The organism is Ahrensia sp. R2A130, assembly GCF_000179775.1.
In the GTDB taxonomy this organism is placed as follows: Bacteria; Pseudomonadota; Alphaproteobacteria; order Rhizobiales; family Rhizobiaceae; genus Pseudahrensia.
In genome coordinates this window covers 1-57,671 of the sequence record NZ_AEEB01000016.1, presented here as the reverse complement: position 1 = coordinate 57,671, position 57,671 = coordinate 1, and the positions used below count along the sequence as shown (strand labels likewise).

The window sequence follows — 57,671 nt, the reverse complement described above, 5'->3', positions numbered from 1 at the left end:
ATGAGACGGGTCGCTTGCGGAATGACCACGGGTTTGGCCGCCTGCCACATGTTGAAATCCGGGTTGAGGCGGCGGGCAACACCTTCCACCACAACCATGGTTTTCTGCAGCAGCAGGAGCTGCGGCTGGGTCCGCATTTCAAAGACTTCGGTGATGTCGAAGAGCAGCGCAAGCAGGCCGCCCATTTCAATGTCTTCCGCCGTTGCGCCGTAGATTGGCTCGCCGACTGCACGGAGCGCCTGTGCAAAACTTTCTACGTCCTTATCGCCCGGCACGTAACCCGCCTCAAAATGAACTTCGGCGACGCGGCGATAATCCTTGCGGATGAAACCGTAGAGAATTTCTGCGAGGAACCGTCGTTCAGGTTTGCCCAGCCGTCCCGCAATACCTAGATCGACAGCAACGATGATGCCGTCTTTGTCGAGGAACAGATTTCCCGGATGCATGTCGGCGTGGAAGAAGCCGTCTCGGATGGCGTGGCGCAGGAAAGACTGAATGAGGTTGTCGGCCACCGCGTTCAGGTCGTGGCCCGATTCCACCAGTGCCGCGTGATTGTTCATCTTGATGCCGTCGACCCATTCCATGGTCACGCAATCGCGGCCGGTGCGCTGCCAGTCGATAGCGGGAAGGCGGAAGCCAGGGTCGTCTTTGGTGTTGTCAGCCATTTCCGAAAAGGCCGCTGCTTCCAGACGGAGTTCCATTTCCAGCCGCGCCGATTCTGCCAGCATGTCGACGCTTTGGACAAGCATCAGGCGGCGGGCGACAGGGAACCAGCGGTCGACGAAACGGGCCGCCGTATAGAATGTGTGCAAATCCCAAGCGAAACGCTCGCGCACGCCGGGGCGGATGACCTTCACCGCCACGTTGCGCGTGTTGCCGTCTTTGCCCTGCACCGTGGCCTTATGAACCTGCGCGATGGAGGCTGCAGCAATCGGTTCGCCAAAACTGGTGAACAACACGTCCACCGGCTTACCCAGCGTGGCGCGGATCGCAGCTTTCGCCTGATCCGTCGGGAAGGATTCCATCCGATCCTGCAAGAGTTCCAGATCGTGCGCGATGGACTTGCCCACAATGTCTGGCCGCGTTGCAAGGAACTGGCCGAGCTTCACCCAGCTTGGGCCGAGACGGCCCAGTGCATCACCCAGCTTTTTCGACTGCGTGGTGCCGGGCGGGCGACGGCGTTCGATGAGCTTTGCGATGCGTTTGGCCGTCACCACAGGCGGAGGTGCGCCTTCGTCCGGCAGTGCGGTGACGACGCCTTCGCGCATGAGCACCCAAACGGCTGCGATGAGCGAAAACCAGGCTCTGATCTTGGTCAGCACGGTCTAGATTTTCCAGCCGGTGTGAAGCGCGGCGATACCACCGGTCATGTTGCGGTAGTTGACCTGCGAGAAGCCACCCTCGCGCACGGCTTTGGCAAAGGCTTCCTGATTGGGGAATTTGCGGATCGATTCCACCAGATACTGGTAGCTTTCAGCGTCCCCCGTAATCATGCGCCCGATGGGCGGGATCGCATTGAAGGACCATGCGTCGTAAAACTTGTCGAGGCCCGGCACGTCGACTTCGGAAAATTCAAGGCACAGAAACTGCCCGCCCGGCTTCAAGACGCGATAGGCTTCGGCCAGCGCTCGGTCCATATGCGGCACGTTGCGGATGCCGAATGCCACCGTGTAAGCGTCGAAAGAATTGTCGTCGAAGGGCAGAACTTCCGCGTTGGCTTCGACAAAATCGAGATGCGGCGCGAGGCCGTTTTTCTCGGCGCGCTCACGACCGACATCCAGCATCGAGCCGTTGATATCCAGCACCGTGACGTGGGCGTTCTTGTCGGACGCTTCCACCAAACGAAAGGCGATATCACCTGTGCCGCCGGCCACATCGAGTGAGCGCCACGGACGGATTTTCGATGGTGCAGCTTTCGTGACCATCGCGGACTTCCACAACCGGTGGACGCCCATGGACATGACATCATTCATCACATCGTAACTCTTGGCGACGGAGTGAAAAACCTCGTTCACCAGCGGCTGTTTTTCACCGTCTTCTACAGGTGTGAAACCGTAAGATGTGGCCATATCGCCAGTGGCGCGGCTGCGTTCGTCGTTCATGGTCGGCCCCGTTTTAAGTGTCCGCGTTGACCTAAGACATTTGGCGCGCAGTTACCATGCGACAAGACCCGCCTTCCTGCCTTGCATAAACGCCACCATCAAAAAGAAAACGGGAGGCCTTTCGACCTCCCGTTTAACATCACGTATCGTTTGCGACGGCCCGATGGACCGTTTTGCAAACAAACTATTTCCAACCAGCTTTTTTCATTTTTGTTTTTTGTGCGCGGAAATTGGCAGCGCCACCGGGGCCGATACGCTTCTGAGGCCCTTTTTTGAAGAAGCTCAGCTTCTCTGCTGTGTAACAACCGCTGTTGTTGCACCATAGAGAGACGGACTTTCCGCCTTTTTTCAAGGTTGTACTGCCAGCCGCTGCTGCGGTGGTAAGTGCCAACACCGTGATGCTGGCGAGTGCTAGAGTTCTGATCATGTAATCCCCCAAAGGCTGTTTATGGTCATTTGTGCAAGGCTTTTGTAATATAACAAATTGAATTTGCAAATCCCAAAATTATTGCAAATCAGATTATTACCGCTCTCTAACACTTACTTTAAAATATTAGTGCTGATGCATTGTGTGATGCCGCACATGACCCTTTTCTGGTTTGGTAAAGATTGCGGAGTTAACCGATAGCGGCACCGTCTTCGCGCTGGATGGCAACCACGGAGGACCTTGGCACGGCGTCACCGCCTTCAGGCCAATTTGAGTTGCCCTTTTCACCGGGGTGCTGGATGCCGACGAACAGCGTTTTCCGGTCTGCGGAGAAGGACATACCTGTGACCTCCGCTTCATTGGGGCCGACAAGAAAACGCCGAATTTCGCCCGAAGCCGGGTCGCCAACCAGCATCTGGTTGTTGCCCTGCCCCGCGAAATCGTCTTCGTTCGTGTAGTTGCCGTCTGTCTGTATCCAAAGCAGACCTTTGCTATCGAAAATCAATCCATCAGGCGAGTTGAACATATTGCCTGCATTAATATTGGCCGAACCGGCATAGGCATCGCTGTGCACCGTCGGGTTGCCCGCCATGACGAACAGATCCCACGTAAACGACGGCGATGCGTGATCGCCGTTGGCAGGGCGCCAGCGGACGATCTGACCGTAATTGTTGGCCTCGCGCGGGTTTGGGCCGCCAACAGGTGTGTTGTCGCCGCCTGCATTCGGCTTGAGACCACGGTTCTTGTTATTGGTGAGTGCGCAGTAGATTTCAGCCTTTAACGGATTGGCCGCTACCCATTCCGGCCGGTCCATGGTCGTTGCACCAACCTTGGAGGCAGCCTGACGAGAATGGATGTGGATTTCCGGTTTGGTCATGCCGGTGGTTTCCGGCGTTAGCGCCAACCAGCGACCGCTACCGGTGTCATCGAATTGAGCTGCAAACAGCGTGCCTTCATCGAGCAACGCTTCGGTGTCACCACCTTCGGCGTAGACGCCATCGGATACAAATTTGTAGAGAAATTCGCCGCGCTCATCATCGCCCATATAGACGACGACGCGGCCATCGGCATTGAGAACAACTTCAGCGTTCTCGTGCTTGAAACGGCCAAGACCGGTACGCTTTTTCGGCGTGGAATTTGGATCGCGTGGATCGAGTTCCACCACATAGCCCACGCGGTTGGCTTCGTTGGGATGCTTGGCAACGTCGAAGCGCTCATCAATTTTTGCCCAACCATAACCCCAGCCCTTGCCGGACACGCCGTAGCGGGCCAGCTCGTCGGAGACCTTGTGGTCTTCGTTTTCGGCAGAAAAATAGCCGTTGAAGTTCTCTTCACAGGCCAGATAAGTGCCCCACGGCGTCTCGCCATTGCCGCAATTGTTCCAAGTGCCCAGCGCTTTGGTGCCTGTGGGGTCGGCTGCGGTTTTCAGCAGATTGTGGCCAGCCGCAGGGCCGGTGATGTCAATTGGTGTATCGGGTGTTACGCGACGGTTTACGGGCGAATCTTTCACTATCTCCCAGCCGTTTGCGCCCTGTTTTACTTCGGCAACAGTAAGGCCGTGGGCAGCCTTACCCTTGGCAATATCTGCATCCGATGCTGGTTTGCCGTCCGGATTGTTGCCCCAGATGATAGAGCGGTTGGTGTATTCATTGTTCAACACCATGATGTCGCGGTCGCCATCGGCGAAGACGCTCATGCCGTCATTGTTGTCGCCGACAGCACGGGCCTGCGTCTCTGGCGTTCCGCGTGTGGCAGGGTCGAACTCGGCAACATCCGAGAACAGCGGGTCGCCCCAGCGGGAAACCACGTGGGATGTGTAGCCCTTCGGCACGGTGATTGCGTCTGTGGTATTGGCCGAAACGGCTTCAAAGCCGAAGCGTTTGCTCGCTGCTTCAGCAGAAATCAGTGTCAGCGCCGTGGTAGCGGAGCCAATAGCAACGACCGAGCCCATGGCGAGTACGCCGCCAAGAAAACCACGACGGCTGATAGAACGTTCGATCACAGCGTCGAAATCATTGTCCTGCGGCTTCGGGTTGATAATCTCGTCGTAGTCATCGAACGTCATTTCTTCATCTTTGTGAAAATCGTGCAGGGTGTCCATGATGGTTGTTCCTATTGGCTGCCGGATGCGTTTTGTAGGCAGGGTTGTTTGGTCCACTCGTTCAGTGCGGGGCTGATGTTGCAATCGCATGACCGAACCGTGACAAGACGATGACACTGCTACAGTGGCGGCAAGTCGCGATCTGCCACTTTGAACAAACGTATGAGGCACATGATCTCGAAAACCCCTTTCATCATCGCCATCGACGGCCCTGCCGCTTCCGGCAAAGGCACGATTTCGCGCAAGCTGGCGGCGGAGCTTGGGTTGCCGCATCTTGATACGGGGCTGACCTATCGCGCTGTGGCACATGCATTGATGGAAGCGGGGGAACCGCTCAATGATGAGGCGGTTGCCGAAGCACGGGCGCGGACAATCGATCTAGGCGCTTTGGACCGTACTGTTCTGGCGCGTCATCACATTGGTGAAGGCGCATCGAAAGTTGCGGTGATGAGTTCGGTGCGAACGGCGCTTGTGGAACAGCAGCGGGCTTTTGCCAATTCAGGCAAGGGCGCCGTGTTGGACGGGCGTGATATCGGCACCGTGGTTTGCCCCGACGCGCAGGTGAAGCTCTATATTACAGCATCCGCTGAAGAACGCGCGCGGCGACGCTGGGCGGAAATCGGCGAACGAGGTGATACTGCAGAACTTGCAACCATCCGCGCCGATATAGAAGCCCGTGATGCCCGCGATATGGGCCGCGAGGACTCCCCTCTTCGACCTGCAGAAGATGCCCACTTGCTGGATACGTCCCATATGGATATAGAAGCGGCGTTTCATGCGGCTATGGCTTTCGTGGAACGCGTTCGCGCGTCCTGAAACCGTCCTTTTGAAATGCGCTGACAGAGTGCCCGGGTCCGATACGTCCGCCCGTGGTTCTGTCCTAGTCTGATTTGCGACAATGCGATCCGGCCCGACCAGCACAAACACCGTTCTTGCGCCTTTCGCACCCGGCGGCTTTTTCACTTCGTGGAAGGGCCGATCAGTCTTCCCGCCAAGGGACGACGGGGCGTCCGTTTCGGTTATTTCAACACCAACCCCGGTGCACCTCCGTCGCTCGCAAACCGATACGAGCCGCGGATCAGGAGCTTAAATGTCAGAAATGAACCCATCCATGGAGGACTTCGCAGCCCTCCTCGACGAATCCTTTGCAGCCCAATCCATTCAGGAAGGCACCGTTGTCGAAGGCATCGTTACAGGCATCGAAAAAGACATGGCGATCATCGACGCCGGTCTTAAAGTCGAAGGCCGCGTTGCGCTTAAAGAATTCTCCCTGCCGGGCCAGCCCAGCACGTTGAAAGTCGGCGATACCGTCGAAGTTTACCTCGAGCGCGTTGAAAACGCGATGGGCGAAGCCGTCCTGTCGCGCGACAAAGCCCGTCGTGAAGAGAGCTGGATCAAGCTCGAAAAGAAATTCGAAGCCGAAGAAAAGGTCGAAGGCCAGATCTTCAACCAGGTCAAAGGCGGTTTCACCGTCGATCTGGATGGTGCCACGGCATTCCTGCCGCGTTCGCAGGTCGACATCCGCCCCGTGCGCGACGTCACACCGCTGATGAACACGCCGCAGCCTTTCCAGATTTTGAAAATGGACCGTCGTCGCGGCAACATCGTTGTTTCCCGTCGCGCCATTCTGGAAGAGACCCGCGCAGAACAGCGTTCGGAAATCGTTCAGAACCTCGAAGAGGGCCAGATCGTGGAAGGTGTGGTCAAGAACATCACCGATTACGGTGCATTTGTTGATCTCGGCGGCATCGACGGCCTGCTCCATGTCACCGACATGGCTTGGCGTCGCGTCAACCACCCGACCGAAATCCTGCAGATCGGTGAAACGGTCAAGGTTCAGATCATTCGTGTGAACCAGGAAACCCACCGCATCTCGCTGGGCATGAAGCAGCTGGAATCGGATCCATGGGATTCGATCGGTGCCAAGTATCCAAACGATACGAAGGTCAACGGCCGCATCACCAACATCACCGACTACGGTGCATTTGTTGAGCTGGAACCAGGCATCGAAGGCCTGATCCACGTGTCCGAAATGTCCTGGACGAAAAAGAACGTCCATCCCGGCAAGATCGTCGCGACTTCTCAGGAAGTCGAAGTCATCGTGCTGGAAGTGGACCCGGGCAAGCGTCGTATCTCGCTTGGTCTCAAGCAGAACCTGTCCAATCCCTGGGACACTTTCGCCGACCAGTACCCAGCCGGTACGGTTGTCGAAGGCGAGGTCAAGAACAAGACCGAATTCGGTCTGTTCATCGGTCTCGACGGCGATGTGGACGGCATGGTTCACCTTTCCGATCTGGATTGGTCACGCTCCGGCGAAGAAGCCATCGAAGACTTCAACAAGGGCGACATGGTGAAAGCCGTCGTGCTCGACGTTGATGTTGATAAAGAGCGCATCTCGCTCGGCATCAAACAGCTTGATGGTGCCGACAATGCTGGCGCTGACACCGGTGAAATCCGCCGCAACGCAATCGTTACGACCGAGGTGATGAAAGTCACCGATGGTGGTCTCGAGACCCGTATCGTCGACACCGACATCGAAGCCTTCATCCGTCGTGGCGACCTGTCCCGCGACCGCGACGAGCAGCGCCCCGAGCGTTTCTCCGTCGGTCAGAAGATCGATGCCCGCGTCACGCAGTACGACCGCAAGACGCGCAAGGCCAACCTCTCCGTCAAGGCGCTGGAAATCGCCGAAGAGAAAGAAGCCGTGGCACAGTTCGGTTCATCCGATTCCGGTGCATCGCTGGGCGACATTCTGGGCGCAGCCCTGAAAGACCGCGACGGCAGCGACAGCTAAATTTAGCTGTTTGAACAAACATTCGAAGGGCTCGCAGCGCAAGCTGCGAGCCCTTTGTGCTTTTAAACCCATAGCCTGCGACGATGACAAATCCTGTCAGCAAAGCAATCTGTTACGTCAAGACCGTTGTGCACCGCACAACCTGTGCTAGCTTAATGTATAAGCGAGGCATCTTCTTTGGTGGAGAATGTCCGGTTTAACCGTGGCGGGGCGAACGTTGCGTAGAACCGGTTTCGCACTGGGGTGGCGACTATGGACGACCGGCAAACAGGCGCAGGAAAGTTGCGCGACACGAAGGCGGAAGAGCAAGCGCGTCAAGCTGCTGCTGACACACCTTCTGCAACTGCTGCCCAAAATGACCCGGACGGTTACACATGGAAACAGTCCTGTCCTGTCTTCGTCGATGCGGTTGGATATTCTACCAGCGTGGAAAAAGCTCCTAAAGAGACCCGTAAGCGACTGGCAAAGCACTTCCGTAATCTCGGCGAATTGGTGGAGTGCAACGGCGGTCGCATCATCGATACGGCAGGCGACGGCATGTTCGCCGAATTCTCCAGCGTCGCTTCCGCACTGGAAGGCATGACGACCTTTCAAACATCTGTTCTTGAAGCGAACGAAGAACTGCCCGTGGACCACCGGATGCGTTTTCGTTGCGGCGTATCCTTCGGCAACGTGTTGCAGGAGGAGCATCTGATTTCCGGCCCGAAGGTGAATATAGCTGCACGGTTGCAGCAGATGGCAGAACCCGGCTCGATCAACATTGACGGCGAAGCGCACCGGCAAGTCAGCGGCTCGAACATCCACCGTTTCATCGATATGGGCTTTCGCGTCGTCAAAGGCATGTCGGACCCTGTACGCGTCTATCGGGTCGCCGAAGGTGACGAGATCATCATGGAGCCATCAGCGCGTCTGGCAGCGTCTTACGATGCCAAGGATGGCAACGACCGAGACGCAACGAGTGGAGAAGAAGGCGACCACTGGTTCGACAATGCGCGCGGTATCGCAGTGCTGCCGTTCGAAGTGCCGCCGGGCAGCCGCATGGACAAAGAAGAAGACGCCTATATGGCCATGGGCATGGCGTCCGATATTGCCGATGCCCTGTCGCGTTCCAACTGGCTGAAAGTTATCTCGCCGCGCTCTTCGCTCAACTATTCGGAAGCCACTTGGGCCGATAACGAAATCGCCCGCGACCTTGGTGTTCGCTACCTGCTGAAGGGACGCATTCGCTCGGCAGGCACCATGATGCGGGTGTCCGCCTCACTCGTAGAGTGCCCCACCGGCACGACGGTCTGGTCGGAAAATTACGACCGGCGCGATGGCAACATTTTCGACATTCAGGACGAGATCACCACGCTAATCGTGGCGATGATCGAACCGGAATTTCTGCGCCACGAAACAGAACGTGCCGCCGATACCCGTCCGCGCGATATGTCGTCGTGGGATCTGTTGATGCGGGCGCGCTGGCATTTTTGGCGCGGGTCGCCCCGCCATGTGCGTTCCGCGATGGTGTGCGCCGAAAAAGCTTTGCAGCTGGAGCCGGACAGCGCGCAAATTCTGGCGCTGCTTTCCTTCTGCCACATGACGCAAGCTTGGACAGGTTGGGCTGAAGACCCAGAAAAACAGGCTGCCGAAGCGCTGCGACTGGCGCGGCTTGCGGTGAACAGAGACGACACGAACCCCAACGCGCATTTCACGCTGGGGACTGCCCTTTCGCTGATCGGTGATGTTGGACCAGCGCTTGCGGCTGAACGGCGTGCACTGGAGCTCAACCCGAATTTTGCCAGTGCGCTGGGCGAGATCGCGCGGCTTTCCGCGTTGGACGACCAGCCTGAGGCTGCGCGCCGCGCCGCCCTTCGCGCCATAGCGTTATCACCGTCCGATCCTCACATCAGCCTTTGGGTTTATTCGCTGGCACTTGCGTCCTTCGTCGAGGGAGACTTTGCGGCAGCGGCCGATTTTGCCCGCGAAAGCGCTGCCAAACGCCCCGACTGGTTTTTCCACCACCACCTGCTCGCAGCTTCCGAAGCCTTGGCCGGCAACCCTGAACGGGCGCGGCAGGCCATGGCAGAGAGCGAACGCATTTTGCCAGGCTATACGATGCCAGCGCTGGAAGCCGGCGTTCCCTTCGTGCGCAGGCGCAATTTCGACAAGCTGGTGGAAGGCATGCGGTTGGCGGGTTGGACAGGCTAGTTTGAACGACCGCTCCCGCCGCTTCTCACGCTGCAACAATCGTTGATAGGCACCGGACGTTTCGTCCATATGGGCGACACATTTGAGGGTCAGTGGCGCGTTCAACAACGCTGTTCCGGACCATCCGCTATGAAAATCGCTCTCACCGCAGCCCTCGCGCTCGCCATCATCACGCCTGCTGCAGCGCAAACCGGCTCGGCCTCGTGGTATGCGCTGGACGGAAACATGACCGCCAGTGGCGAGCGCATGAACTCCAGCCGCATGACGGCAGCGCACCGCAAGCTGCCCTTCGGCACGAAAATCAAAGTCACAAATCTGCACAACAACCGCTCGGTTATCGTGCGGGTGAATGATCGTGGTCCCTTCGCTAAGGGTCGCATTCTGGATGTGTCGAAAGGTGCTGCGCGCAAGCTGGGCTTTATCGGTCGCGGCCATGCTAAAGTTCGGATTCAGCGCGTATCACGCAATACGGCGGTCGGTGTCCAGCCACAGTGGCCGCAGCTTAAAAAACTGGCGCGTATCGCACTGCCAACAAAAAGGCCCGCCACGATGGTGGCGAGCCCTGATGAAATCGTCGTCGCTCTAGCTGGAAGCTAGAACCGCAGGATGTTTGGCGTTTAGCCGAACCAACCTTTGACTTTACCCCATAGGGACTTTTTGGGAGCAACTTCGCCAGCGGAACCCTGAACGGCATCGCTGCCGGAGATTTCTGGAAGATCTTCGCCGTCGAATGCAGCTTCTTCTTCCGGCGTAATTTCAGCGCGGGAGACGACTGACGCATCCATGGTATCGAAAGCATCCATGGTGGCCAGTGTCGATGGGCCAGCCATGCCGTCCACTGCCAGACCGTTGGCTTTTTGGTAGTCCATCACAGCCTGCTTTGTGCCGGATCCGAAAATGCCGTCCGCAGAAGCACCGAGCGCAGCTTGCAACTTTTTCACCTGCTCGCCACGCGAACCGACGCGCAGCAACACCAGCTCATCAAGACCCATTGCGGTGAATGTGTCTGGACCAGCAATGCCGTCGACAGACAAGCCATTGGCCTTCTGAAAGTCCATCACAGCTTTCTGCGTACCGGGACCAAAATCGCCGTCAGCACCTACGCCAAGTTTTTCCTGAAGGCGCTTTACGGGTGCGCCCTTCATACCCTTTTTCAGAATCGACATTGGATTCCTTTCGACAAGTTGTTGTTAGTGCACCCGATATAGGTACGCTTTGGTGCGACAACAACGCAGTTAATGCCATGCGGTTGCGCTATTTGCCGTGCCACGGGTAAGAGGCAGGCGAAAACTATCGCAGCCGGAAGACATAATATGCAATTTACCGGAACCGCAGACTACGTTGCCGGACAAGACCTAACGACTGCCGTGAACGCCGCAATCACGCTGGAACGACCACTGTTGGTGAAGGGTGAACCCGGCACGGGTAAGACCGAACTCGCTATCCAGATCGCGCAAGCGCTTGGCCTACCGCTTATGGAGTGGAATATCAAATCCACCACCAAGGCACAGCAAGGTCTTTACGAATATGACGCTGTGTCCCGCCTGCGCGACAGCCAGTTGGGCGAAGCGGGCGTGGCCGACATCGGCAACTACATCAAAAAAGGCAAGATGTGGGAGGCTTTCGAGGCTGACGGCAAGGTGGTGTTGCTGATCGACGAGATCGACAAGGCCGACATCGAATTTCCCAACGACCTGTTGCAGGAACTCGATAAAATGGAGTTCTACGTCTACGAGCTGGATCGTATGGTGAAGGCCAAGCACCGGCCCATCGTGATCATCACATCGAACAATGAGAAGGAATTGCCGGACGCATTTTTGCGCCGCTGCTTCTTCCACTACATCTCGTTTCCTGACGCTGAAGTGCTGATGAAAATCGTCGACGTGCATTTTCCCGGCATCAAGCAGAACCTCGTGCGCGAGGCGCTGACGCAATTCTACGAAATCCGCGAAACGGCTGGGCTTAAGAAAAAGCCCTCGACATCGGAAGCGTTGGACTGGATCCGCCTGCTGGTGGCCGATGATGTGGACCCTGCCACCCTGCGCGGTGATGCCAAAAACGCCCTGCCAAAGCTGCATGGTGCACTGCTGAAAAACGAGCAGGACGTGCATCTGTTCGAACGGCTGGCTTTCATGGCCAGATCGCAGCGATGAATCGCTGCTGATTTTTGCGCTCACGCAATCGGCTACGCCGATGCTCCGCGTGGGCGACGCGTATGCGTCGGGCGGCTCTTCGCCGCCTGTCACCTAATACCAAATCTCTTTGGCAAAACGCGAAATTTCCGCCGACTTGAAACTTGCAAACCAGCAAACCAAATAACCAGTAACGGCGAGGGCATTTAGCTCTGCCACTTCAGCACACGACAACAAGGTTGGCCCGCCATGGCGCAGACCCCGATCCATGTATCTTCTGGACAAACGGAAGGCGCTCATCTGAACATTGAATTTGCCGGACAAGATGCCGTCATCCCGTTCTCGGTCGCACCTCTTGATGTGCGTGGTCGTGCGGTGCAGCTCGGCCCGATGCTCGACAGCATTTTGGACCGTCACGATTACCCCGTGGTGGTGGCACGGCTATTGGCGGAGACGATCACGCTTACAGTTCTTCTTGGCACAGCGCTGAAGTTCGAAGGCAAATTCATCGTACAAACCCAGACCGATGGTCCGGTTTCGATGATCGTGACGGACTTTCGCACTCCCGGCTCCATCCGCGCTTATGCCCGTTACGACGAGGCTGCGGTGACGGAGGCTGTGCGCACCGGCAACACTGACGCCCCTTCGCTGTTGGGCACCGGTATTCTCGGCATGACCATCGATCAGGGCGAATACACCCAGCGTTATCAGGGCATCGTTCAACTGGACGGCATCGGTCTTGAAGAAGTAGCGCGGCGCTATTTCCGCCAGTCGGAACAGATCCCCACCGAAATTCGTCTTGGCGTCGGTGAAGTGCTGACCCGCAACGCAGAAGGTAACGGCCCAAGCCATAGCTGGACCGCCGGTGGCGTGTTGCTGCAATTCCTGCCCGACAGCGAAGAGCGCATGCGCCAGAAAGACCTTCATGGCGGCGATGGCGCGGTGGATGACGACGGCGACGATGGCGACGACGCCTGGCTGGAAGCTACCGCATTGATGGGCACGATTGCCGATGTCGAACTGACCGACGCCGCAGTGCAGCCGGAACGCCTGTTGTTCCGCCTGTTCAACGAGCACGGCGTCCGCGTTTTCGACGCTCAAAAAGTGGCGGACGATTGCAGCTGCTCGGAAGATAAGGTGCGCGGTATGCTGGAAGGCCTCACCGCTGACCAACAAGGCGAAAGCGCAGAAGACGGTGCCATTCAGGTGGATTGCGAGTTCTGCTCCAAACGCTACCGCTTTGCACCTGATGATCTGAGCTCGCTGGAAGCTACTTGAGTCATTAACGAGTGTGACAGTCTGCGACAAAGCTGTTCTGGCATGATTACGCCTTCATGCTAGGTTCAGGTCCTATTGGTTAAAAGAAAACTGTCGGTCGAATGGAGCCTCGACCGTTTCAACAGGCGCACAATTGCGCCATTAAACAGGAAATGGCTTCATGCTGGACAAGGTGAGCGGCACTGAAACGGATGCAGTACCGGCAACGGATACCGTACCTTCCGCTTTTTCTGCGCAGGACGTTAAGTCTCCAGCAGCGCACGAAAAAACTGAGAGCCGCGCAGGCGTTATCGTGAAACGCAGTGCGCTCATCATCATCCAATCCGTTTTGATGATCGGCGTCTTGGCAGGTGCCTTTGTGATGACCAAGGCCATGTTGGCCGACAAGCCGGAACCGAGCCAGCGGCGCGCCTTTAAGCCTGTCTATACCGTGGAAACGGTTGTGGCGCAGGCCATGAATGTTCAGCCCAACTTCATCGCCTACGGCCAGACGGTTGCCGCCCGCACTATCGATTTGCGCTCACTTGTGTCCGGCGAAGTCGTCGCCATTTCGCCCAAGCTGGAAGCCGGTGCGCGTGTCGATGCGGGTGATGCGCTGGTGACGATCGACGCATTTGAATTTGAAGGTGCCCTGCAAGAAGCACGTTCGAACCTTGCCGAAGCGCAGGCACGTATTGCTGAAAACGAAGCGCAAATCGCGCTGGAGCAGAGCAAGCTTTCCGCCGCAGAAGAGCAATTGAAATTTGCCTTAGATGACGTGGCGCGCGCCGAGCAACTTCGCCAGCGTGGCACCTCCACCCAACAACAGCTCGATGCGCGGCGTCTCGTACAAAGCCAACGCGAACAGCAATTGGCTTTGGCTCGTGATACGATTGCGGTGCAGGAAGCGCGTCTGGAACAGCTTCGCGCATCGTTGGCGCGGCTTGAATGGCGCGTTGCACAGGCCCAGCGCAACGTGGAATCCACCGTTCTAAAAGCGCCGTTTGCAGGCGTGGTGCGCACGAGCAGCGCGCAAGTTGGCCGCAATGTAACGGCCAACGATGTTGTCGTTTCGCTTTACGAAGAAGATGCCTTGGACGCGAAATTTACGCTCACCGACGCGCAATATGGCCGCTTGCAAACAGACGAAGTTGGCCTCAACAACCGCACGGTTGATGTGACTTGGACAGTCGGTGGCAAGGGTTACACATGGCCCGCCACCATAGATCGTCTGGGCGCTGACATCGCCTCCGCCCGTGGTGGCGTTGAGGTGTTCGCCTCGATCGGTGACGCAGACCACCGCGTGACCTTGCGCCCCGGCGCGTTTGTCGAAGTGAAGGTTCCAGACCGCACCTTTGAAGGTGCATTTATAATCCCTGACCAAGCCGTTTATGGGCGCGACACCGTTTACATCGCGGTGGAGGGCGTTTTGGAAGAGCGGACAGTTGAAATCGCTGCATTTGAAGGCGAAAACGCAATCGTGACTGCCGGTCTTAAGCCGGGCGATGAGGTTCTTATCACGCGAATTACCGAGGTCAGCGCCGGGTTGAACGTGCGCAAGGAAGGTGATGTCGATCCGCCTCGCGGCCAAGACAGGCCGGAAAGTGGCGAGGGTCGTCCAACAGCAAGCATCGACACGCCGCAGGGTCGCCCGTCACCTGAAGAAGTCGCAGCAATCGTGAAAGCCAACGACATGACGCGCGACGATTTTCGCGCCCTGCCCCCACCAGAACGACGCGCGATGATCGCTAAATATCGTGCCTCCGACAAGGTGGAGAACTAGACGATGGTAACCCGGCAAATCGGCGGAGCTTCCGGCCTCGTCAGCCTGTTCGCGCGGCATCGCAACGCCGCCAACCTCGTCATGGTGCTGATGGTGATCTTCGGCGCTGTTGCGCTAGGCCGTATCAACACGCAGTTTTTTCCGAAAATTGAAATACCTGTCGTCACAGTTTCAGTCGCATGGTCCGGCGCGAGTGCTGAAGATGTAGAGGCGGGTATCCTTGAAATTCTCGAACCCGAACTGCGCTATCTTGATGGCGTCGACAGGCTAACATCGCGGGCGCGCGAAGGCATCGCATCCGTCGGCATCGAATACGAAACCGGCGTCGATATGAAGGAAGCGGTGCGCGAGGTGGAAACGGCTGTGAAGGCCGTGACGCTTTTGCCGGAGGATTCCGAAACCCCGGTTGTGCGCCAATCAACACGAGGCTTCGACCGCGTGGCACGTCTGGCGCTGACGGGCGATGTTTCCGAAACAGCCCTGCGCTTTTACGCCAAGAAAATTCGCGACGACCTCATCGAACGGGGTATCGACAAGATCATTTTCACCGGTCTGCGAACCCGTGAACTGCATGTAGATATTCCCGAACGCGAGTTGCGGCGGCTCAACGTCACCATCGGTGATGTTTCCGATACCATCTCGGCCAACTCCCGCGACCTGCCGTCAGGAAACATGGAAGGCAGTGTTGAAAAACAGCTTCGCACACTTGCAGAAGCCGAGACGCCTCGCGAGCTAGCCGCGCTGGAGGTTCGAAGTTTCGACAGTGGCGAGAAGGTGCTGCTGGGCGATATTGCCACCATCACCGATGGTTATAAAGACGGCGAACCTCGCGGCTTCATCGCTGGCAAACCGGCAATTCAGATCGAAATTCAACGTGCGGACAGTGCCGACACGCTGCGCACGAACCAACTGTTGCAAAGCTATGTTGCGGAAGTGGCCGACCAACTGCCCGCCGGGCTGGAGCTTTACCAATACGACATTCGAGCCAATGCGCTGACCGAGCGCATCATGCTGCTGGTGACGAACGGGCTTGGTGGCTTGTTGATCGTCGTCGCCGTGCTGTTCATCTTCCTGAACGCACGCATCGCATTTTGGGTGGCTGCGGGTATTCCCGTCGCCATGCTCGCTACCATCGGCATCATGTGGTTGCTGGGTCAGTCCATCAACATGATCTCGCTGTTCGGCCTCATCATGATGTTGGGTATCATCGTGGATGACGCAATTGTGGTGGGTGAGCACACCGCCACCCGTTTTACCGCCGGGGACGGCCCATACGAGGCCGCTGAAAACGGCGCCGGTCAGATGGTGACGCCGGTCTCCGCTGCCATGATCACCACGCTTGCAGCCTTCGGACCAATCCTTGTTATTCAAGGCGGTATCGGGCAGATCATGGGGGTGCTGCCCATCGTGGTGATGGCCGTGATCATCGCTTCGCTGGTCGAGTGTTTCCTTATCCTGCCGGGCCATCTGGCCCATACGCTGCAACCGCGCGTCAAACGTCGTTGGTCATACTGGCGGCAGTTTACGCTGGCGCTTTTGATCGGGGTTTTCGCCACGTCCGTTGCCGAACCGGGCTCGGGTGGATGGTTCGTTGAACTCTCCAACGGCATGTTGAGTTGGGTGAGAGGGTACCTACCGTTACCAATTTTCCCGGGTTCCGCGCAGGGGTTGGTGGACTTCATTCAGGCGCAGCGCGCCAGTGTTTCCGGGCCGGTGTTTATCGGCGCACTGGCGGTCGTCGCCTACGCGCTATCAGTTGCGATGGAGGCGATATTTGCGCTGCTGGGCGTTTGGAAACGTCGTCGTGATGCGAAGGCCGGACGCAGCGACATTATCGAAGACGGGCGCTTCCGCCGTGGTTTCGATAAGCAGTTTAACAGGTTTCGCGACGGCATCTTCGACAAGATGGTGCGCGGAACTTACCATTTCCGCTATCTGACAATCGGGATCGCAGCCGCGCTGTTTGCAGTTGGCGTGGTGGGCATGATTGGCGGTGGCAAGGTGGGTTTCGTCTTCTTCCCGTCTGCAGAGGCCGAAAACATCAACGCCCGCCTCGTATTCAACGCAGGTATGCCTGAAGACAAGGCCATTGATGCCATCACCCGCATCGAAGCAGCACTCAAGCAGGCCGAGCAGGAGCTTACCGGCGGCGATGAAAAACTGATCGTTGCAAGCTTCGCCACGCTCGGACAGGCCGGTCGCTCCACCGGCGATAACGTCGCCTCCATCCGCGTGCAGCTTACCTCATCGGAAGTCCGCACCGTGCGAACGCCCGAAATTACAAAGGCTTGGCGGCGCGCCATGCCGAAGATTGCAGGTGTTCGCCGTGCCGCTATTTTCGAATCTCGTGGCGGTCCTCCGGGACGTGATATCGACATTCAACTGCAGGGGCCGGACGCTGCTGTCTTGAAAGGAGCTGCGACCGCTATCGTACCTTTGGTCGCGCAGATTACGGGTGTATCAGGTGCTGCTGACGACCTTGCTTATGGCAAGCCGGAGCTCACGATGCAGCTTTTACCGCGCGGTGCCGCGCTAGGCTTCAGCACCGACAATGTCGGCCGCCAATTGCGCAACGCATTTGAGGGGGCAATTCCGCGCAAATTTGCCGATGGCGATGATGAGGTGACCATTCGTGTTTCCAAAGTCATGCGCGAAGCCGGTACCGCAGCGTTGCGGAACTTTGAGCTGAAAAGCCCCGCAGGCGATTTCGTGCCATTATCCGAAGTCGTGTCGATTTCCGAGAAACAAGGCTTTGCCGCTATCGAACGGATCGATGGGAAAACCAATGTATCCGTGACTGCAGATATCGATACGAACGTGTCCTCCACCGAGGAGGCCATCGCAGCACTGGAGGCATCCGGCCTACCGGCAATCGTTGATCGGTTCGGCATCGACTACAAATATTCAGGGCGCGATGAAGAGCGGCGCGAAGCGTTTGCCGACCTACAAATCGGCGCGATCATTGCGCTATCGATCATCTATATCGTGCTGGCCTGGGTGTTTGCGAGCTATTGGCGCCCGCTGGCGGTGATGCTCATCATTCCGTTCGGCGTGGTCGGCGCGGTCTATGGGCACTATCTCATCGGCATTAAACTAACCATCCTGTCTTTCATCGGACTGTTGGGATTGGCCGGTATTTTGGTCAACGACTCCATCATTTTGGTCACCCGTTTGGACGAGCGTTTGAACGGGGGTGATGAGCCGTCCGAGGCTGCTATCGGTGCCAGCCGCGACCGTTTGCGCGCCGTGCTGCTCACCTCGCTCACCACCATCGGCGGCCTTGTTCCACTGATGTTTGAAAAAAGCCTGCAAGCGCAGTTCCTGCTGCCCATGGCGACCACCATGGTGTTCGGCTTGGCGTCGGCTACGATTTTGGTGCTCTTCCTAGTTCCAGCTTTCATCGGTATTGGCGATGACATCGGCAACGGCATGCGGGCGCTGTTCGGTTCGTCCAAACGGCAGGGCCGCAAGGGTGAACCGGTTGGACTTATGCCAGCCGAATGAAGTTCTTTAAGCCCGCCAGAAACGTGGGCTTAAAATGACCAGAACTGTGAACAATTCCAACCGCCCGATCAGCATTGTTATGAGCAATATCCACTTCGCCACATCCGGCAACGGTTGGTAATTGCCCGCTGGCCCGATGAGCGCGCCCAAACCCGGACCGACATTCGAGATGGCAGAACCTGCACCCGACAAGGCGGTCAACGTATCAACACCAGCGATGGACAGTGCGGTGGCTGAGACTGCAAATGTGAAAATATAGAGGAAGAAAAAGCTCATCACAGCCGACGTCACATCATCAGCGATGGGGCGACCGTTGAATTTCTGGGTGAAGATGCCGTTGGGGTAAAGCACCTGTGCCAAGTGTTGCTTCACGTTTTGAAACAGCACCTGAAAGCGGAAAATCTTGATGCCGCAGGATGTGGAACCGGCGCAGCCGCCGATGAACATGAGGAAGAAAAAGAACGCCACCGCCGCTGGCCCCCAACCATCGTAAGCCGTGGTGGCGTAACCTGTACCTGTGAGAATCGACGTCACATTGACAGTGGCAAAGCGCAGCGCTTCCCAACCGGCACGTACGCCGTAGGCGATTTCCAGCGACCACGCGAAGATGATGGTTCCGCATAGAAGAGTTAGGAAAGCACGTACCTGGCCGTCCGTACCCAGCGGTTTCCAACTGCCCTGCAGCGCTTGCACATACAGCAGGAATGGCAGTGAACCGACCACCATAAATGTGGTTGCGATCATATCGATTGCGGTGCTGTCGAAATAGCCCAATGAAGCATCGCGCGTGGAGAAGCCGCCGGTTGCTACCGTGGTCATCGCATGCACCAGCGCATCGAGAAAACTCATACCCGCCATCAGATAAGCCAACATGCACAGACCGGTGAGGTTGAGGAAGATCAACGTCATGAAACCGGAAATCTGCTGCGCGCGGGGCAGGATTTTTTCAGGCGTATCGAAGGCTTCCGCCTTGAACAGCTGCATACCGCCGATCTGCAACATGGGCAGAACGGACACGGCCATGACGATGATGCCCAATCCACCAAGCCACTGCATGATGCCCCGCCAGAGCAAAATGCCCGGCGGCATATCATCCAGCCCCGTCATCACAGTGGCACCGGTGGTGGTAAGGCCGGAGATGCTTTCAAAATAGGCGTCGGTGAAGCTAGGCACCACACCGGACCAGTAGAAGGGAAGTGACGCGAAAAGGGCGAGCATCACCCAAACCAAAGCGGTCATCACAAAGGCTTGTCGGGTGGACAGGCCTTGGCCGGACCCGCGTGTGGCGAGAAACATCACCCCGCCACAAGACATGGTGAACAGCGAGGACAGGCCAAAAATCTGCCAGTCGGCATCGCCCACGATGAAGTCTGCAAACGCTGGCAGCAACATCGCAGCACCCAGCATGAACACCAGCGCCCCGATGACGAGTACAATCGGTCGCGGGTCGATGAACGCGCGGGCACCAGCGGGCGCAGGTGTCCAGCGGTTTTGCGGTGCTGCCTCTTCGTCGAACGGGGTCATCGGTTGGTCACATCAGTTCAACGCACGACCGGTGGCGTGGGGCAAATCGAGAGAAAAGGCCGGGATCTCGACATCAAAACCTTGCCCTTCCCCATCCACCATTCCGTAGCTGCCCGACATGAAACCGGACGGCGTCTTCAACGGACAACCCGATGTGTAGGTGTATTCGTCGCCGGGGTTCAGCATGGGCTGGTCGCCCACAACACCATCGCCACGCACTTCCTCGCGTGTGCCGTTGGCGTCGATGATGAGCCATTGCCGCGTCAGCAGTTTCACCGTGTCCTGACCGAGGTTTTCCAACTTCACCTCATAGGCCCACACCCATTGCCCTTCATGTGGCGATGACCGCTCTTCGAGATATTGCGGTTGCACGGTGACACGTATGCCGTGGGTGGTGGCTTCATAAATTCCGCTCATCGCAGGCATTCCAAAGGGTCGCGGGTTTTGCACATCACGACTTGATAGACCCACAAGGGAAAGCCATCAATGCGCTTGCCCGTCACACATGCGGGCGCGAGGAGTTTGTAACATGCTGGACACATCCATACGACGCCACATCGACCCGTGGCTGAACCGTGGTGCAGCTCGGCTGGCCGCGACAGGCATGACGGCGAATGGCGTAACCTGGAGCGGATTTGCGCTTGGCATGCTGGCAGCTGCGTTGATTGCATTCGGCTGGCTATGGACCGGCGCGGTGATGTTGTTGGTGTCGCGTATTTGCGATGGCCTGGACGGTGCGGTCGCGAGGCATTCCGGAGGCGGAACAGACCTCGGCGGCTTTCTCGATATCGTGCTGGACTTCGCTTTTTACGGCGCAATTCCATTGGCCTTTATCATCCTTGATCCAGCCGCCAACGCTGTCGCTGGCGCAGTGCTGCTGTTCACCTTCTACGTCAACGGCGCAAGCTTTCTGACCTTCGCCCTGATGGCGGAAAAGCAGGGGTTGGCGGAAGACGAGCGCGGCTCCAAAAGCCTGCTCTACACGGTGGGTTTGACTGAAGCGACGGAGACGATCTGCGCGTTCGTGCTGTTCTGTTTGCTGCCGGGTTGGTTTGCCGTGTTGGCCTATATCTATGCCGCGATGGTGGTGTGGACCACGATCTCCCGCTTCTTGATGGCGTATCGGACGTTCGGCTAATTCACCAAACGTCGATAAAATGAACGGGCCATTTCCATGGTTTCACGGCCACGACATCGAAGCGCCAGTTCAGTTTTGCGGCATCAGCTTGTTCGGCAATCCACTGTTCGCCTGCGGCCTCGATGCGTCTTTGGGCGGCGTAGCCAACAGCGTCCAACGCTTCGCCCTCACTTACGCGCGCTTTCACTTCAACGAAGACGATAAGCGCACCCTTTCGAACGATCAGGTCGATTTCACCAAACGTGTTTCGCGCACGGCGGGCAACGGGGCGGTAGCCTTTAAATATAAGCGCGATCAGCGCCAGCCACTCGGCACGATGGCCTTTGCGATAGGCCGCAAGACGGGCATCTTGAGGTTTGTGTCTCACCGCTCGTTCTTCATGGCCAACGCGCGGGCGTAGAGCGCCTGGCGCGGTTCACCGGTGAGCGCCGCGACATGAGCTGCCGCATCTTTGGTCTTCATCTCGACCAACGCGTTTCGCAGCAAGTCATCGGTGTCGGAAGTGTTGAATTCTGCCGGTGGAGCGGGTGCGATGACGAGAGCAATTTCGCCCCGAACGCGTTCCATCTGCGAAAACTCTTCAGCCAGTTCGACTAGGTTTCCGCGATGGAATGTCTCGTGCATTTTCGTCAATTCGCGGGCGACCACGGCAGGCCTTTCAGAGCCAAAGACTTCAGCGGCGTCCGTCAGCATATCGACGATGCGGTTAGGGCTTTCAAAGAGAACCAGTGTTGCAGCGTCTGCCTTCAGTTCATCCAACCGGCTGCGGCGGGCCTGCTGTTTGTTGGGCAGGAAACCGACGAAACGGAACTCCCCCTCACCCAAGCCACTGCCAACCAATGCGGCCAGCGGTGCGCTTGCGCCCGGCAATGGCACCACGGTCAGTCCAGCGGCAGCGCAGTCGCGCACCAGCCGCAGGCCGGGGTCGCTGACGAGCGGTGTTCCGGCATCGCTGATGAGCGCAACAGACGCACCGGCTTCGATCTGACGCAACAGATCCGGGCCGCGTTCGGCGGCGTTGTGCTCGTTATAGGAGACACGCTTACCGTCGATCCCGTAGCGCTTCAGCAGAACTCCACTGGTCCGTGTGTCCTCACAGGCTATCACGTCCGCAGCCGCCAGCGTTTCCAAAGCGCGCAATGTTATGTCGCCCAGATTGCCGATGGGCGTGGCGACCGGATATAGCCCTGCCGGTAGCGACGGAGCATGTAACGTGTGATCGCGGATCGTGAAGGTAGCGTTCAAACCGTGTTAGCGGTCGCTGGCGAGACCAGCCCCTTCCGCCAGTGTCGCGAGCTTTGCATAGGCGATTTCAGGGTCGATTGCGCCGTAACCCGCAAAAGTTCCAAAGCCGCAATCGGAGCCTGCAACAACGCGATCCGCGCCGACAATGCTGGTGAAACGCTCAAGCCGTTGAGCCACCACTTCGGGATGTTCGATGAAGTTAGTCGTGGTGTCCACGACCCCGGGAACGAGCACTTTGTCGTCGGGAATTTCGCTCTGGCGGTCGCGGAAAACGGTCCACTCATGGGCATGGCGCGGGTTCGATGTTTCGAACAAAACGTATCGCGCATCGACCTTCATCAACGTGGAAAAGACCGTATCCATGGGGATATCGCAGCAGTGGGGGCCTTCGTAATTGCCCCAGCAGATATGCACCCGCACCTTCTCTTTCGGCACGTTGGACAGCGCATAGTTCAGCGCTTCCACGTGGCTGTCTGCAATCTTCAGGAACTCGGCATCCGACAAATCGCTGAACAGCATGTGGCGAGACAACGCGAGATCAGGGCAATCGAGATTGATGTCGAGACCGGCGGCAACAATGGTTTCGTATTCCTGCTTCATCGCGTCTGCGAGCGCTGCAAGATAAGCGTCGCGCGTTTTGTAGTGGGCATTTTGCAGGAACAACGAGATCACACCGGGCGAAGCCGCGTTCATGAAGCCGCGCTCGACGCCATGCTTTTTCATCGCACCCGTGAGGTTCGCAATGTCCTTATCGAGATCATCGTTGCCCTTCGATTTCACATCACCGGTGCATTGCGGGCGGGCATAGGTGGGGGTTCCGCCGGAGTCCTTCTGGCGCTCCAGAAAGGACGGGAACATCTTCAGGTCAGCAGGGGCGTTGCGGTCGCTGTCGCCGGAAAAGCCGGTGTAGCGGTCTTTTACATAGGTGGCGTAGCTGATCTTCGACGTCTCGCCATCGGAGACGATATCGACACCGGCCTCTTTTTGGCGGCGCACGGTTTCATCGACGGCATCGCGCATAGCGGTGTCGAAGGCGGCCTGATCGTAGTCCTCACCTTTTTCGCGAGCGAAAATGAAATCGACCACCTTTTGGGTGCGGGGCAGAGAGCCGACATGTGTGACGGGAATTTTAGTCATGGAATTTGCCTTCAATTTTTACGCGGAATGAACCTATTGGCCCATCGTGCTTGGGCCGGCGGGATCGTCGGTTGCGATGATGTGGTAAAGGGCGGCCTCACCGCTCATGGCGGGCACTGCGGTGTGCGACAGACCAGCCGGAACGGACGCGGTATCGCCCGGATCGAGCAAGGCCTCACCGCCCTTCCAGATTAACTTCCAATGACCACGAATGGGCATCAACACCGATGCGCGGTCGTGACTGTGCATTTCTTCGGTTGCCGATGAGCGCGTGACGAGATCAACGTCGAAGCCCGGGCGATCACGGATCATACCGCGTTCGCCGATTACTTTTACCGGCTTGTCTTTCGCCAACGCCACGAGATCGTTATATCGGCGCACGCCCTGACCCACGATCTGCATCGGAGACATTTCGGGGTAGCCAGCCAATTCGTCTTCGGTGAGCAGCGGCATGGGTTTCACGCCATCGGGCAGTGCCTGCCCCTTCTTGGTATCGTAGAGCTTGCCGGTTTCCGCCAAAACAAGACCGTGGGCCTGCGCGTCTTCGATGACGTGCGGCGCCCAGATGACGCCACCGCCGGCATCATCGCCGCCAAGGATTGCCATCACCATAGCGTAGTCGGTGCCGACATTTTCAAAGCCGCGGAAAATACCGGTGGGGATGTTGATGATGTCGCCCTGCTCCAAAAACACTTCGCCCGCCGTGCCGTGGCGACCCCAGAAAAAACGCCAACGGCCCGATAGCACCCAAAAACACTCAGCAGTGCGGTGGCTGTGCATAGAGTTGCGGCATTTGGGCGGCTGGCCCGCAGCGCCGATATTGAAGCCGTGCGGAATGCCGATATGAACGTGCTGATCCGGTGATTCCGACACACCACCACCGATGATCGTGAAATTTTCCTTCTGATCGCTGCCCGGCGTGTGAGCGTCGATGAAGGCGGTCTTGCAGGGCTGCAACGCGCCGTAGCGAACGATGCGGGCTTCCATTTCAGCGACAGTGATAACGGCGGTCATTGGGTCGATCCTGATTGTTTTCGATAGTGTGCGAGTTCGGCTTCCAACTCCACGTTGCGCTCTTCCAACGCCTTGATGCGTGGACCGAGCATGGCGGCGATTTCAGCTTCGGTGAAGCGCGGCTCGATATACTTTGGGCAGTTCCAATCCATCGCAGCGATGTCGATGGTGACCAGGCGTTCCGGTTCAGGCCCATCTTCAGTGGCCAGTTGAGCCGCTAGTCCTGTGTCATCACTGGCTGCGATCATCGTTGCGTGGCCCAGCATTTTGAGGCGAGCCTTGCGTGGGTAATCCATCATGAACAGCGACACGCGATTGTCATCGTCCAAGTTTCCCTGCGTTACGAACTGGTGGTTTCCTGCGTAATCGGCAAAGCCCAAGCGCGTGGGCCCGATGACCTTCAGGAAGCCAACCGGTCCGCCGCGGTGTTGCACATAGGGCCAACCGTCAGCGTTGTGGCTGGCTATATAAAATGATGTCCGGCTCTCAATGAATGTGCGTTCGTCTTCACCAAGATCACCCTTGAAACGATTGGCGTACATCTTCTGGAAGCGGTCGTAGGAACCGTCCGCTTTTTGATGAACGGCCACCGCATCGGTGAACATGAGGTCGGCGAAGCTGTCCATGGGTCAGCCCGCCTGCATCAGGATCTGCTTCCAGATCGCGATCTCATCATAGAGCGCGGTTTCGCGTCGGATGGTGGCGGGTTGTTGCGTATCGGCGTTCAGGAACGGGCCGTATTCCGCATGACACATGCCGAAGACGTGTACGCGGGCGCCGGTGGGTTCGCCGAACGTGCCCCAGCCTTCATGCAATCCGTCGAGCGACCAACGCACGGCGGCGCGGGGGGGCAACATGTCGCCATCCATACCGATCGTGTGGCGAATTTTGAATTCCGCATTGGGGAATGATGAGCGCAAACCGACCCAGAAACCGTCCACGGCACCCCATGACAGGCCGCTTTCGCCACCTGCATATTCCGTGCAGATCGCGCGGTCGTAGCGGTCTGGAATGATATGGAATTCTTTCGCCATGATGGCGGTCAGTGTGTCGGCGTAGCGGGTGCCCCATTCGTTATCGTTGCCCGTGCCATTATACGGACCTTCGATATCGTTTTCCGGCAGATAAGGCACCGGCGCGTTTTCCGGCCCGCCTTCGATATCAATCAGCCCTTGGGCGTAGCTCTTCGGCTCCATGCCCAACTGGCGCACGATGCCGCCATAGTCGCGCACCAACCATTCGTCGTCGATAATGTCATTCTTAGCGGCGCAATCGGCAATCACGCGGACGGTAAAACGCTTGCCTGTGGCTGGCCCGAACTGACCGTCACGTGTGTGGGTGGCGGTGGTGATGAGGCGGTGGGATGACAGCAGATGCGTCTCCGGCGTGCCGCACCAGATCACATCTTCACCAAACAATTCACGATCGGGAAACTCGTTGATCGTCGCCATTGTGGAGGCGATGACCTGCTGGTTGCCGCGTTGGATACCCATCGGTGAACGCACCGGAATGTCCGACGCATAGGTGTGGTTCAGCGTGCCGACGCCGCGGTGCTCCCAAATCTCGCGGGTCACCCCGATGATGTAGTCGGGAAAGTCTTTCCAGCGTTGGGAGAAGCCTTGCATGGCCATAATCTTAGTCCTGTTTCGTATCTTGAATTAATCTGCGGTCCAGCCGCCATCGATGATGATGGACGTGCCGGTGATGAGAGATGATGCGTCTGATGCAAGGAAAAGCACAGAACCCATGATATCTTCGATTTCGCCGACGCGGCCCAGTTTGATCTTCTCTTCCAGCCACGCCACGCGCTCCGGGTTGTCGAAAGTGGACTGTGTCATCGGCGTGCGGATGAAGGTGGGGCAGATGGTGTTCACGCGGATGCCGAACTCCGCCAACTCGATGGCCGATGCACGGGTGACACCTTCGATACCGAATTTCGTACCGCAATAGACCGAACGATCGATGCCACCCACATGGCCCATCTGGCTGGAGGTGTGGATAATCGAGCCTTTGATATCAGTAGCTTTCATGCCCTTCGCGACAGCCTGCGCGATGAAGAATGCCGCTTTCAAATTCAAGTCGGCGATCATATCGTAATTGGCTTCGTCCACGTCGAGATAGGGCGTCGGGTCGTTGGTGCCTGCATTGTTGAAAAGCACGTCGAAAGGGCCGTGTTCGGCGATTTTTGCGCGGGCATCATCAAGATCACCGACATCCATTGCGATGGCTTCAGCAGAAAATCCGGCAGCGCGAACTTCATCCACCACGCCCTGCGTGCGCTCCAGATTGCGGGCGGCCATGACGACATGGGCGCCGGCCTCCGCCAGCGCCATCGCGCCGCCCAATCCGATGCCGGACGACGCGCCTGTCACCAGCGCGCGTTTTCCGTCGAGACGGAAGGAAGGCGTGCGGGGAAGAGCGGTCATGATGGCTGCCAAGTATCGGGGGTGGTGGGGTAGGCGATACCACGAAATGACGGGAAGTCTGCATAGCGTTTTTGGCGGGTGGCGAGGTCTTCCGCAGGTGTTTCGCCTTCCTTCAACAACGTGCCTTTCGGCTTGGCGTAGGAGATGATCGATTTGCCCCGCGCTTCATGCCAACTCAAATTGAAGGCGGCATTCTTCGGGAAGAAATACAGCCCTGCATGGTCGAGATGATCGTTCATCCACCACGCGAGATCGCGCCAGTCGCGGCCCGCATTGAACTGGTCGGCAAACCACGGAATGACGATGGTTACTGTTGCACCCATATGGCCATTTTCATCGCGCCTGTCCCAGATATGGCCTGCGTAATTGGCGGGGTTAGCGGAGCATTTTTGCGGGGTCACTTCCGTTGCACCAAAATGATTCAGGTCGCAGGAGCGGAAACCGGAACGAATTTCGATAGGGCCGAACGTGTCCACCAGCGGGTCGAGTAGATTTTGGGAAAACGCACTGCCTGCCGCGATGGCAAGCTTCGGATCGTCAGGCATGTTCTGGCGGGCATGAAAATTGGCGATTTCCGAATAGAGGAAATTTCGCATGTAGAAATGCCGCGACAGGCGCACGCGGCCCAATTCTTCCAGCCCTGTGTAGCTGCCCGCTTTGCGTGTGGTTGCCATATTTATGCGCCTCCCCGCGCGATCAGCGTCGTGCGCTAGTGAGTTGGCGCATTCTTGCCAGCACGTCGACGTTCAGCTGGCGGTACATGTCCAGCAGATCGACCATCACCCAGTTTTCGCGGATGCGCCGGGCCTCACCCTCGCCCTCCAGCCTCCAGAAATCGAGCGAGCGAAGTTCGAGCCACTGACCTGCCGGTGCGATGCCCAGCCAGCCATCATCACTCAAGGTCTGCGCCATGTTGGGCCAGCCGGTGACGGCGGCATAATCGCCCTCGCCAAAAAAATGGTGAGCGGTGTCGCCAGGCTTCTGCCCACGGTCCGGCATCGCGGCGAGGAATGGTATCTGATGCCACTCACGGAAGCCCTCGATACCACGACCGGTACCGATGCCGGTGGGGCCGTACCAATTCATGCGGGGCGACCAAAAGCGCTCCAATTCCATAACTTCGGGTCCACCTTTCGACGGATGGCGCACCATCGCTTCCAGCATTTCCACGATGAAAGCGCATGTCTGCCCACCCTTCACCGCATCATAGGGACTGGTAGCGATACCATCCTGCGTTGCCGGAGCCGGTACGCACCAGTCACGACCAAGGCTCGGCGACATGGGCCAGCAGCATGCCTGCATCATCAATTCGGGAATGTCCCAGATCATCTGGGTTTCGACGACCTTGCCATCCACCACGCGAAAAAATTCATGGAAACGCATATGGGCGAGATGGCCGGTTGGCGGAATATCGAGGAAGGGTTGATTGAACGTCACAACATAGTGGCCCGCGTGGCCGACCCAAATATCGCCACCTTCAGCCTCGCCCGCGATAGAAATCCAGACGCGCCGTTCCATATCCGGCATGGCTGCAGCGAGAGGCTTAATCGCGCGGTTCCAATAGCCCTGCCCGCCTTCGGTCACACCATCATGGCCGTGGGTCAGCGGGTGGCAAAGCCGTAGCAGCGCATCATCTGCGAAGGTGGCGAGGATCGCATCTTTGGTAGCGTCGGTTTCGAAGTCGTAGAGCGCAGCCGTAAGCGGCTCTAAAAGCTGCCGAGCCGCATCGACGGCGCTCATTCCGCTGCGTCTGTAAGGGGTTCCGCACTCATCTGTTCACCGGCTCCGCCTTGGCACCATAAGGCACGTTACGACCACCATAACGGCGCACACGGACGTTGCACTGTTCGGCGTGCCCAACAAAACCTTCCAACATGCACAGGCGCGACCCGTACTCGCCGATTTCGGTCGCAGCCTCATCGGTGGTAATTTTCTGATAAGAATGCGTCTTCAGGAATTTGCCCACCCACAGGCCGCCGGTGTAGCGACCGGCCTTCTTCGTCGGCAACGTGTGGTTTGTACCGATCACCTTGTCGCCGTTGGCAACGTTGGTGCGTGGGCCAAGGAAGAGTGCGCCGTAGCTCGTCATGTTATCGAGGAGCCAGTCGTCGCGATCCGTCATCACCTGCACATGCTCTGAAGCGATATCATCGGCGACCTGAAGCATCTCGTCATAGGTGTCGCAGACGATGATCTCGCCATAGTCTTCCCAGCTTTTCGATGCGGTGTCGCGGGTGGGTAGAATTTCCAGCAGGCGGGTGATTTCGTCCATCGTTTCGCGGGCGAGTTTCTCAGAATTGGTCAGCAGCACGGCGGGCGAGTTGTAGCCATGTTCCGCCTGCCCCAGCAGGTCCGTGGCGCAGATTTCAGCATCGACTGTCTCGTCTGCGATCACCATGGTTTCCGTCGGGCCAGCGAACAGGTCGATACCGACGCGGCCAAAAAGCTGACGCTTGGCTTCTGCGACGAAAGCGTTACCGGGGCCGACCAACATGTGAACCGGCTCGATGGTTTCAGTGCCGATGGCCATGGAACCGACAGCCTGAATGCCACCCATGACGTAAATTTCGTGCGCGCCGCCCATCTTCATGGCAGCGACAATGGCAGGGTGCGGCTCACCGTTCTGCGGTGGTGCGGACGCCACGATACGCGGAACGCCTGCAACATTGGCGGTCAACACCGACATGTGCGCTGAGGCGACCATGGGAAATTTCCCGCCGGGCACGTAGCAGCCGACCGACTGTACGGGGATATTCTTGTGGCCAAGAATGACGCCTGGCATCGTCTCGATTTCGATATCCGTCATCGACGCGCGCTGGGCTTGCGCGAATGTGCGGATTTGCTTCTGCGCGAAGCGGATATCATCCATATCGCGCGTCGAAACTTTCTGCATGGCTGCTTCGATTTCGCTGTCCGACAGACGGAAATTTTCTGGCGAGTAATTGTCGAATTTCTCAGATAGTTCGCGCACCGCCGCATCGCCACGGGTTTCGATGTCCTTCAAAATCGTCTCGACGGATGCACGCACCTTGGCGTCATCATCACGGCGGTCTTCTTCGGAACGTGCGGTTTTCAGGTGGCGAATTGTCATGGTCTGGCCTCGGGCGATTCAGCGTGTAGGCCAGACACTATCGCGGTCACTGCCCCGTGCAAGACCCGTTCGGCACTGCAGTTATCGAAGGCTTTATCGGTGCCACGGCAGTTGGTCCGGGCGCAGATGAGCTACGGGGTTATCTGTCTTCTTTTCCCAACCATGGCCATTGAATGCGTCGACGCCCAGCTGGCGCATGACGGATGGAAAATCGACCATCACCCAGTTGTCGGTGATGCGGCCATCTGCAATTTTCCAGAAGTCCATATAGCGGATCACGACCTTCTTGCCGGTGGGTGCGATGCCCATGAACTCACCGGAATGCGTGGCTTCCTGCCGACCGAAGGCGGCGGCCCATTCGCCATCGTACAAGCGGCCTTCATCTATGCAGACCTTGTCGGAAAAGGCGTCTTGAAATGGTTGCTGCCAGCCTTGTTGGAATTCCTCCAGCCCTTCTTTGTAACCGCAGCCGGCATTGCCCATCCATCGGAAATCCTTGGCGAAGAATTCGCCAATGTCACAGATGCGGTGGTCGTTGAGACCATCCACCATGCCTTCGATAACGCGGCGGGTTTCTTCCACTTTCGATGCGTCGTTGTTCTTGGTGAGCTTGGCCTGCTCCGGTCTCGAACCCTTCATGTCGCTTATTCCTGCTGGTGCGGTGCTGCATCTTCACTGGCGCGGCATGCAAGCGATGGCAAGGCGTTTGACAATGCAATTATTGCTCGATATCAAACTATATAGTTTGATATCTAACTTATGGAGCGATCATGAACAGACGCAGGTTTTTAGCGATAGTTGGCGGTGGTGTGGTGTTGGCAGCTGGCGCAGGAACTGTTCGCGTCATGCGAAGCCCGGCTCAGGCCTCCGCCCCGTGGCGTGCGGCGGGTTCTGACTACACCGAGCCACGGCGCAAGGCGCTATCCTATGCGATCCTCGCCCCAAATCCGCACAATCAACAGCCGTGGAAGGTCGATTTGAGCGTACCGGATGAGGTGACGCTTTATGCCGATGCGAACCGCTTGCTGCCGCATACCGACCCGAACAACCGGCAGATCACCATCGGTTTGGGCTGCTTTCTTGAACTACTGGTGATGGCTGCGGCGCAGGACGGTTTCCGAGTTGATCTCGATCTGTTTTCACACGGTAGCAATGCTGATGCGCTTGATGAACGACCCGTTGCGACCGCGCGTTTCACGTCGGATGCATCAATAAAGCTGGACCCGCTTTTCGCCTATGTGCTCGACCGCAGGTCCAATAAAGAGGTCTATGACACGACGCGCGATGTGAATGGTTCGACACTGACCAGAATCGCAGCCGCTGCACGAAAAAACCGCATCGGGTGGACGAATAACCCTACTGAAGTTGCGAAGTTGCGGGAGTTGACCATCGCAGCATCCACAATCGAAATGGAGACCGCCCGCACTCACAAGGAAAGCATCGACGTGATGCGGATCGGTGCGAAAGAAGTGATCGCCAATCCCGATGGTATCGACCTGACAGGACCGTTGATGGAGGGGCTTTCTGCTGCAGGGATGCTGTCGCGCGACGACATGCTACTGCCCGGCCAGACCGGCTTTGAACAGGGACGTGATGCGATTTTAGGCCCACCGGCCACCGCGATGGCGCACATGTGGATGGTGTCGTCCGGCAACAGCCGTTCAGACCAGATCAGCGCTGGGCGAGATTGGGTGCGGGTTCATCTGGCTTGCACGGCAGAAGGCATCGACATGCAGCCTCACAGCCAGGCTTTGCAGGAATATCCGGAAATGGCACAGCTCTACAAACAAGTGCACGACATGTGGGCGGCCGAGGGTGGCACGGTGCAAATGTTGATCCGCTTGGGCTATGGAGAAGCGGTAAACGCCAGCCCGCGCTGGCCGTTGGAGGCGAAAGTGATTGGCGAAAAAAGTGTCAAAGTCGGAGCCCCCTATCGCCGCGCCACCGGCTGAAGGCGGCGCACCGCCACTGCTGTTCCAGCTGTTTAATGAGATCGGCATTCTGGCACAGCTCTCCACCACTTTGCTGAACCGTCGCTTGCCAGACGGATTACACGCCTCGCACTTCGGCATTTTGAACCACCTTTCCAAGCGTGATTTTCCTGAAACACCGGCCATGTTGGCGGACGCTTTTCAGGTGACGCGGGGAACGATGACCCATTCGCTTGGTGTTTTGGGTGAGCGCGGTTTCATCGAACTTGAGGCCGACCCAAAAGACGGACGCAGCAAGATCGTGCGGTTGCTGCCCGCCGGTCGCGCGTTTTGTGGCGATGCCATTGCCGCACTTGCGCCTGCGGTTACTGCTTTATCCGGCAAAGTGAGCGATCTCGATCTGGAACCAACGCTCGACGAATTGCGAAAACTGCGCGTGATTCTGGACGAGAACCGCGACGTCTAGCTGCTCTTATTCCGGCAGGCGCTCGCCAGATTCAACGTCGAACAAATGACAGATTGAGGCTGGAATTTCGGCCATCACGGTTTCACCGATTTCGGCACGGTATTCCTTGTCGGCCTTCACAGACAGCAATTCCTTGCCAGCGCGGAAGGTTACCATTGTGGCTTCGCCCAGCAGTTCCATGGAATAGACGGGCGCGGAAATCGCACCGCCTTGCGCGACGATGCCCGCATCTTCCGCACGGAAACCAAGCGTGGCGGGACCGGTGTGTTTTGTGTCCAAACTAGCAACCGACACACCATGGCCGGTGAACGTGCCATTTGCGATTTCGCCATTGAGCAAATTCATGGCGGGTGAACCGATGAAGCCTGCAACGAACGTGTTTTGCGGGCGGTCGTAGATTTCCACCGGCGTACCGACCTGCTGCACCTTACCAGCGCTCATGACGACAACGCGGTCGGCCAAAGTCATGGCCTCGATCTGGTCATGGGTAACGTAAATGGTGGTTGTGGCCAGCGTGTTTTGCAGGTTTTTGATCTGGGCACGGGTGCTAACGCGCAGCTTGGCATCGAGGTTCGACAGCGGCTCATCCATCAAGAAAACCGTGGGTTCGCGCACGATGGCGCGGGCCAAGGCCACGCGCTGCCGCTGGCCGCCGGAAAGTTCTGCCGGTTTGCGGTGTGTGAAGCCTTCCAGTTCCACCATATCGACTGCCTGCTGCACGCGGGCTTCATGGGTGGCCGGATCAATGCCGCGCACCTTAAGCGGGAAGCGGATGTTCTCCCAGACAGTCATGTTCGGGTAGAGGCCGTAGGACTGGAACACCATGGCGATATCGCGGTCCTTCGGTTCCAGATCGTTGACCATGCGATCGCCGATCCAGATTTCGCCGGATGTGGGTTCTTCCAGACCGGCCACCATCCGCATGGTCGTGGTTTTACCGCAGCCAGAGGGGCCGAGGAGAACGAGGAATTCCTTGTCGGCAATTTCGAGATCGAAATTGTGAACGCCGATAAAATCGCCCCAGCGCTTGTGAACACTCTTCAGGGAAATGGAAGCCATCTGAATTAACCTTTCACCGCACCAGCCGTGAGGCCGGAGACGATCTGGCGCTGGAAGAACATGACCAGCACGAAAAGAGGGGCAGTAGCGGAAACAACGGCGGCGACGGCGAACATGACGTTGCCCTCCGTCTGCGTGGTGCCGAGGAACGAGGCGATCTTGGGAACCATCGTCTGGTTCTCTTTCGACAGCAGCATCGAGGTGACGATGAAGTCGTTATAGGCGAGCAGGAACGAGAACAGCCCTGTCGTAATAACGCCCGGCCACATGACAGGAATGATGACGTGTCGGAAAGCCTGAAAACGCGTGCAACCATCGACCATGGCGGCTTCGTCCAAATCCTTCGGAATTTTCTCGAAGAAAGAATGCAGCATCCACAACGTGAAGGGCTGATTGATCGCCACGAGCACGATGATCGAGGTCGGCAAAATGCCCCACAGGTTCCACTCGAAGAATGGCAACAGATAGCCGGACACCAGCGTCATCTGCGGCAATGCGCGGAAGATAAGCGCGATGATAAGCAGCCAGATCGTGTAGCGGAAACCGGAGCGAGACAGCGCGTACCCCCCCAACGTGCCGATGGTGAGCGACGTGCAGACCACGAAGAAACACACGAGGAAGGAATTCAGAACCGCGCGCCAGAACTCTTCCTGAATCCAAGCTCCTTCATAGCCTTCACCCGTGAATGGACTGCCAGCCTTGAGGACCGTGAGCGGTCCGGTCAGAGCGTTCATCCAGTCGGCCTTGGAGAAGAAGTCCAACTCGACTTTGAAACTACCCCAGAACGTCCACAGGAAAGGAAAGGCTGCGATGACGAGCCAGATAATTATGAAAAGCGCCGAGAAAATCTTCAGGGCGGGAGAACGGTGGCGGGCTGCGGCATCCATGGCTTAGGCCCTTACGTTTTCGCGTTGAAGTCGCGCCATGTGCGAACGAGCACCGGCAGGAGAAGAATAGCGATACCGATGATCGTCAACACCGATGTTGTGGCGGCTGATGACAGCAATCTGGTTTCGCCGCCCAGATCATTAAAGATGATCCAGGACAGGGTGGTCGCATGGGCTTCCGCCTTAAAGCCGACCACGGGCTCAAAGACGCGGAAATTGTCCATCAATTGAATGAGCGCGACGAATGTCACCAGCGGCATAAGGTGGGGAATGACGACATAGCGGATGCGCTGCCATCGGGTTGCGCCGTCAATCATCGCCGATTCCAGCGTGTCCTGCGGTAGTGTTTGCAGACCGGCGTAGAAGACCACGAAGGCGAACGGCGCCGAACTCCAAACGCCGTACACCATCAGCATGATCCACGTCAGCGGCGTGGAGGATTTCAGCGACAGGCCGGGGTCGTTGGCAAGATATTGCAGCGCGGCCCCCAACACCCCCCGGCTGTCCACCATCCAAAAGAGAATGAGTGACCCCACAAGCGGGGTGACGATCATGGGCAGAAGCGAGAAGAAGATCACCGGCCCCTTCAGCCATGTCGACAGATTGTTGACGGCGACAGCAATGACGAAACCCAACACGATGAGCAGCGGCGTCACGACGAATGTGTAGGTAAGCGTAAAAGCCAGCGCACGGTAGAACGGCAGGTTGAAAATGTCGGAAAAGAACTCGCCGATGGACGCGGATGATGACCATGAGGCAGCAATTTCCTGTGTCGCCAGATGTCCGCGGTTAAAATACAGATCGAGACCGACGAAGCGGCCCAGCGGCTGCGCTTCACGCAGGGCAGCAGTGGCCTCGTTATCGACCGTCGTAGCCTTGGTGCAACCGAAGGGGCCGCAGTTTTCTACCTCGATGATAACCTGTTCGTGGGGCGTGTAGACCGACTGGATGACCACGGAAACGATGGGCAATGCGATGAACAAAAGCATCGCCAACCCTGTGGGCAGGAAGAACCAGAAAAACGTCTTGTGCTTCATCGGCCACGCTTCGCCGCAATGCGGCGCTCCCCAAATCTGACGAAAGCGTGACGCAAAACGGGGAGGATGTCACCACCCTCCCCGCTTCAATTTTCACCCTTATCCACCGTGTTGAAACACAGGTGAAAAGCTACGATTAGTTCAGGAAGCCCTGTTCTTTAGCAGCGGCATTGTAGGCAGCTTCCACGTCAGCCAGTGTTTTGGCAGCGTCTTCCTTGCCCTGCAAATAGTCTGGCAATTCGGCACCCAGCGCACTGTGCAACAGGCCGTGGTAAGGCAGCATCGGATAAGGCTTTGCACCACCTTGGGCTGCCGCGAATACGCCTTTGGCAGCGTCGGTGGGCTGGTAACCGTCCAGCAACCAAACAGCCTGCTTGCTCACTTCTTCGTCCTTAATGATGTCCGGGCGAATGGCGTGCATGTAGGCTTTGAAGGTGGCTTCCGCGTCTTCATCGGAGATGTTCTTGGAGATGGTAAAACCGTCCCACCAGAGCGTCGTTGCCGGAATTGAACCACCGCCAACGGTCATCGGACCGGCAATGTCCGTGCTGGCCGCGACTTCTTCAGTGGAACCGTCTGCCGATTTCAGCGGTTCGACGCGCGAGCCCCACATATTCATCATCGCCATGTTACCGGCTTTCCACTCGGCTGATGTGCCGTTGGAATCGTGGGTCAGGTAATCGGGGTTGGAAAGCGATGCGACCTGCTTGAGCATGTCGAGGGCCGCAACGCCCTGCTCGTTGTTGATGCTCACTTCGGCGGAACCGGCTTTGTAGAACTCGCCGCCGTGGCCGATATACATGTTCACGAATTCCTGCGCGAGGTTCCAGCCAGCCGCGTAAGGGCCGCCCAGCGGGTTCTCGAGCAGACCCATTTCCTTGATCTTCTTGCCGCCGGCGATCATTTCTTCATAGGTTTTCGGCGGTGTGAGGCCGGCTTTTTCCAAAATGTCCTTGCGGAAGACGAGGTGCTGGGCGTTGGCCATGAAGGCCACTGCCATGACTTTACCATTCACGCTGACCAACTGGTTTGGCTTCAGATTACCACCGAATTTTGCGACCAGATCGTCCAGCGGACGGATGAGGTCATCGTTCATCAGCGCCACGATGGAAGAGTTGGCAACGATGGCGGATGTGTATTCCGCTGGGTTACCGGTCATGCCAGCGACGTTGATTTTCTGGTGGTCGGCGGTGAGGTTGGTTTTCACTTCCACGCCGTCCTTGGCGCATTCCATGACGCCTTTGCCAACGGTCTGAATGGCCGGGAATTCGTTACCGACGATAGAGATTCGGCCGGATTCGACAGCGCATTTCGCATGGCCATCAGCCAGTGCTGGCGTCATGTAAGCGAATTGCGAACCGGCCAGCATCAGGCTGGCGGCGAAAATGGATTTGGTGACAGTTTTCATAAGATCTTCTCCCGTTGGTGGGCGCAGAGCCAGACCGAAACCAACGGTCATGAAAGCTATCCGCCCGATAGATGTGCAAATGCGAGCCTTCACCCGGTTTGCGTCCACGCCAAAACAATCACCATTTGAAAGGCGGTGCAAGATGAAGAAACGACGCTTGCTTCCGCGCAAAAGTGATGGCCTAGCTTTGGGCGAAACACGATTAGGTTTGGCGGCACGATGGGCGACGAGAAACTAGCAAACGGCTGCCTGCCCATCGAGCAGGCGCTCAATCTGGAAAACAAGCAGTTCGTGGCAAACGCGATGGAGGCCGTGCTGACGGCAACCGACGCGGCACTGGAAGGCACGCTAGCATCTTTTTATGCAGATGATGCCCATTGGCGCGGGTCGCATCCGTTGAACGAAATGGATGGTGCAGAAGCCATGGTCGAGACCGTTTGGCGGCCACTGCGGGCATCGTTCCCTGATCTCGAACGCCGAGACCTCATCATCAATGGCGGGCGCTATCGCAACCGCCATGGCGAAGTGCGCGAAATGGTCGCTTGCGTCGGGCATTATTGCGGCACGTTCAAAAAGGACTGGTTGGGCATTCCTGCCACCGGCCAACCCATCTTCCTTCGCTACGGCGAAGTGCATGAGTTGGGGGATGGTAAGATCATCCGCTCAACGTGTTTGTGGGACGTGTTGGACGTGATTCGCCAAGCCGGTTTCTGGCCGCTGGCACCTTCATGGGGCACGGAAAGCATGTGGGCGGGGCCGATCACCGGCGATGGCTTGCTGATGAGCGAGCAAGACATGGACGAAGGCCTAGCATCAATCGCCCAGACCCTCGCCATGCATGCCACGCTCGGCGCTTATAACGACCATGCCATGCAGGGTCGTGACGGCCTGCTGAACATGCCTCAGCGCGAATACTGGCACGACAAGATGATGTGGTACGGCCCATCCGGCATCGGCACCACGCGCGGGTTGGCAGGGTTTGTGGACTTTCACCAATTGCCGTTCCGCCTCACATGGCCGGGTCGCACAGGTGGGCAAAACATCATCGACCGCGAAACTGAGACCGAAACAAAAAGCGATGCAGGCCACTACATCCAGATCGGCGACGGATCCTATTCAGTTACCGGCGGCTGGCCGAGTGTGGTGGCCGTCCATGACGGCACAGGCGCAGTGTTCGGCTGCGGCACCACCGGTAAAGCGGTGGAGATGCGGGTGATGGATTTCTACCTCCACCACGAAGGCAAAATCCGCGAAAACTGGGTGCCCATCGATGTCATTCACATTCTGTTGCAGCAGGGCGTCGATGTGATGGCCCGTGTGCGCGACCAGTTCGGGCGTAACCGGTTGGGCTTAAGAGGCTAGATGACCGCCACGCGCTTTGAGGCCTGCCCTTGCAAATTCAGCAGACCTATACCGAACACCAAAAGCGCTAGGCCGGAAGCGACCGTGCGCGCGATGTTCCACGCCTGCCAACGGGGTGAATAATCCGCCCAGATTCGCGCGGCGCGACCCGTTCTTTCTAAGTCGGTAACGACGGCTAGCGCCTCGTTCATTGGTACGTTGACCATCGCCGTTGGCAGCAGCGCGCCGCAAACATAAATGGCGCTTGCCGCTGTAAAGAGTATGGCCGCAAGCCTTGCACCGGTACGCCATGCCGATGCCGCCGCGGCCAACCCCACCACTGGCGTAAGGAAGAATGCTGGAAAGAAAACGGCGTTTCGCACAGATGCGTTCATCGCCTGCATCGCTGTCACAGCAACGATAGGGTCGGCCTGATCCAAGCCCCACATGGTGGAACAGACCCATGCGTAGAAGAACCCGAAGATCGCACCGAACATCAGCATAGCGATGAGGGAAAGTGTGGATGTAAGGCGGTCAGGGCTGGCCATGGGTGCGCTAAATCTCCATAAGTGTATTTGTGTGTACACTAATATTGGTGCATACATGTACACTTATTGGTCAAGAGGTTTCCATGACAAGCGGTGATGACGAAAGGCGCAAAACCATTGAAGCCGCGGCATATGCGGTGCTGGCGGAAAAGGGCTATCGTCGAACTTCGATGCTGTCGGTCGCCAAGGCCGCAAAAGCCTCCAACCAAACGCTATATCGCTGGTACGGCACGAAGCAGGGTTTGTTCACTGCCCTTATCGAGCGGAATGCCGACAGCGTCGTGGCCGACATGCCCGAACTCAACGAGACAATCACAATGCATCCGATGGTCGCCTTCGGCCAACACCTGCTCACCATGCTGACCGGCGACCGCGCCATCGCTCTGAACCGCGCAGCGGCTGCGGATGCAGACGAAACCGGCGAGTTGGGGCCTGCGCTAGCAAAATCGGGACGCGAGCGGGTGTTTCCTGTGATGATGGATCTGTTGCGGACCCATCTACCGAACACAGAAGTGGGACTGGAACATGCGGAATTATTCGTGGCGCTGCTGGTCGGCGATCTTCAGATCAGACGGGCCACCGGCGCAATACCGGAAGTGTCACGGGCCATGATTTACGAACGCGCCAATCGCGCATGGCGGCTGATGCAAGCGTTCAGCGCGGAAAGCTAGATAGAGCCCGCTTCCACAAGGAAGTTTGCCGCAGTGCACATCTTTGCATCGTCAGATGCGAGAAACAGCACCATGCGGGCAACATAAACCGGCTCGATGAGGTCTGGCAGACACTGGTTGTCGCGGTGGGCCTCGATGCTTTCTTCGGTCACCCAAAGATTCTTTTGGCGGTCGGTCATTATCCAGCCCGGCACCACGCAATTTACGCGGATGCGGTGGCCGCCGAGTTCGTTCGCCATGGAGCGAGTGAGGCCGTGAACCGCGCTTTTAGCTGCGGTGTAAGCGGGCATGTTGGTGCCTTTTTCCCACCAGGAGTTCGACCCCATATTGATGATGGAGCCGCCGCCTGCCGCAATCATATCGTCAGCCACGGCCTGAATGGCGAAGAACTGGTGCCGCATATTGGTGTGCTGGCGCTCGTCCCAATATTCCGGTGTCACGTCGCGCCAATCGTGGCGGTCATCGCGGGCCGCGTTGTTCACGAGGACATCGAAGCCACCAAGCTTTTCGCGCAATTCTGAGATGCTGGCGCGCATGGCGTCGATGTCGCGCAGATCGCAGATGCCGCATTCCACCGCGTCGCCAAGTTCAGCAGCAAGCTTTGTTGCGCCATCAGCATCAAAATCGAGAAAGCCGACTTTGGCACCTTGTTCAGCAAAAGCACGAACCATCAATTCGCCGATGCCGGATGCACCGCCGGTGATGAGGACGGATTTGTCTTTGAGGCTAGGGTAGCTGGCGAATTGATCCGTCATATGGTGGCTCTTAGTTGGCAGGTGGCGTGAGCGATAGGCTCATGCGCTTGATAAGGCCATCATAGGTGGGGCGAGCCGATTCGGGATAGACCAGTTCCATGCCGGACAGACGGTCACCCGCATCGTTGGTTTCGAGGCGCTGGTAGAAGATCGAGCGGCCCTCACCTTTGCCCTGATAGCCTGATAGCACGACCCAGTTTTCCTTGGCGGCCTTGTAGGTCACTTCGCGGTCGTCACGCTCTTCAGCGAGAATTTCTTGTACGGCTTCCAGCGACAGCTCATCACCGTTCATCACGCCATATATCCGCAATTCCGCGTCATCGTCCGTAGAGACCAGTGTAATCCCGTCGCCATTATCGGCTTCGATGCGGTCTTCGAAGACGCCCGTGGGATAGTCGATACAGAACTGGTAGCGCGGATTGCAGTATTGGCCCCAGCCGTCTTGTGCGCCGGCTGGCACTGACAGTGAAAGCGCAAGCAAGCCAAACCATACAAGACTGAATAATGTGGCGGCAGTTATCGTGACGGTGCGAAGCATCGTGGTCTTCCCTCTGAGGTTTTGCATCGCCCTGTGCCCGGGGCTGTGTTCGTCTGCTCCCTAACGCGCGAGACGGCAATTGGTTGACGGCAAGTTAACACCGATGGCAGGCGGGGCTGTGAAAAATGCCACAGTCGGCGCAACACTCCACAAGCCAAGCCAGAACAAGAACGGATAAGCCCATGTCATCTCACGGCTATGAAAGCGGGCGGTTGAACCTGCCCTTCGTCGGCATCGCGACCTTCGGCAAACGCGAGGTTTGCGGTGATTGGTCGAAGCTTAAAGACATGAAACCGGACGTAGCCGTACTTGGCGCACCGTTTGATGCAGGCACACAGTTTCGCGCGGGCGCCCGCTTCGGGCCGCGCTCGATCCGTGAAGCCTCGACGCTGTTCTCTTTCGGCCATGCCGGTGCCTACGACCATGAGGACGACGCGACATATCTGGATGGTGACGTGACCATCGTTGATATGGGCGATGCCGACATCATCCACACCGATACGGTCACCTCCCACGCCAATATCGAGACCGGCGTGCGCGCGGTGCTGGCGGCAGGCGCGATACCGGTAACGCTGGGCGGGGACCACTCGATCAACATTCCAGCCATCGCTGCCTTCAGCGAAGAAGAGCCGTTCCACATCGTACAGATCGACGCGCATCTGGATTTCGTCGATGAACGACACGGTGTTCGCAACGGCCACGGCAACCCCATGCGACGGGCAGCAGAGCGGGACTACGTGACCGGCCTCTCGCAATTCGGCATCCGTAATGTCTCTTCTACAGCTAAGGAAGGCTATGAGGATGCGCGGTCGCGCGGTTCCGACATCATGTCGGTGCGTCAGTTCCGGAAGCTTGGACCGCAGGCGATGGCGGAGAGGGTTCCGGCCGGTGAGAGGATCTACATCACCATCGACATAGATGGCTTCGACCCCTCTATCGCACCGGGCACCGGCACGCCGTCCCATGGCGGGTTTCTCTATTACGAAGTGCTGGAGTTCCTGCAGGAGCTATCGAAGAGCCACACCATCGTTGGTATCGACCTTGTGGAAGTCGCCCCCGATTATGACCCGTCAGGTTCGACGCCCATTCTGGCTGCACAAGTGCTGCTGAATCTGCTGGGTTTCATCTTCCACGAGCGCAAATCAGGTCGCTAAAATATAGGCGTTGCCGATTCTGCACTTAACCGTTGTCGTATCAACACCGGCCTGCGTCGCACTCTGCTGTTGACGTTCACGTCATGATCGGGTTGTCTGCGCCGCAACACGCGCGAGGGGATGGCACGCGGTCATTTCTTCGCTCAGGGGCCGACCAAATTCAGGTGACCATTTGAGTAACTCAGAGTCCGACGCCTATGTGCGTTTTGACCACGTCCAGAAGAGCTATGACGGCGAAACGCTCGTCGTCAAAGATCTCAATCTCGACATTCCCGAAGGTGAGTTTCTCACCATGCTTGGCCCGTCGGGTTCAGGTAAAACCACGTCTTTGATGATGCTGGCAGGCTTTGAGCCCGCCACCCATGGCGAGATTTATCTCGGTGGGGAAAGCATCAACAACGTGCCGCCCAACAAGCGCGGCATCGGCATGGTGTTCCAGAACTACGCTCTTTTCCCGCACATGACTGTGGCCGAGAACCTCGCCTTTCCGCTCAACGTGCGCGGCATGAACAAGGTTGAAGCCGAAGCGAAGGTGAAACGCGCGCTGGAAATGGTGGAACTTCCTGCCATGGCCGACCGTCGCCCGGCACAGCTTTCCGGCGGCCAACAGCAACGTGTCGCCGTTGCTCGTGCCTTGGTGTTTGATCCCAAGCTGATCCTTATGGATGAGCCGCTGGGCGCGCTCGACAAGCAGCTGCGCGAGCAGATGCAGTATGAAATCAAGCATATTCACGAAAATCTCGGCGTCACCGTCGTTTATGTGACCCATGACCAAGCCGAAGCGCTGACCATGTCGGACCGAATCGCGGTCTTCGAAGACGGCGTGATCCAACAGCTTTCGACACCGGACGACCTCTACGAGCGGCCAATGAATTCGTTCGTTGCGCAGTTTATCGGCGAGAACAACAAGCTGAACGGTCGGGTCAATCAGGTGAAGGACAGTGTTGCCACAATCACGCTTGATGATGGGCAGAAGGTTTCGGCAGAAGCCGTTGGCATTGATAACGCTGGCGATCTGACAACCCTGTCGCTGCGCCCAGAGCGCGTCGAGATAGAACCAGACGATGGTCAGGTGGACAATATTCTGTCCGGCCGCATCGAAGAGTTGATCTATCTTGGTGACCATATTCGCACACGTATGAATGTCGCCGGTAACCCGGACTTCATCGTGAAAGTGCCCAACAGCGCGGATCACAAACCGCTGGTTGAAGGCGATACCGTACGCGTTGGCTGGAAATCAGCCGATTGCCGGGCACTCGATCATTTGGCTTCGTAAAAACGGCCAATAAAGTTGCAGGTCGCCGCACAACGTTGCGGAGACCGCAAAACCATCCAGCCAAAGCAGAAAACCAAGGCCGGATACAAACATGAGAGTTATCTCAAAGGGAGACTACCACATGAAACTCACAAAACTTCTCGCCAGCACCGTGCTGACAGCATCCGTCGCTCTGGGCGCAACCGCAGCTTTCGCTGACGGTCACTCCAAAGCAGTAACCGTGATGTCTTGGGGTGGTGCTTACACCAAGTCCCAGGTCGAGGCTTACCACAAGCCGTTCACCGAAAAGACAGGCATCAAAATCAACTCCGTTGATTCCGACAATCCTGCCAAACCCATCAAAGCACAGGTCGAAGCCGGCAACGTGACTGTCGATGTCGCTGACGTTGAGTATTCCGATGCCGTACGTCTGTGTGACGAAGGCCTGCTGGAGCCAATCGATGCTTCCGCACTGCCAGATGGTGCCGACGGATCCAAAGCTACCGACGATTTCATTCCAGGCGCACTGACCGATTGTGCAGTTGCCAACATCGTTTGGTCGACAGTGTATGCTTATGACTCTTCGAAAATCTCGGGCGACAAGCCAACGACGATGGCCGATTTCTTCGACACGAAGAAATTCCCAGGCAAGCGCGGCCTGCGTAAGTCTGCAAAAGCCAACCTGGAAATGGCTCTGATGGCTGACGGCGTTCCTGCCGCTGAAGTTTATGAAGTGCTGGCAACCGAAGCTGGTGTCGAGCGCGCACTCGCGAAACTCGACACCATCAAAGCTGACGTCGTCTGGTGGGAAGCCGGTGCACAGCCGCCACAGCTGCTGGCCGATGGCGAAGTCGCCATGACCACCGCTTATAACGGCCGTATCTTCAACGCAGCCGTTACCGAGAACAAGCCGTTCGAAATCGTCTGGGACGGCCAGATCCTCGACTTCGACCTGTTCGTGATCCCTAAAGGTGCACCGAACAAAGAAGGCGCGATGGACTTCATCAAGTTCGCCACGTCCACCGAAGCACTGGCCGAGCAGGCAAAATGGATCTCCTACGGTCCAGCCCGCAAATCCTCCGGTCCCCTCGTTGGCTTGTTCAACGACGGTAAAACCGAAATGGGCCCGCAGATGCCAACAGCTGCAGCCAACATGGGCAACGCTCTCGTGAACTCCTTCGAGTTCTGGGCTGACCGCGATGCGGAACTGTCCGAGCGCTTCAACGCATGGTTGAACAGCTAAGGCGCTTTCGGGTGGAGATGATGAGCATGCTCCTCGCTTCCCCGACGCTTTGAACTAATAAGAGGCCGGGGCATCCACGGATGTTCCGGCCTTTTTTATGCTAAGTCCTTGCAGCGAACGGGCCATTCGGGCCACGCTGCAAAACGTTAAAGACACCGTCGGAGATGGCTGCCAACCGCGCCGCCGACACATCAATTTTCCGCTCCCCTCCTTAGATCGAGGGGGTGGAGCGAGGGGGCAGACATGGCCGATACGACCGCAGCTGATAATTCACAGTACAAAGCCGCAGCACTTGCCGCGCTCGCTCCGCAGACAGGCAAAGGCCCTCTTACCACTGCTGACGGCACGCCGCTGAAGGCCGCGTTGGGCAAAGCACAACGACAGGCACGCATTCGCGCTTTCATTCTGGTGGCCCCGCTGCTGGCCTTTATCCTCATCACCTTTATCGCACCTATCGGGTCGATGCTGTTCCGCTCGGTGAATAACGACAGCTTTTCCGCCAATGCGCCTGCCCTGTCGCAGTGGTTCGATCAGAACCCCGGCATCGTCGGCGTGCCGGAGGATGAGGCGGCATGGGCAGCGCTTGCTGCCGACCTGAGGATCGCCAAGAAAGAACGCACCGCCGGTCAGATGGGCACGCGTATCAATTACGACCTGCCCGGTTCCCGTTCGCTCTTCACCAAAACAGGCCGTCGTGCCGACAAGCTGGAGGCACCGTTCAAAGAGGCCTTCGAGAAGGTCGATAAACGATGGGTTGACCCCGACCTGTGGGGCGTCATGCGCCGCGGCTCTTCGCCAAACACCGCATCATTCTACTATTCTGCAGTTGATCTGACGCAACAACCGGACGGCTCTGTCGTCGCGGTGGATGAAAAACGTGCGGTCTATAAGGATATTTTCGTTCGAACATTGATCCTGTCAGCGCTCATCGCTGGGCTGTGTTTCCTGCTTGGTTTCCCCGTCGCGCATATGCTGGCGACGGTGCCGACGCGCTATGCAAACCTGCTGCTCATACTCGTGTTGCTGCCCTTCTGGACATCGCTGCTGGTGCGAACGACATCGTGGATCGTGCTGCTGCAATCGCAGGGCGTCGTCAACGATGCGCTTGATGCGCTAGGCTTCTTCACGCTGATGCAAAAACTCGCGCTGTTCGACCCTATGCAACAAGCTGGAATCATCGGCTCCACCGGCCGTTTGGAAATGATGTTCAATCAAGCCGGTACGATCATTGCGATGGTGCACATTCTGCTGCCCTTCATGATCCTGCCGCTGTTCTCGGTCATGAAAACCATCCCGCCGAGCTATGTGCGTGCGGCCCGTTCGCTGGGCGCATCGCAACCTCGGGCGTTCTGGAAAGTCTATTTCCCGCAGACAATCCCCGGCATCGGCGCAGGCTTATTGCTCGTGTTCATTTTGGCCGTTGGCTACTATATCACACCCGCCCTTGTTGGCGGCGCGAAGGGTACGCTGATCTCCAATCTGATCGCCTTCCACATCGAAAAGTCGTTCAATTGGTCGCTGGCTGCGGCACTTTCCGCCATCCTGCTCGTCATCGTGTTGATTATGTACTGGCTCTATGACCGCATCATCGGCATCGACAATATGAAGCTCGGTTGATGGCGCGTTCCGACACAAAACGATCACCCGCCGCCGTCGTTCCGCTGTTTGAAAACGAACGGTTTCGTTCCGTGCGTTTCGACTTTGCGCCGGGCGCTGAAACCGGCTGGCACACACACGGCCTCGACTACGTCATCACCACCATCACCCCGTGCAACTTCCTGCTGGAAGAGCCGGACGGCACCAGCCGCACGGTGAAATTGGGTGCCGGTGAATCCTACCAGAACGCCTGCGGCGTCGAACACAACGTCATCAACGGCGGTGACGCGCCCATGAGTTTCGTGGAGCTCGAAATAAAATGAAGCACATCATCAACAATCTGTCCGGCAAAGGTGCCATCGCGCTAGTCGCGATCGCCGTGCTGTTGGCTGTGGTCACCTTTAACTGGATTGTGGTTCTGGCCTTCCTTCTGTTCTTCGGCGTGCCATTGGCGCTGATGCAGGAGCAACCGGCCTACACATCGCGCGGCGAAATGGCGTGGGCCTACACCTATACATTCATGTGCGCGGCTATTTTTGTGTTCCTCATATCGCCAATCCTCGTGGTCATTCCGCTATCGTTTAACGCGGAACCGTACTTCACTTTCACCGAAAAGATGCTGGCCTTCGACCCCGCAGGCTACTCCATGCGTTGGTACGATCAGATGCTCGCGCTGGGCATGGCGAACCCTGACAACCCAGATTCCGCTGCATGGTGGTCAGATATGTGGAACAACTCGCAATGGGTGAACGCCACTAAGAACTCCATTATCATCGGCTTTTTCGCCACTTTGCTGGCCACAGCACTTGGCACATTGGCAGCGCTCGGCCTGTCGCGTCCTGAAATGCCTTGGCGCCGGACGATCATGGCCTTCCTCATCTCGCCGATGATCGTACCGCTCATCATCACGGCAACGGGCCTGTTCTTTTTCTACTCAGATGTCGGCCTCGCCAACTCCTATATCGGCATCATCATGGCCCACGCGACGCTGGGCATTCCCTTCGTCATCATCACCGTGACAGCCACGCTAGTGGGTTTCGACCATTCGCTTACACGGGCCGCACAGTCTTTGGGCGCAAACGATCTTACGACTTTCCGCCAGATCATACTGCCGCTCATTACGCCGGGTGTGATTTCAGGTGCGCTGTTTGCCTTTGTCACATCGTTTGATGAAGTTGTGGTGGTGCTGTTCATCGCAGCCTTCGACCAGCAGACCATTCCTCGCCAGATGTGGAACGGCATTCGCGAGCAGATTTCGCCCACTATCTTGGCGGCTGCGACAATCCTCGTGTTCTTCTCCATCGCATTGCTGACCACGGTCGAACTGCTTCGTCGTCGTTCGGAACGTATGCGTGGTCTGTCACCTGACTAAGCGTTCCCATCGACTAAGTCAGACGTCGCCTGCGGCACAGCAGTGCTTGCAAACACGCTCCTAGCGCGCCAATCTTTCTTATCGGTGGGCAGGCCGAAAGGGCGAATTGCATCTGCTTGAGTTGATGCACCAAATGGGCGAGTTGCGGCGTGAACCCGGATATGGGGCATCGCAGCTTTGGGAAGGCGGCGGGTGAATTACGGTACAGCGGAGCAGGACTCTACGCAGGATAATGCTGCTATCGCGACATCCAATCAGTCGCAGACCCCTAAAGACGCGGGGCAGCAGCTTGATGCAGACATCGCATTTCTGGAAAGCTTCGGACACGAACGCGCAGTTTTAACGGCTGCGCAAAACCGCGCCCACCTGTTCGGTGTGTCGGCTTCCGACGTCTTGCTGTTCCACGGAGTGCTAACCGAACGCGACTATTTCCGCTGCCTCGCATTCCACCACAACCTGCCCTTCGAAGAACGCACCATCTCACTGGAACCATCCCGCCACGGCGTCCCCGATCCGGAGACATTGGCGCGAGCCGAGCAGTTGGTTTCCCATGTTGCTGACCCGGTAACTGGCGTCCCGTTGCCCGGGCGCATTCATATTGCTCCGGGGCGGCAGGTTTTGGACCTGATGGCCCGCAACAGATCAGCACTCAGCGGACGGGCGAGTGTCGTCACACGCACTGCAAATCGGATCGCGGTGCAGGCACGCCACGCGGCCAGTCTGACGCAAAAGGCCATATATCCATCGCGGTTAGCAGGGATGAACGCCGAGCGCTCCATGACAGCCGTTCAGGCCGTCGTGCTCTTGGTCTTGATACAGGTTCTGCTGTATCTCGCCATTTTCTCACCCGGCACACCGCAGCTTCTGCTTCACATCATGGCAACGGGCTTTTACCTCGCTTGCATTGCCGTGCGCGGCGCGGCTGCCATCCGCTTTCGCCGCACCAGACCGCCGGCCCACGACACATCCATGCCCGAAAGCTTAAGCGACCGCGCAGCACTGCCGCGCTACGCCGTTTTGGTTCCCATGCGCCAAGAGGCCGGACAGGTGCCGGATTTGGTAGGGGCTTTATCCAAGCTGATCTGGCCAAAGGAACGGCTCGCGGTCCGCTTGATATGCGATGCAGACGATGGCGAAACGATCAATGCGGTATGGCATGAATTGGAGAAACCCGGCCTCGCCCATATGCAGTTGGTGGTTGTTCCCGTCTCAAAGCCACGCACCAAACCCAAGGTGTTGAATTGGACGCTGCAACTCATCGATGCTGAGCGCTTGGTCATCTACGATGCGGAAGACCGCCCCCACCCCGGCCAGTTGATGGAAGCACACAATGCCTTTGCAGCAGGCGGCCCGGATCTCGCTTGCCTGCAAGCTCCGCTGGCCATTCACAACACGGATGAGAGCTGGCTGTCGAAGATGTTCGCCGTTGAATATTCCAGCCTTTTCGACGGCTTGCTGCCCTTCCTAGCCTCCATTCGCGCACCGCTGCCGCTGGGCGGCACGTCTAACCATTTCAAGGTGGACGCGCTGCGCGAATGTGGCGCGTGGGATGCATGGAATGTGACGGAAGATGCGGACCTCGGAATGCGCTTGGCACGCACCGGCTACCGAACTGACGTGCTGCGCTCGCCAACATGGGAGGAAGCGCCGATCCATTTCACGGCGTGGCGCAACCAGCGCACCCGCTGGTTCAAAGGCTGGATGCAAACGTGGCTGGTCCATATGCGGAACCCAGTCGCGCTTTCATCCGACCTTGGCTTTCGCGGCACGATCATGTTCCACGTTATGATAACCGGCATGATCTGCTGTGCGTTGGTGCATCCGCTTCTGCTGGGGTTCCTCGCCTATTGGACTGTCGATGTGTGGAACGCGGTTGCAGCTTCGCAGCCGGTTTCGGTCTGGGTGCCGATTGATTTGGCGACCGTTCTGGCGGGCTACATCACCTTCGCATGGCTGGCTTGGCGCACTCTGAAGTGGCGCAATCGAGGCCACCTTGCGACCGGTCTCGTATGGCTACCGGTCTATTGGATGGCGTTGTCCATTGCGGCATGGCGGGCATTGCTACACCTGCTCATCAAACCGCATGAATGGGAAAAGACCGAACACCGCCTGCGGCGGTGATCTATCTGGCCGTCGCTCCGCTTGCCGGACCTGCGCCGCACGACCTAGTAAAAATGCTTCGACAGTTTTAGGCCTTGCGCCTGATAATTAGAGCCGAGGTCCGAGCCGTATAGCGCGGTAGGGCGTTCCTGCATCCGTTCGTAAACCAGTCGACCCACAGTTTGTCCGTGTTCGAGGATAAACGGCACCTCGTGGCTACGGACTTCCAGCACAGCCCGTGAGCCAGCACCACCGGCATTGGCATTGCCGAAGCCGGGATCGAAAAAACCAGCGTAGTGGACGCGAAATTCACCCACCAACGGATCGAACGGCACCATCTCGGCGGCATAATCCGGCGGCACGTGAACCGCCTCGCGGGACACGAGAATGTAGAACTCGTCTGGGTCCAGCACCAGCTCGCCACCATCGGTGCGGTGCAGCGGTTCCCAATAGTCGGCGACCTTGCAGGCTGCCTTTTTGTCCACATCGACCACACCGGTGTGGCGTTTGCCACGATAACCGATAAGACCGTTTTCATCGCCTGAAAGATCAATGGACATAGCGATGCCTCGGGCATCAATATCGTGACGTTCACCCGCCACCAGCGTTTCGGCTTCGTGCAGTTTCAACAGCTCTTCAGCACCCAAAAGCGCATCGCCCTCGCGGAAGCGGATTTGCGACAGACGCGAACCGGGACGGACCAGAACAGGGAACGTGCGAGGCGAAATCTCGACATAGATCGGGCCGTTGTAACCAGCCCCCACCATGTCGAACTGGCGGGCACGGTCCACAAGCACGCGGGTAAATATATCAAGACGACCGGTAGAGCTTTTCGGATTGGCAGATGCCGCTACCGTTTCGGGCAGTGCGGCGCGCTCCTGTAATTCGACAATGTAAACGCAGCCGACTTCCAACACAGTGCCACCATCCAACGTGAATTGGTGCAGCGCGAAGCGGTCCAGCTTTTCAGCCACCGTCGTTTCGCCCGGCAGAAAGGAGGCACGGACACGCCAAGCTTTGCTGCCCAAGCGCAGATCAAGGCTGGCAGGCTGGATCTGGTCTTTTTCCAGTTCGGAATCGGAAGCGAGGCGGCCTGTTTGGAACAGGTCACCGATCTGACGGTCACTGAGGATACCGGATACGCTCGACATGAGAGTGATGTGCGGCGCGAACGCCGTTGACGCAACGGTGCTTTGAAGCCTATCACCATATTTGTGGTGATTTGGCCGGTCGGCTTGCAGCCACGTAAAATAAGTCGCTAAAGGACCGAACGATGGTGGGACAGCCCGCTATGCAACCGGTTTTGCGATTGTCCGCGAAGCTGGTTTTTTTTGTGCCTCATCACAGAACGGCTTCGCATGTGCATTGCGAAGGAACGAATATGAAGAACCACAACTGGCAACCCGCCACCCGCCTGATCCACAGCGGCACTACCCGCTCACAGTTTGGCGAAACATCCGAAGCGCTCTACCTTACTCAGGGCTTCGTCTATGACAGCGCGGAAGCTGCCGAAGCGCGCTTCAAAGGCGAAGACGAAGGCTATGTCTATTCACGCTACGCTAACCCGACCGTCTCCATGTTTGAAGAGCGCATGTGCGCAATGGAGGGGGCGGAAGCCTGCCTTGCAACGGCCTCAGGCATGGCCGCCATTTCTGCAGCACTTATGTGCGGATTGAAAGCGGGCGATCACATCGTGGCAGCGCGCGCGCTGTTCGGGTCGTGCCGCTGGGTGGTGGAAACGCTCTGCCCGCAATACGGTATCGAAGCGACGCTGGTGGACGGGCGTTCGTTGGACGCATGGAAGGGGGCCATGCGGCCCAACACGCGGGTGCTCTTTCTCGAATCTCCGACGAATCCGACGCTGGAACTGGTGGACATCGCAGCGGTCGCTGAAATCGCCCGCGATGCGAATGCTCGCCTCGTGGTCGACAACGTGTTCGCCACGCCGCTCTACCAAAACCCGCTGGAACTGGGCGCGCATGTGGTGGTCTATTCCGCGACCAAACATATCGATGGTCAGGGACGCTGTCTGGGCGGAGCTATCCTGTCCGACAAGAAATGGAGTGACGAGACCTTGTTCGATTATTACCGCCACACCGGCCCCAGCATGTCGCCATTCAACGCATGGGTGTTGCTGAAAGGGCTGGAAACCCTGCCGTTACGCGCGCGCCAGCAAACCGAAAGTGCCGGTGCGATTGCGGATTTCCTGGCCGACCATTCAGCCGTCAGCCGTGTGATCTATCCCGGTCGCGCGGACCACCCGCAGGCTGATATTGCGGCGCGCCAAATGGCAGCCGGTTCCACCATGGTGGCGTTTGAACTGGCGTCCAAACAGGCGGCTTTTGCGTTTGAAAATGCGCTTGCGATTGTCGGAATTTCTAACAACCTCGGCGATGCCAAAAGCCTCGTCACCCATCCTGCCACGACCACGCATAAGAACTTGTCAGATGAAGACCGCGATGAATTGTCCATCACTGGCGGCACAGTTCGGCTGTCTGTGGGACTGGAGGACACAGGCGATCTGATCGGTGATGTCGAGCAGGCGTTGGCTGCGATTTAACTCGGCTATCAATTGTCATCCCCGTTTGCGTGGGGATGACAATTGAGGACGTAGTTTAGCTCAGTGCGCGTTGCTGTCGTCGCCCAGCACTTCTTTGCTGGCCACCGTGCTGTCAGCTTTCAGCTTGTAGATCATCGGAATGCCGGTACCTAAATTTAGGCCGGTGATGTCTTCTTTGGACAGACCATCGAGCACCATGACCAGTGAGCGCAGGGAATTTCCATGGGCTGCGACCAGTACCGTTTCACCACGCAAAACGCGGGGCAGAATTTCGCGGATGTAGTAGGGCCATACGCGGGCACCGGTGTCACGCAGGCTCTCGCCGGTTTCACCGGGGGGCGGTGTGGCATAGCTGCGACGCCAGATGTGAACCTGATCTTCGCCCCATTTGGCGCGCGCGTCATCTTTGTTCAGCCCTGCCAGATCGCCATAGTCGCGCTCATTGATTGCCTCGTGGCGGATGGTTTGCAGATCAGCCTGACCAACGCCGTCGAGAATGAACTGGCAGGTGCGTTGGGCCCGAATTAGCTCTGATGTGAACGCCACATCGAACTTCATGCCGCGTTCGCCAAGCGTCTTGCCTGCCTCGATCGCTTCTTCGACGCCCTGCTCCGTCAAGTCGGGATCTTTCCAGCCTGTGAACAGGTTCAGCTTGTTCCATTCGCTCTGGCCGTGGCGCACAAGGACGAGTGTTCCGGACATATTTGGTCTCCTAAAAAGGTTCAGTCTTTGGACAGCCCGAGCACGTCGAGCATATCGTAGCGGCCTGGATTTTTGTCCCATGCCCATAGGGCGGCTTTCACCGCGCCACGAGCGAACAGCAGGCGGTCGGTGGCGCGATGGGTGAGTTCGATGGTTTCGCCCTCGCCTGCATAAAGCACCGAATGTTCGCCGATGACAGAGCCGCCTCGCAGTGTGGCAAAGCCGATTTCGCCAGCAGGACGTGCGCCGGTGATGCCGTCGCGAACGCGTGTGGAGTTTTCGGCCAAGACAATGTCGCGGCCTTCGGCGGCAGCTTCGCCCAAAAGAAGCGCGGTGCCGGATGGGGCGTCGACCTTATGGCGGTGATGCATCTCCAGAACCTCGATATCGAAGTCGGCAGCAGCCAACGCTTTCGCGGCTTGGCGCACAAGCACGGCGAGCAGGTTCACCCCGAGGCTCATATTGCCGGATTTTACGATGCGGGCGTGTCGGGCAGCCGCGAGGAACTTTGCTTCATCATCATCCGTGCACCCCGTCGTGCCGATAACATGAACGATACGGGCCTGCGCGGCGAGCGTGGAAAATTCGACGCTTGCTGCTGGAATAGTAAAATCGAGAACGCCATCTGCTTCAACAAACGCGGGCAGCGGATCGTCGGAAATGATAACGCCGTTTGCGCCGAGACCCGCGATCTCACCTGCGTCTTTGCCTATAGCATCGGAACCCTCGCGCTCGGTGGCGCCGGACAGGATAACACCATCCGTTTCGGCCACCGCGCGCACTAGCGTTTGGCCCATACGACCAGCCGCGCCCACGACGACGATTTTCATTGGCTGACTGGACATAAAGGCGGCTCCGGCAAAACCGGATTATCCGGTGACGTTATGCAACCTTGCATAGACACCGCGCTTGCGACCCACAAGTTCATCGTGACGGCCCTGGTCGACGACCTCGCCATTGTCGATGACGATGATGCGGTCAGCGTTGGAAATGGTGGACAGGCGGTGAGCGATAACGAGGGTTGTGCGCCCCTTCATCAACTCGTCCAGCGCGGTCTGCACCAAAGCTTCCGACTGGTTATCGAGGGCGGAGGTCGCTTCGTCCAACAGCAAGATAGGTGCGTTGCGGACGATGGCGCGGGCGATAGAGAGGCGCTGGCGCTGGCCACCGGAAAGGTTTGCGCCGTTCTCGCCAAGTGGAGTGTCATAGCCTTTGGAGAGAGCGGTAATAAAATCATGCGCCTGCGCGTTCTTCGCTGCCTGCTCGATCTCGGCGTCGGTCGCGTCAGGGCGGGCATAGCGCAGGTTATCGCGTACCGTACCTTGAAACAGCACCGGAGCTTGCGAGACGTAGGCGATGTTGGAACGAAGAGCGGCGGTGGAGACCTTGGAGATATCCTGCCCATCGACACTGATCGTGCCTTCTTCGGTCGCATAGAAGCGCTGCAGCAAGGCGATGATGGTGGACTTACCACCGCCAGATGGGCCGACAAGCGCTGTGGTTTTTCCAGCTTCCGCAACGAAAGAAAGATCACGAATAACCGGCAACGGGGCACGCAGGGTGGCCCCTTCCACCGGCAGCTCGTCATAGCTGAACGTTACATTGTCGAAAGTGATCGCGCCGCCGTCCATCACGAGATCGACACCGGCTTCGGCTTCTTTCGATGCAATTTCGGTGTCCAACACTTCATAGATCATCCGCGCGTTGACCATCGACCGCTCCAGTGTCACCCGAAGTTTGGCGAGTTTCTTGGCTGGGTCGTAGGCCAACAGAAGCGCAGTCATGAAGGAGGTCAGATCGGAGGGTTCGTAGCCCTGCGTGATGACACGCCAACCGCCGTAGGAAATGACCGCTGCAATCGCCAAACCGGAGAGCGTTTCCATCAGCGGCGATGTGCGCGCGGTAATGCGGGCGATGTTGTTGGAGCGGCCTTCGGCTTTTACCGTCAGCGCGTCCAGCTTGACGCGAAGCTGCTCCTCCATGGTGAAGGCTTTCACCACCGGGATGCCGTGGGCGACCTCTTGCATGGCAGTCGCGACCTGCGAATTGATATGAACCTCTTCGCGGGCGATCACTTTCACGCGCCGGGCATAGCGAGCCAGTGTCGTGAGTGCGATTGGGCCGATGACAAGAATGGCCAGCGCCAGATAGGGGTCGCGGTACAGCATCACCCCGACCAGGCCGATCAGCGTAACAAGATCACGGGCATAGCCCAGAACCACGTTGTTGAGTAGATCGCGCACAGCGTTCGTGTTCTGGTTCAACTGCGCGATCAGCGACACGGAATGCTGCTTGGCGAAGAACTTTACGTCGAGATCGAGCAAGTGCTGAAACAGGCGTCGCTGATAGCGGGCCACCATGTTGTTGCCGATACGGTTCAAAATGACCGCCTGAAAATAACTCACCGCGCCTTTGACAAGGAAAATCGCGGCGACCACGGAAGACAGGAACACGGCCTGGTTCATATCATTGCCGTAGAACACGTCCTTCACCACCGGCCCCATAAGCCAGGCGGAAAACGCAGTGATGCCCGCCATGATGACGAGGCAGAACACGGCCCATGCATAGTCGCGCCGGTAATGGGAGAAATTCTCCGACACCATGCGCTGGAAGATACCCATGTCCTGCGGGTTCTTCATGAAGGGTTTGAGTAGTCGCTCCAAAGTCGCGTGCGCCCCGAATTTTGATAAAACTGCAGACGAGAGCGTCCGCTTGAGTGCGTTCTAGACCGAGATGGTTGCACACCCGAAGCAGATCAAAGGCCCAAAACGGCGTTTGGCTTCAGGCTGTGGCTTTTGGGTTGCATGCCGCAGCCCGAAACGCACCACTCGTATCACCGTTTCCAGTGGCGACCTTCAAGATCCACCGCGAAAGGTGCCGCCGCGCGGGCGTATCCGGACAGGCCGAGAAGTGCGGGCTGCGGACAGGTGACAACGGCCAATTTCATGGTTTCCAACAGCGCCCTGTGGGGAGCCTTGTCGAGAAATGCTTCAAGCAAGCCGCCTTCATCGATGATCGGAAGCAAGCGTCTTGCGATGCCGCCACCGATATACGCACCGCCTTTGCTGAAAGATGTAAGCGCAAGATCACCCGCAATACGTCCAAGGCAGGCTGCAAAAATGTGCAGCGTTTCAACGGCCTGCGGATCGCTGCCATCCAGCCCGGCCTCCGAAATGTCGGCAGGTTTTTCCAACGCGGGCGTTACGCCATCGGCAACGCACGTGGCGCGATAGAGGTTCGCCATGCCGCGGCCGCACAGCACTTGCTCACCTGAAATGCGCCCGTCGATGCGGTCCAGATGCTGCCAGATCGCCGCTTCGCGTTCATTGCGCGGGCCAAGATCGACGTGGCCGCCCTCGCCGGCCACGGTGGTGAAGCCAGCTCCGCTGCGCACCAAAAGACCGACACCGAGGCCTGTTCCAGGGCCGAGAACAGCTTTGGTCGCACGCTCGTTTTCGATAGCTTGCGGATTCAACTCATGGAAATCTTCCGGCTTGAGGAACGGCAGTGCGAGCGCCTGAGCTTCGAAATCGTTGAACAGGATCAGATTATCGATGGACGTACGGTCCATGAAAGTTTCGGCCACAATATCCCAATGGGAATTCGTGAGTTGTCTTCCCGTTGGCTTCAAAGGTCCGGCACCTGCCAGCACGGCCGATTTGATGGTCACGTCTTTTGGCATGACCAACTGCGTTGCTGCTTCCAAGCTCTCATGCTCGGCAACGACGAGTTCGCAAACGTCGCCCCTGGGGCCATCGGCATCGACAAGCTGAAAGCGTGCATTCGTGCCGCCGATATCGGCGAGCAATGCAGGAAACGGAACTGGTGGAGTGGTGTTACGGGTCATGAACACGCTGCTTATAGCGGCCACCGCGACATTCAAGAGCGAAGTTACCGAAGCTGTTTGTGGACAGGGTGACTTACGCTCACGTCAAAGGAAAAAAGCCGGTGCAATGCGGCGCAGACCGTGCAAGGTTTATGGCAACGGTGGCCCTCAACCGGCCCCGGACCGGGTTTCTGCACCACTTTCCAGAGCCCACGAACCGATCGCGATTGCCACCCCTGTGGCGCGCATCCCACCCGAAAGGACATTCCTCATGAAACATTTCATGCTTGGCCTCGCCGCCGCAGCCTTTACCGCTGTCAGCGTTGTTGGCGCTTATGCCGATGGTCACGTCAAACCTGCCCTCGTTTATGATCTCGGCGGCAAAAACGACAAGAGCTTCAACGAATCCGCTTTCGCTGGAGCCGAGCGCTTCAAAGAAGAAACCGGCATTGATTACAAAGACTTCGAAATACAGAACGACGCCCAGCGCGAACAGGCCATGCGCCGTTACGCCCGCGACGGCCACAACCCTGTCGTCGTGATCGGCTTCTCGCAAGCTGTCGCGCTTGAAAAAGTCGCCAAGGAATTTCCCGACACCAAATTCGGCATCGTCGACATGGTTGTGGAACTGCCCAACGTGCGCTCCATTCTCTTCACCGAGCACGAAGGTTCCTACCTTGTCGGTGTGATGGCGGCGACCGCATCGAAATCCGGCAAGGTCGGCTTCGTTGGCGGCATGGACATCCCGCTGATCCGCAAATTCGCTTGCGGCTACGTGCAGGGCGTCAAATCCGTGAACCCGGACGCTGAAGTGTTCCAGAACATGACCGGCACAACCGGCGCAGCATGGAATGACCCCGTTAAAGGCGGCGAGCTTGCCAAGTCGCAGATCGACCGTGGCGCAGACGTTGTCTATCACGCAGCAGGCGGCACCGGCATCGGTGTGTTGCAGGCAGCAGCAGACGCTGGCGCACTCGGCATCGGTGTCGACAGCAACCAGAACGGCATGCACCCCGGCAAAATCCTCACCTCCATGCTGAAGCGCGTCGATAACGCCGTCTATTCAGCATTCAAGGATGTGGCCGATGAAAAATGGACCACAGGCTTCAACGTTCTCGACCTGAAAGCAGGCGGTGTCGGCTACGCGATGGACGACAACAACAAAAGCCTCGTCGATGCGGACATGCTGAAAGCTGTCGAAGCTGCAGCAACTTCCATCAAGTCCGGCGATGTCAAAGTCCACGACTACATGAGCGACAGTGCTTGCCCAGCTAGCTAACGCTAGATGTTTGGGTTTGGCCTCATGCTGTCGGGCTGCGCCCTTCGCTCCGGCGGGGCGGCCCAACTAGGGCCGGGC

51 protein-coding genes, 1 pseudogene and 1 riboswitch (1 of these 53 running past the window's edge) are annotated in these 57,671 nt (G+C 57.8%); of the genes and pseudogenes, 22 read left to right on the top strand and 30 right to left on the bottom strand.

All coding sequences use genetic code 11. The annotated features are described in order from the left end of the window. The 4 genes from ubiB to R2A130_RS08935 form a co-directional block, all read right to left on the bottom strand. Positions 1-1,319: the 5' portion of a 2-polyprenylphenol 6-hydroxylase gene (ubiB, locus tag R2A130_RS08950; RefSeq protein ID WP_040305546.1), read on the bottom strand. It extends 259 nt beyond the left edge of the window; 1,319 of the gene's 1,578 nt are visible here — the first part of the coding sequence; it begins with the start codon at positions 1,317-1,319; its stop codon lies beyond the left edge, outside the window. 6 nt (positions 1,320-1,325) lie between these two features. Beyond that, the gene (gene ubiE / locus R2A130_RS08945; RefSeq protein ID WP_009464742.1) at positions 1,326-2,102 is read right to left on the bottom strand and encodes a bifunctional demethylmenaquinone methyltransferase/2-methoxy-6-polyprenyl-1,4-benzoquinol methylase UbiE; all 777 of its coding nucleotides are present in this window, start codon (positions 2,100-2,102) and stop codon (positions 1,326-1,328) included. A gap of 184 nt (positions 2,103-2,286) precedes the next feature. Then, entirely contained in the window at positions 2,287-2,598 is a 312-nt protein-coding gene (locus R2A130_RS08940) for a hypothetical protein (RefSeq protein ID WP_156798460.1), read from the bottom strand. 121 nt (positions 2,599-2,719) lie between these two features. After that, positions 2,720-4,630, bottom strand: coding sequence for a PhoX family phosphatase (locus R2A130_RS08935; protein WP_009464740.1), 1,911 nt, complete (start codon positions 4,628-4,630; stop codon positions 2,720-2,722). Between the two features lie 171 nt (positions 4,631-4,801). On the opposite strand from R2A130_RS08935, the gene cmk reads away from it, so the two are divergent. The 4 genes and pseudogenes from cmk to R2A130_RS08915 form a co-directional block, all read left to right on the top strand. Beyond that, positions 4,802-5,446: a (d)CMP kinase gene (cmk, locus tag R2A130_RS08930; RefSeq protein WP_009464738.1), complete on the top strand. Its 645-nt coding sequence runs from the start codon at positions 4,802-4,804 to the stop codon at positions 5,444-5,446. Between the two features lie 274 nt (positions 5,447-5,720). Further along, positions 5,721-7,424, top strand: coding sequence for a 30S ribosomal protein S1 (rpsA, locus tag R2A130_RS08925; protein WP_009464737.1), 1,704 nt, complete (start codon positions 5,721-5,723; stop codon positions 7,422-7,424). Positions 7,425-7,676: 252 nt separating this feature from the next. Beyond that, positions 7,677-9,614 carry an adenylate/guanylate cyclase domain-containing protein gene (locus R2A130_RS17555; RefSeq protein WP_009464736.1) on the top strand — a complete coding sequence of 646 codons (1,938 nt, stop codon included), beginning with the start codon at positions 7,677-7,679 and terminating at the stop codon, positions 9,612-9,614. A gap of 129 nt (positions 9,615-9,743) precedes the next feature. After that, a pseudogene (locus tag R2A130_RS08915) lies at positions 9,744-10,076 on the top strand (septal ring lytic transglycosylase RlpA family protein); the annotation flags it as partial. 155 nt (positions 10,077-10,231) lie between these two features. Here the strand turns inward: R2A130_RS08915 and R2A130_RS17550 are convergent. After that, a complete protein-coding gene (locus tag R2A130_RS17550; protein ID WP_009464734.1) occupies positions 10,232-10,780 on the bottom strand; it encodes a peptidoglycan-binding protein in 549 nt (182 codons plus the stop codon). 147 nt (positions 10,781-10,927) lie between these two features. Between R2A130_RS17550 and R2A130_RS08905 the strand changes: the two genes are divergently transcribed. The 4 genes from R2A130_RS08905 (at position 10,928) to R2A130_RS08890 (ending at position 18,290) form a co-directional block, all read left to right on the top strand. Then, positions 10,928-11,767: a MoxR family ATPase gene (locus tag R2A130_RS08905; protein ID WP_009464733.1), complete on the top strand. Its 840-nt coding sequence runs from the start codon at positions 10,928-10,930 to the stop codon at positions 11,765-11,767. A gap of 228 nt (positions 11,768-11,995) precedes the next feature. Further along, positions 11,996-13,024, top strand: a complete 1,029-nt coding sequence (locus tag R2A130_RS08900) for an Hsp33 family molecular chaperone (RefSeq protein WP_009464731.1) — start codon at positions 11,996-11,998, stop codon at positions 13,022-13,024. A 160-nt stretch (positions 13,025-13,184) separates the two neighbouring features. Beyond that, positions 13,185-14,786, top strand: coding sequence for an efflux RND transporter periplasmic adaptor subunit (locus R2A130_RS08895; RefSeq protein WP_009464730.1), 1,602 nt, complete (start codon positions 13,185-13,187; stop codon positions 14,784-14,786). Positions 14,787-14,789: 3 nt separating this feature from the next. Then, positions 14,790-18,290 carry an efflux RND transporter permease subunit gene (locus R2A130_RS08890; protein WP_009464728.1) on the top strand — a complete coding sequence of 1,167 codons (3,501 nt, stop codon included), beginning with the start codon at positions 14,790-14,792 and terminating at the stop codon, positions 18,288-18,290. A 6-nt stretch (positions 18,291-18,296) separates the two neighbouring features. Here R2A130_RS08890 and R2A130_RS08885 read toward each other — a convergent pair whose 3' ends face one another. Then, positions 18,297-19,814, bottom strand: coding sequence for a TrkH family potassium uptake protein (locus R2A130_RS08885; RefSeq protein ID WP_009464727.1), 1,518 nt, complete (start codon positions 19,812-19,814; stop codon positions 18,297-18,299). Positions 19,815-19,826: 12 nt separating this feature from the next. Next, positions 19,827-20,231: a Co2+/Mg2+ efflux protein ApaG gene (gene apaG / locus R2A130_RS08880; protein ID WP_009464726.1), complete on the bottom strand. Its 405-nt coding sequence runs from the start codon at positions 20,229-20,231 to the stop codon at positions 19,827-19,829. Between the two features lie 112 nt (positions 20,232-20,343). Between apaG and R2A130_RS08875 the strand changes: the two genes are divergently transcribed. Further along, on the top strand, positions 20,344-20,952 hold the full coding sequence (locus tag R2A130_RS08875) for a CDP-alcohol phosphatidyltransferase family protein (protein WP_009464725.1): 609 nt from the start codon (positions 20,344-20,346) through the stop codon (positions 20,950-20,952). A 1-nt stretch (position 20,953) separates the two neighbouring features. Here R2A130_RS08875 and R2A130_RS08870 read toward each other — a convergent pair whose 3' ends face one another. From R2A130_RS08870 to R2A130_RS08820, 11 genes are all read right to left on the bottom strand, one after another. Then, positions 20,954-21,319, bottom strand: coding sequence for a YraN family protein (locus tag R2A130_RS08870; RefSeq protein ID WP_009464724.1), 366 nt, complete (start codon positions 21,317-21,319; stop codon positions 20,954-20,956). Beyond that, positions 21,316-22,197 carry a 16S rRNA (cytidine(1402)-2'-O)-methyltransferase gene (rsmI, locus tag R2A130_RS08865; RefSeq protein ID WP_009464723.1) on the bottom strand — a complete coding sequence of 294 codons (882 nt, stop codon included), beginning with the start codon at positions 22,195-22,197 and terminating at the stop codon, positions 21,316-21,318. Before rsmI ends, R2A130_RS08870 begins: the two co-directional genes overlap by 4 nt. Before the next feature lie 6 nt (positions 22,198-22,203). After that, positions 22,204-23,334 carry a cobalamin-independent methionine synthase II family protein gene (locus R2A130_RS08860; RefSeq protein ID WP_009464722.1) on the bottom strand — a complete coding sequence of 377 codons (1,131 nt, stop codon included), beginning with the start codon at positions 23,332-23,334 and terminating at the stop codon, positions 22,204-22,206. 33 nt (positions 23,335-23,367) lie between these two features. After that, positions 23,368-24,348, bottom strand: a complete 981-nt coding sequence (locus R2A130_RS08855; protein WP_009464721.1) for a cupin domain-containing protein — start codon at positions 24,346-24,348, stop codon at positions 23,368-23,370. Then, positions 24,345-24,974, bottom strand: a complete 630-nt coding sequence (locus R2A130_RS08850; protein ID WP_009464720.1) for a pyridoxamine 5'-phosphate oxidase family protein — start codon at positions 24,972-24,974, stop codon at positions 24,345-24,347. The genes R2A130_RS08855 and R2A130_RS08850 overlap by 4 nt, the downstream gene beginning before the upstream one ends. 3 nt (positions 24,975-24,977) lie before the next feature. Next, positions 24,978-25,979 carry a polyketide cyclase gene (locus R2A130_RS08845; RefSeq protein ID WP_009464719.1) on the bottom strand — a complete coding sequence of 334 codons (1,002 nt, stop codon included), beginning with the start codon at positions 25,977-25,979 and terminating at the stop codon, positions 24,978-24,980. 27 nt (positions 25,980-26,006) lie between these two features. Beyond that, positions 26,007-26,774: an SDR family NAD(P)-dependent oxidoreductase gene (locus tag R2A130_RS08840; RefSeq protein WP_009464718.1), complete on the bottom strand. Its 768-nt coding sequence runs from the start codon at positions 26,772-26,774 to the stop codon at positions 26,007-26,009. Beyond that, positions 26,771-27,448, bottom strand: a complete 678-nt coding sequence (locus tag R2A130_RS08835; protein ID WP_009464717.1) for a hypothetical protein — start codon at positions 27,446-27,448, stop codon at positions 26,771-26,773. Before R2A130_RS08835 ends, R2A130_RS08840 begins: the two co-directional genes overlap by 4 nt. A gap of 22 nt (positions 27,449-27,470) precedes the next feature. Beyond that, on the bottom strand, positions 27,471-28,514 hold the full coding sequence (locus R2A130_RS08830; RefSeq protein WP_009464716.1) for an ester cyclase: 1,044 nt from the start codon (positions 28,512-28,514) through the stop codon (positions 27,471-27,473). A 28-nt stretch (positions 28,515-28,542) separates the two neighbouring features. Beyond that, the gene (gene hisD / locus R2A130_RS08825; protein WP_009464715.1) at positions 28,543-29,865 is read right to left on the bottom strand and encodes a histidinol dehydrogenase; all 1,323 of its coding nucleotides are present in this window, start codon (positions 29,863-29,865) and stop codon (positions 28,543-28,545) included. 93 nt (positions 29,866-29,958) lie between these two features. Beyond that, positions 29,959-30,504, bottom strand: a complete 546-nt coding sequence (locus tag R2A130_RS08820; RefSeq protein WP_009464714.1) for an ester cyclase — start codon at positions 30,502-30,504, stop codon at positions 29,959-29,961. A gap of 131 nt (positions 30,505-30,635) precedes the next feature. Here R2A130_RS08820 and R2A130_RS08815 point away from each other — a divergent pair, with 131 nt between their 5' ends. Continuing rightward, complete coding sequence (locus tag R2A130_RS08815; RefSeq protein WP_009464713.1) at positions 30,636-31,817, top strand: hypothetical protein; 1,182 nt, start codon at positions 30,636-30,638, stop codon at positions 31,815-31,817. Continuing rightward, complete coding sequence (locus R2A130_RS08810) at positions 31,777-32,262, top strand: MarR family winged helix-turn-helix transcriptional regulator (protein ID WP_009464712.1); 486 nt, start codon at positions 31,777-31,779, stop codon at positions 32,260-32,262. Before R2A130_RS08815 ends, R2A130_RS08810 begins: the two co-directional genes overlap by 41 nt. A gap of 6 nt (positions 32,263-32,268) precedes the next feature. Here the strand turns inward: R2A130_RS08810 and R2A130_RS08805 are convergent, their stop codons facing one another. The 4 genes from R2A130_RS08805 to R2A130_RS08790 all read right to left on the bottom strand — a co-directional run bounded on the left by R2A130_RS08805 (position 32,269) and on the right by R2A130_RS08790 (position 36,653). Beyond that, positions 32,269-33,321 (bottom strand): ABC transporter ATP-binding protein, encoded by a 1,053-nt coding sequence (locus R2A130_RS08805; protein WP_009464711.1) that lies wholly within the window; start codon positions 33,319-33,321, stop codon positions 32,269-32,271. 5 nt (positions 33,322-33,326) lie between these two features. Continuing rightward, positions 33,327-34,208, bottom strand: coding sequence for a carbohydrate ABC transporter permease (locus tag R2A130_RS08800; protein WP_009464710.1), 882 nt, complete (start codon positions 34,206-34,208; stop codon positions 33,327-33,329). 11 nt (positions 34,209-34,219) lie between these two features. Further along, positions 34,220-35,245, bottom strand: coding sequence for a carbohydrate ABC transporter permease (locus tag R2A130_RS08795; RefSeq protein WP_009464709.1), 1,026 nt, complete (start codon positions 35,243-35,245; stop codon positions 34,220-34,222). A 136-nt stretch (positions 35,246-35,381) separates the two neighbouring features. Next, the gene (locus R2A130_RS08790; protein ID WP_083804251.1) at positions 35,382-36,653 is read right to left on the bottom strand and encodes an ABC transporter substrate-binding protein; all 1,272 of its coding nucleotides are present in this window, start codon (positions 36,651-36,653) and stop codon (positions 35,382-35,384) included. A 219-nt stretch (positions 36,654-36,872) separates the two neighbouring features. Here R2A130_RS08790 and R2A130_RS08785 point away from each other — a divergent pair, with 219 nt between their 5' ends. Beyond that, positions 36,873-38,015, top strand: a complete 1,143-nt coding sequence (locus R2A130_RS08785) for an ester cyclase (protein WP_009464707.1) — start codon at positions 36,873-36,875, stop codon at positions 38,013-38,015. On the opposite strand, the gene R2A130_RS08780 is transcribed toward R2A130_RS08785, so the two are convergent. Then, on the bottom strand, positions 38,012-38,542 hold the full coding sequence (locus R2A130_RS08780) for a DUF1772 domain-containing protein (RefSeq protein ID WP_009464706.1): 531 nt from the start codon (positions 38,540-38,542) through the stop codon (positions 38,012-38,014). The genes R2A130_RS08785 and R2A130_RS08780 overlap by 4 nt on opposite strands. 83 nt (positions 38,543-38,625) lie before the next feature. Here R2A130_RS08780 and R2A130_RS08775 point away from each other — a divergent pair, with 83 nt between their 5' ends. Beyond that, a complete protein-coding gene (locus tag R2A130_RS08775; RefSeq protein ID WP_009464705.1) occupies positions 38,626-39,213 on the top strand; it encodes a TetR/AcrR family transcriptional regulator in 588 nt (195 codons plus the stop codon). Here R2A130_RS08775 and R2A130_RS08770 read toward each other — a convergent pair. Beyond that, positions 39,210-39,968 carry an SDR family NAD(P)-dependent oxidoreductase gene (locus tag R2A130_RS08770; RefSeq protein ID WP_009464704.1) on the bottom strand — a complete coding sequence of 253 codons (759 nt, stop codon included), beginning with the start codon at positions 39,966-39,968 and terminating at the stop codon, positions 39,210-39,212. The genes R2A130_RS08775 and R2A130_RS08770 overlap by 4 nt on opposite strands. A 10-nt stretch (positions 39,969-39,978) precedes the next feature. Then, positions 39,979-40,506, bottom strand: a complete 528-nt coding sequence (locus R2A130_RS08765; protein WP_009464703.1) for a hypothetical protein — start codon at positions 40,504-40,506, stop codon at positions 39,979-39,981. 182 nt (positions 40,507-40,688) lie between these two features. Between R2A130_RS08765 and speB the strand changes: the two genes are divergently transcribed. The 7 genes from speB to R2A130_RS08730 all read left to right on the top strand — a co-directional run bounded on the left by speB (position 40,689) and on the right by R2A130_RS08730 (position 49,247). Further along, positions 40,689-41,660, top strand: coding sequence for an agmatinase (gene speB, locus R2A130_RS08760; RefSeq protein WP_009464702.1), 972 nt, complete (start codon positions 40,689-40,691; stop codon positions 41,658-41,660). Between the two features lie 172 nt (positions 41,661-41,832). Then, positions 41,833-42,936: an ABC transporter ATP-binding protein gene (locus tag R2A130_RS08755; protein ID WP_040305516.1), complete on the top strand. Its 1,104-nt coding sequence runs from the start codon at positions 41,833-41,835 to the stop codon at positions 42,934-42,936. A 121-nt stretch (positions 42,937-43,057) separates the two neighbouring features. Next, the gene (locus R2A130_RS08750) at positions 43,058-44,158 is read left to right on the top strand and encodes an ABC transporter substrate-binding protein (protein WP_009464699.1); all 1,101 of its coding nucleotides are present in this window, start codon (positions 43,058-43,060) and stop codon (positions 44,156-44,158) included. A gap of 243 nt (positions 44,159-44,401) precedes the next feature. Continuing rightward, on the top strand, positions 44,402-45,775 hold the full coding sequence (locus R2A130_RS08745) for an ABC transporter permease (protein WP_009464698.1): 1,374 nt from the start codon (positions 44,402-44,404) through the stop codon (positions 45,773-45,775). Continuing rightward, positions 45,775-46,077 (top strand): cupin domain-containing protein, encoded by a 303-nt coding sequence (locus tag R2A130_RS08740; protein ID WP_009464697.1) that lies wholly within the window; start codon positions 45,775-45,777, stop codon positions 46,075-46,077. Before R2A130_RS08745 ends, R2A130_RS08740 begins: the two co-directional genes overlap by 1 nt. After that, positions 46,074-47,126, top strand: coding sequence for an ABC transporter permease (locus R2A130_RS08735; protein ID WP_009464696.1), 1,053 nt, complete (start codon positions 46,074-46,076; stop codon positions 47,124-47,126). Before R2A130_RS08740 ends, R2A130_RS08735 begins: the two co-directional genes overlap by 4 nt. A gap of 192 nt (positions 47,127-47,318) precedes the next feature. Next, a complete protein-coding gene (locus tag R2A130_RS08730; protein WP_009464695.1) occupies positions 47,319-49,247 on the top strand; it encodes a glycosyltransferase family 2 protein in 1,929 nt (642 codons plus the stop codon). A gap of 44 nt (positions 49,248-49,291) precedes the next feature. On the opposite strand, the gene R2A130_RS08725 is transcribed toward R2A130_RS08730, so the two are convergent. After that, positions 49,292-50,377 (bottom strand): 2'-deoxycytidine 5'-triphosphate deaminase, encoded by a 1,086-nt coding sequence (locus R2A130_RS08725; RefSeq protein WP_009464694.1) that lies wholly within the window; start codon positions 50,375-50,377, stop codon positions 49,292-49,294. A 53-nt stretch (positions 50,378-50,430) separates the two neighbouring features. Then, positions 50,431-50,508, top strand: a riboswitch (SAM riboswitch). A gap of 99 nt (positions 50,509-50,607) precedes the next feature. Between R2A130_RS08725 and R2A130_RS08720 the strand changes: the two genes are divergently transcribed. Beyond that, positions 50,608-51,786, top strand: a complete 1,179-nt coding sequence (locus R2A130_RS08720) for an O-succinylhomoserine sulfhydrylase (RefSeq protein ID WP_009464693.1) — start codon at positions 50,608-50,610, stop codon at positions 51,784-51,786. A gap of 60 nt (positions 51,787-51,846) precedes the next feature. On the opposite strand, the gene R2A130_RS08715 is transcribed toward R2A130_RS08720, so the two are convergent. From R2A130_RS08715 to R2A130_RS08700, 4 genes are all read right to left on the bottom strand, one after another. Then, positions 51,847-52,488 carry a 2,3-bisphosphoglycerate-dependent phosphoglycerate mutase gene (locus R2A130_RS08715; protein WP_009464692.1) on the bottom strand — a complete coding sequence of 214 codons (642 nt, stop codon included), beginning with the start codon at positions 52,486-52,488 and terminating at the stop codon, positions 51,847-51,849. A gap of 20 nt (positions 52,489-52,508) precedes the next feature. Continuing rightward, a complete protein-coding gene (dapB, locus tag R2A130_RS08710) occupies positions 52,509-53,333 on the bottom strand; it encodes a 4-hydroxy-tetrahydrodipicolinate reductase (RefSeq protein WP_009464691.1) in 825 nt (274 codons plus the stop codon). Between the two features lie 24 nt (positions 53,334-53,357). Continuing rightward, on the bottom strand, positions 53,358-55,151 hold the full coding sequence (locus R2A130_RS08705) for an ABC transporter ATP-binding protein (protein ID WP_050786100.1): 1,794 nt from the start codon (positions 55,149-55,151) through the stop codon (positions 53,358-53,360). Between the two features lie 170 nt (positions 55,152-55,321). Then, positions 55,322-56,335, bottom strand: a complete 1,014-nt coding sequence (locus R2A130_RS08700; protein WP_009464689.1) for a glucokinase — start codon at positions 56,333-56,335, stop codon at positions 55,322-55,324. A gap of 250 nt (positions 56,336-56,585) precedes the next feature. Between R2A130_RS08700 and R2A130_RS08695 the strand changes: the two genes are divergently transcribed. Continuing rightward, a complete protein-coding gene (locus R2A130_RS08695; RefSeq protein ID WP_009464687.1) occupies positions 56,586-57,593 on the top strand; it encodes a BMP family protein in 1,008 nt (335 codons plus the stop codon). Positions 57,594-57,671: the final 78 nt, after the last annotated feature.

Bases quoted from the DNA above. Each gene is read 5' to 3' on its own strand.
- R2A130_RS08700 (WP_009464689.1), bottom strand. From the start codon at position 56,335: ATGACCCGTAACACCACTCCACCAGTTCCGTTTCCTGCATTGCTCGCC.
- R2A130_RS08780 (WP_009464706.1), bottom strand. From the start codon at position 38,542: ATGGCCAGCCCTGACCGCCTTACATCCACACTTTCCCTCATCGCTATG.
- R2A130_RS17555 (WP_009464736.1), top strand. From the start codon at position 7,677: ATGGACGACCGGCAAACAGGCGCAGGAAAGTTGCGCGACACGAAGGCG.
- R2A130_RS08840 (WP_009464718.1), bottom strand. From the start codon at position 26,774: ATGACCGCTCTTCCCCGCACGCCTTCCTTCCGTCTCGACGGAAAACGC.
- dapB (WP_009464691.1), bottom strand. From the start codon at position 53,333: ATGTCCAGTCAGCCAATGAAAATCGTCGTCGTGGGCGCGGCTGGTCGT.
- R2A130_RS08775 (WP_009464705.1), top strand. From the start codon at position 38,626: ATGACAAGCGGTGATGACGAAAGGCGCAAAACCATTGAAGCCGCGGCA.
- R2A130_RS08695 (WP_009464687.1), top strand. From the start codon at position 56,586: ATGAAACATTTCATGCTTGGCCTCGCCGCCGCAGCCTTTACCGCTGTC.
- R2A130_RS17550 (WP_009464734.1), bottom strand. From the start codon at position 10,780: ATGTCGATTCTGAAAAAGGGTATGAAGGGCGCACCCGTAAAGCGCCTT.
- rpsA (WP_009464737.1), top strand. From the start codon at position 5,721: ATGTCAGAAATGAACCCATCCATGGAGGACTTCGCAGCCCTCCTCGAC.
- R2A130_RS08860 (WP_009464722.1), bottom strand. From the start codon at position 23,334: ATGACTAAAATTCCCGTCACACATGTCGGCTCTCTGCCCCGCACCCAA.
- R2A130_RS08895 (WP_009464730.1), top strand. From the start codon at position 13,185: ATGCTGGACAAGGTGAGCGGCACTGAAACGGATGCAGTACCGGCAACG.
- R2A130_RS08900 (WP_009464731.1), top strand. From the start codon at position 11,996: ATGGCGCAGACCCCGATCCATGTATCTTCTGGACAAACGGAAGGCGCT.
- R2A130_RS08850 (WP_009464720.1), bottom strand. From the start codon at position 24,974: ATGGACAGCTTCGCCGACCTCATGTTCACCGATGCGGTGGCCGTTCAT.
- apaG (WP_009464726.1), bottom strand. From the start codon at position 20,231: ATGAGCGGAATTTATGAAGCCACCACCCACGGCATACGTGTCACCGTG.
- R2A130_RS08790 (WP_083804251.1), bottom strand. From the start codon at position 36,653: ATGAAAACTGTCACCAAATCCATTTTCGCCGCCAGCCTGATGCTGGCC.
- R2A130_RS08750 (WP_009464699.1), top strand. From the start codon at position 43,058: ATGAAACTCACAAAACTTCTCGCCAGCACCGTGCTGACAGCATCCGTC.
- R2A130_RS08715 (WP_009464692.1), bottom strand. From the start codon at position 52,488: ATGTCCGGAACACTCGTCCTTGTGCGCCACGGCCAGAGCGAATGGAAC.
- speB (WP_009464702.1), top strand. From the start codon at position 40,689: ATGTCATCTCACGGCTATGAAAGCGGGCGGTTGAACCTGCCCTTCGTC.
- R2A130_RS08720 (WP_009464693.1), top strand. From the start codon at position 50,608: ATGAAGAACCACAACTGGCAACCCGCCACCCGCCTGATCCACAGCGGC.
- R2A130_RS08795 (WP_009464709.1), bottom strand. From the start codon at position 35,245: ATGAAGCACAAGACGTTTTTCTGGTTCTTCCTGCCCACAGGGTTGGCG.
- R2A130_RS08805 (WP_009464711.1), bottom strand. From the start codon at position 33,321: ATGGCTTCCATTTCCCTGAAGAGTGTTCACAAGCGCTGGGGCGATTTT.
- hisD (WP_009464715.1), bottom strand. From the start codon at position 29,865: ATGACAATTCGCCACCTGAAAACCGCACGTTCCGAAGAAGACCGCCGT.
- R2A130_RS08815 (WP_009464713.1), top strand. From the start codon at position 30,636: ATGAACAGACGCAGGTTTTTAGCGATAGTTGGCGGTGGTGTGGTGTTG.
- R2A130_RS08845 (WP_009464719.1), bottom strand. From the start codon at position 25,979: ATGGCCATGCAAGGCTTCTCCCAACGCTGGAAAGACTTTCCCGACTAC.
- R2A130_RS08735 (WP_009464696.1), top strand. From the start codon at position 46,074: ATGAAGCACATCATCAACAATCTGTCCGGCAAAGGTGCCATCGCGCTA.
- R2A130_RS08785 (WP_009464707.1), top strand. From the start codon at position 36,873: ATGGGCGACGAGAAACTAGCAAACGGCTGCCTGCCCATCGAGCAGGCG.
- R2A130_RS08800 (WP_009464710.1), bottom strand. From the start codon at position 34,208: ATGGATGCCGCAGCCCGCCACCGTTCTCCCGCCCTGAAGATTTTCTCG.
- R2A130_RS08890 (WP_009464728.1), top strand. From the start codon at position 14,790: ATGGTAACCCGGCAAATCGGCGGAGCTTCCGGCCTCGTCAGCCTGTTC.
- cmk (WP_009464738.1), top strand. From the start codon at position 4,802: ATGATCTCGAAAACCCCTTTCATCATCGCCATCGACGGCCCTGCCGCT.
- R2A130_RS08835 (WP_009464717.1), bottom strand. From the start codon at position 27,448: ATGGCAACCACACGCAAAGCGGGCAGCTACACAGGGCTGGAAGAATTG.
- ubiE (WP_009464742.1), bottom strand. From the start codon at position 2,102: ATGAACGACGAACGCAGCCGCGCCACTGGCGATATGGCCACATCTTAC.
- R2A130_RS08935 (WP_009464740.1), bottom strand. From the start codon at position 4,630: ATGGACACCCTGCACGATTTTCACAAAGATGAAGAAATGACGTTCGAT.
- R2A130_RS08875 (WP_009464725.1), top strand. From the start codon at position 20,344: ATGCTGGACACATCCATACGACGCCACATCGACCCGTGGCTGAACCGT.
- R2A130_RS08770 (WP_009464704.1), bottom strand. From the start codon at position 39,968: ATGACGGATCAATTCGCCAGCTACCCTAGCCTCAAAGACAAATCCGTC.
- R2A130_RS08830 (WP_009464716.1), bottom strand. From the start codon at position 28,514: ATGAGCGCCGTCGATGCGGCTCGGCAGCTTTTAGAGCCGCTTACGGCT.
- R2A130_RS08855 (WP_009464721.1), bottom strand. From the start codon at position 24,348: ATGACCGCCGTTATCACTGTCGCTGAAATGGAAGCCCGCATCGTTCGC.
- R2A130_RS08820 (WP_009464714.1), bottom strand. From the start codon at position 30,504: ATGAAGGGTTCGAGACCGGAGCAGGCCAAGCTCACCAAGAACAACGAC.
- R2A130_RS08740 (WP_009464697.1), top strand. From the start codon at position 45,775: ATGGCGCGTTCCGACACAAAACGATCACCCGCCGCCGTCGTTCCGCTG.
- R2A130_RS08905 (WP_009464733.1), top strand. From the start codon at position 10,928: ATGCAATTTACCGGAACCGCAGACTACGTTGCCGGACAAGACCTAACG.
- R2A130_RS08725 (WP_009464694.1), bottom strand. From the start codon at position 50,377: ATGTCGAGCGTATCCGGTATCCTCAGTGACCGTCAGATCGGTGACCTG.
- R2A130_RS08765 (WP_009464703.1), bottom strand. From the start codon at position 40,506: ATGCTTCGCACCGTCACGATAACTGCCGCCACATTATTCAGTCTTGTA.
- R2A130_RS08745 (WP_009464698.1), top strand. From the start codon at position 44,402: ATGGCCGATACGACCGCAGCTGATAATTCACAGTACAAAGCCGCAGCA.
- R2A130_RS08885 (WP_009464727.1), bottom strand. From the start codon at position 19,814: ATGACCCCGTTCGACGAAGAGGCAGCACCGCAAAACCGCTGGACACCT.